This is a genomic window from Plantactinospora soyae, assembly GCF_014874095.1.
Classification (GTDB): domain Bacteria; phylum Actinomycetota; class Actinomycetes; order Mycobacteriales; family Micromonosporaceae; genus Plantactinospora; species Plantactinospora soyae.
Map to the genome: position 1 here is coordinate 6,029,712 of NZ_JADBEB010000001.1, position 57,671 is coordinate 6,087,382.

The following is a 57,671-nucleotide window of genomic DNA, read 5'->3' on the forward strand; positions in this document are numbered from 1 at the left end:
CCACGCGCACCTGGATCATGTCGGTGGGGCACCTGAGTTCGATGACCGGGCCGCCCATCCAGCCGAGGCGGGGCTCTTGGCGGCGGGTGTGCCGGCGAGCCTGTACGGCGCGGAGCTCTACGACAGACTCGAGATCGACACAGCGGGAGAACCTGTCCCGGAGCTCATGATCGACGTCCTGCCCGCTCCCGGCTACGACCCGGCTACCTACCGCGTCGAACCCATGACCCTGAACCGCATGCTCGACGACGGCGACCGGATCGACCTGGGCGGACGCGTACTGACCGTGCTGCACCTTCCCGGCCACACACCGGGAAGCATCGCCCTGCTGGAGGAGCGCGCCGGGACCCTGTATTCCGGCGATATCGTCTACGACGGTGCCTTGATCGACAACCTGCCGAACTCCGACACGGCTGCCTATCGGCGAAGCATGGAGTTCCTCGCCGACCTCGACGTGTCCGTCGTCCATCCCGGCCACGGGCACAGCTTCGACAGGAAACGCCTTCGCCAGTTGGCCGAGACCTACCTGCGCAGAAAAGCTGAGGGCGCGTCTCATTTGGTGAGGCGGCGGTAGCAGATCAGGGTGCTGCCGATGGTGGCGAAGGCTTCGTAGTGGTCGCCTTTACGGTCGTAGCGGCGGACCAGACGCCGGTAGCGCATCAGCCAAGGACAGGCACGATTCGACAATCCAGCGGTGACGGCCCAGGCGTTTGGAGGACTCGATGCCCTTGCGGGCGATCCTGACCGCGATCCCTCGCCGTCGGACCTCGGCGCGCAGGTCACGGGTGTCGTAAGCCTTGTCCGCGTGCAACTTGTCCGGTCGCCACCGACGGCGTCCGCTCGGTGTGCGGATCGCCGGTACGCAGTCAAGCATGGGAAGCAGTAGTTGGCTGTCGTGAACGTTCGCGGCGGTGACCATGACGGCCAGGGCAGACCGGCGCGGTCGACCCGCCTGCGTCACGTACGCGATCGCCGCCAGCACCGCCCGGTCATCCACCCGGCGACGGCCACCACCCTGCCGACGAACCGGCGCGGGCGGAATCAACGGCCGCGATCTCCCACAGACCGTCCGGCGCCCAGGTACGGACCATCACCTCGTACACGAAGACAAATCCTGCCCCAGCCCAACGATCATCCAAACGAGACAGACCCTTAGTGACCCGGCCGTCTTCAATGTCACAAAGCGTATTCATCACCGACTACGTGGCGTCGACCGCGGGGCGCTGCCGGACGAGGGCGAGCACGCGGGCCTGCTGGCATTCGCCCAGGAGAACGCTGATCGGCTGCTCGCGGTCGTCGCACCCGCTGACATCGAGGTGCTGCACGACCCGCAGACGGTCGCGATGATCCCGCGTCTGGTCGCCGCCGGCGTACCGGTGGCCTGGCGGTGCCACATCGGCACGTCGGCCGCCGATCAGACCAGCATCTTTACCGGAGACTGCCTGGCGCAGTTCTAGCGTCCCGAGGTAGTCCTCGTGTTCAGTGTGCCGGAGACCGTCCCGCCACACGCGACCGGCTACCGGACCGTCACGATCGCGCCCTCGATCGACCCCGCCGCGCCGAAATACCAGCCGCTGAGCGCCGCCGACGTCGACGAGGTGCTCGCCGGCATCGGCCTGACCGGCGCCGCCACGGCGGCCGAGGGCGGTGCGTCGACCGCGTCCGTGGTCTCCGGGTCGGCGATCGGCACCGATCCCGTCCTGCTCCTGGCCCCCCGGTGGGACCCGCTCAAGGACGTGACCGGCGTCCTGCGGGCGTACGCGGAGTCCAGCCTCATCGGTGCGGACCCGACTGCGCATCGTCTCCGGATTGGCCCCGGGATCATCGGCGATCTGCACCACGCGCGGGCGCTCGGGAGCAGCCGTACCGGACCCGGAGGTCAGGCCCTCATTTCGAGGCCACCAAGAGGGTTGTGGGGGCGAAATATCGGAGAACTTCCGGAGACAAGGAGCGTTGAAAAGACACAGCTGTACAGGTCGTCGACATTGTCACTAGGGTGTTCGAACGGCTAGTCTGGGCCGATCCGGCGATCAAACTTCGCCGAAACTTCCGACGAGGCTACCGTTACGGAGAACCGAAATGACGACCGCAACAAAGAGTCCGGCAGTGGCCGGGCCCCACGGCGGCGAAGTGCCCGGCCGGCTGATCCGAAACCCGGTCCTTCCCGGCTTCAACCCCGACCCGTCGATCTTGCGCGTCGGCACCGATTACTACATCGCCACGTCGACCTTCGAGTGGTACCCCGGCGTCCGGCTGCACCACTCGACCGACCTGGTGCGCTGGCGCCCGCTCGGTGGCGTCCTCACCGAGCGGCGGCTTCTCGACCTCACCGGAGCAGGTGACTCAAATGGCGTGTGGGCGCCCGATCTGTCCTATGTGGACGGCGAGTTTTATCTCGTGTACGCCGACGTGGCAAGCTTCGCCAGCGGGTACTGGGATCCGCAGAACTATCTGGTGACCGCCCCCGACCTTGCCGGGCCCTGGTCGGATCCGGTGGTACTGCATGGGCGCGGGTTCGACCCGGCGCTGTTCCACGACGAGGACGGCACAACCTGGATGCTGTCGATGACCGCCGACTGGCGGCCGGGGCGTGATCGGTTCGCGGGTATTGAAGTCCAGCAGTACGACCGCGAGGCCCGTCGCCTCGTCGGCACCGAGCGGACAATTTTCTACGGAACCACGGTCGGCGTCACCGAGGCTCCGCATGTGTACCAGAAGGACGGCTGGTACTACCTGGTGACCGCGGAAGGCGGCACCTCCTGGACGCACCAGGTGACAGTGGCCCGCTCCCGTAGCCTGTTCGGGCCGTACGAGGTCCATCCGGGCGGCCCGATGCTCACCTCGGTCGGCCGTCCCGAGCTGGAGCTGCAGAAGGCCGGTCACGGCAGCCTCGTGTCGACGCCGGACGGGCGTTGGTACCTGGCGCACCTGACGGCCCGGCCGTACACCCCCCTCGGCCGGTGCGTGCTCGGCCGGGAGACCGCAATCCAGGCGGTGGAATGGCCGGAGGGGGAGTGGCCGCGCATCGAGGACGGGATACCGGCGGTGGTCGTACCCGTGCCGGGCGACGCTGAGCCGACAGAGGATCTGGTGGAGGAGCGGGACGACTTCACCGAGCCGGTGCTCGGCCCCGAGTGGTCGACGCTGCGCCGTCCCGCCACTGCGGACTGGGTGGATGTCACTTCGCGGCCCTCGTTCCTGCGGATTCACGGCGGCCAGTCGCCGGTCGGCCGGCGGAGTCCGAGCCTGGTCGCGCGTCGCGTGACCTCGAAGCAGTGCGAGCTGACCGCCCACATGCACTTCGAGCCGGCCAACTACCGCCAGCTCGCCGGCGTCACCGCCTACTACAACTCCCGCAACTGGCACTACGCCTACGTCACCGCCGACGACGACGGCCAGCGGGTACTTGAGGTGATGTCGTCCGAGAACGGTCGGCGTGTTATGCACGACGCGTGCCGCGTCGATCTACCGGGCGCGGACGACATCACGCTGCGGGTCACCTTCGACGGTCCACGTGTCACGTTCGCCTGTCAGCTGGCCGGCGCGGCGCGCTGGGTCGACCTGCCGGCGGAGCTCGACGCCACCATCTTGTCCGACGAGTACGCCGCGACCCTCGTGGATGGTGAGCCTGAGGGCTGGGGCTTCACCGGCGCGTTCGTCGGCCTGTGGGTCCAGGACCTGGGCGCCGAGGGTGGATACGCGGACTTCGACTGGGCCTCGTACCGCCCCTGGTGAGCAGCCGCCGGCACGCGCGCAGCAGCCGCGCCTGCCCGCGCAACCGGGCGTGCCCGCCGTCCAGCGGTGCCACGCCCGGCTGCCGTTCCCCGGCCGATCGGCGGGGGTGCCGGTGACGTCGGAGCAGCGGCCCGGCCAGCGAGTCCGGTCGGGGTCGGCGCCGGCCGAAGCGAGCCGGCCGGATCGCGATCCTGCCGGTCCTGGACGCGGTGCGGTCGTGCAGCGCACGCCGGCCAGTGAGGCCGAGCTGGTGCTGAACTCTTGACTGCCGGCGAAAGCGATGATGATGATGATCGTTGCGCACTGCGGGGAGCCAGGAACTGAGAAGGGGTACGGCGCGTGGAAATATAGTCGACGTCCGTCGATCGACTGAACGGGGAATCACCGTGACGACACAGTTGTCCAAGGCCGCCGCCGTACCGGGTCCGGCCGGGCATCCGCTTCTCGGCATGCTGCCGGCGCTCCGCCACGACCTGCTGGGATCGATCCTGGACGGCTTCCACACGTACGGCGACGTGGTGGCTTACCACGTCGGACTGCCTCGGGGGCCACGCGCCGTCAGCGTCGACGTGGTGAACGTGCACCACCCCGACGGCATCCATCAGGTCCTTACCACGCCCCAGGTCTTCAGCCGCCGCGCGAGCGCGTACGAAATCCTTCGGGAGTTCATCGGTGAGGGCCTGCTGACCAGCGACGGAGACCGTTGGCTGCAACAGCGGCGGACGCTGCAACCGCTGTTCACGCCGCGCCGGGTGGCCCGCTATACGGAGCTGATGGCCGACGAAGCTGCCCGTGTCGTCGACGACATGGCGGTCACCACGGGATCCGTCGTGGACCTGTACCAAGTCATGCAGCGCTACACGATGCGGGTGGTCGGCCGGGCACTGTTCGGCGACGACATCGACGAGGTCGTCCCCCGTCTGCAGGAGCTCATGCCCATTCTGGGCGACCTCGCGCTGGCGCGCGCCCTACAGGTTGTCAAGCTGCCGCTGAGCTGGCCGACTCCGCGGTCCCGCCGGATCACGCAGATACGCGCGACCCTGTACGAGATCATCGACCGCATCATTGCCGCTCGCCAGCGAATGGGCGGCGAGGAAAACGAGGATATGCTCGGCCGGTTGTTCGCGGCCGAGGATCCGGAGACCGGGCAGGCGCTGTCCATGGAGGAGATCCGGGATCAGATGCTGGTGTTCCTGCTCGCCGGGCATGAGACAACCTCGGCCGGGCTGGCCTTCACCATGCACCTGCTGGGTCGGCATCCCGAGGTGCAGGAACGGGTCGCGGCCGGGATCGGCACGGGCGACGAAGAATTGGTGCGAGCTGCGGCCATGGAAGGCATGCGGCTGTACCCGCCCGTGTACAGCATGGAGCGGATGACCGAGTCTGACGTCGTCGTCTCCGGTTACCGAATTCCGGCCAATACCAAGGTGGTAGTTGCTCCCTGGGTCACGCACCGGCATCCGGAATTCTGGCCCGACCCGGAGCGCTTCGAGCCCGACCGGTTCCTCGGGAAGCAGGAGCGGCCGCGCTACGCCTACTTTCCATTCGGTGGCGGGCCGCGCAGTTGCATCGGGGAACACTTCGCGCTGCTGGAGATGACCGTACTGCTGAGCGCGTTGCTCGCCCGTTACCGTGTCGACACACGCGACGAGCGGCTGGAGGTCGTACCGATGGTCACTCTGCGTCCGGCTGGCGCGGTCCGGGCCACGCTGACCGTCCGGTGAACTGATGCCCTGGCTGATCCGGACAGGATCAGCCAGGGCACCGGTTCGGCCCGGCGTCCGGCTGTCGCTACTTGACTCGCGTCCCGTCATCCGTCGCGACGGGCATCGGCTCAGTGGCAGGCGAAGCGGCAGCCACTGCGGCGGGCTGAGGGCCGGCGGCAGGTTTCCGGGATCTGGCGAACCGGCGCATCATCGGCCGTTCCACGCCGATGTGAAGCAACGATGCAAAGCCGAGCGTCGCCAGGTAGGCGCCGACCATCACGGCCAGCGCAGCGGCGACACCGAAGCCGCTCGGAGACATGTTCCCGGCACCGTACAAAACCAGGATGTGAATGAGGTAGAAGGCGAAGGACGTGTCGCCCAGCCAGCCGGCGACCCGCCCGCGCAGCGGTGAGCGGTGCCCCTCGACGTCCGCCCGGGCCGCGGCAGCCACCAGCAACGCGAGCGGGATGACCATCGCCGCGACCACCGAGTAGAGCAGCGGCACGACCTCGGAAACGCCGTAGAAGGCCAGCGTGACAAGTGCGGCGGCGGGCAGGCTCAGCCTGATCCACAGCCCCCGCATGACGAGCTGGGCGATGACGATCCCGAGGACGAAGTCCAGCATCCGGATCAACGGGAACTGTTGTACGAACCAGAACTGCGGAAATGCCGCGTCCGCGTAGGTGTACGTCGGCTCGTCCGGAAGGAACGCCGTGGAGACGAGGGGTGCGACAAGCATCGCGGCGACAATGCCACCCACGATCGACCAGAGCCAGGCAGCGGAGAGCCTTCGGACGCCGGCGAGCAGCCACGGGAACGATGCGTAGAAGAAGATCTCACAGCTCAGCGACCAGCTCGGCGGATTGACTCCGTTGAAGATGAACTCATCCGGAATCCAGCTCTGCACCAGCGTGACGTTCGCCAGCGTCGGCCACAGCGGCGCGCCCCCTCGTACCAGGACCAGAAGAACGATGAACACGGCACAGACGACCAGGTGGTTCGGCAGGATCCGGGCGGCCCGACGGCGCCAGAACCGGCGATTCGGCTCGTGGTCGGGAGCCGACCAGGTCAGGACGAAACCGCTGAGGATGAAGAAGAAGCCGAGCGCGGCAGATCCGGTACGGCTGAGAACGGCGTACCACCAGTCGTCAACGCGCTCGTCGGCGAAAAAGCCGAACAACGTCGTGTGGGAGAAGAAGACCGTGACCGCGGCGATCCCCCGCAAACCGTTAAGCGTCGGCAGCTGCCGGGCCATACGTCCCGCCTGCTGTGTCATCGGCAGCCACCCTCCGTCGTTTCAGACATTTCCTGTCTGCGTACCGGCCGGCGCGTCCGGAACGCCTCCTCCGCGATGTCGGCCGCGCGCCGCACGCCGTCCAACTCCGCGATCCGGCGTTTGTAGTGCTGCGCCTTCACTCGGTAGGAAGGGTCGCCGCTCACCTTGTCGATGGCCGCCCGCAGCCGCGCCGGAGTCACCTTGTGCACCGGGATGAACTCGCCCGCGCCGAGGTACTTGAGCCGGGCGGCCACGCCCGGCTGGTCGTTCCCCACGGGCAGCGCGACCATCGGCACGCCATGCGCAAGCGCTTCCAGTGCGGTGTTGATTCCGGCGTGCGTGATCACGAGAGACGCCCGCGCCAGCAGATCGAGCTGTGGCGCGTACCGGACCACGATCGGGTTTCCGGCAAGGCCCGTCGGCGGCTCGACGTCCGTGCTGCCGAGGGAGATGACCAGTTGTGCGTCGAGTCCCGCACAAGCCCTGGCGATCGCCTGGAATATGCGCGGGAGGCGGTTCTGGAGGGTACCCATCGACGCGTAGATCAACGGACGGTCGTCGAGCTGCTCCCACGGGAATGACACCGGCTCGGTGCTGTCCTCGTCATGGAACGGCCCGGTGTAGTGGAACGAGTCCGGCAGGCGGGTGCGTGGGAAGTCGAAGAACGGCGGCTGCTGGGTGATCTGGGCAAGATCCGAGCCGTCGTTCACGCCGTTGACGGGCGGCAGGCCCCACGCGGCGCGACGTTCGTTGATCCGTTGCAGCACCGGCCGGATGACCCAGGCGATCACCTGGTCGCCCAGCATGTTGCGCACCCGCGCGAGCAGCGAAGGATGGTACGGCCACGCCGTCATGAACGGCGGCACACCGGGCTCGGTGTTCAGCGCGAGCGCGTTGCACACGTTCACGACCGGAATGTCGAGGTGTTCCGCGACGGAGTTGCCAGCGCCGTAGACCTGGTCCACCAGCAGCGCGTCCATGCCGTGCCTCTGCGCCAGGACCGGCAGATCCCGCAGGAGAACCTCGACCTCGCGCACGTACCCGCGGACTATGAAACGTATCGCGGCCAGGCCGGTCAGCCGGCCCTGCTCCTCGGAGAAGCGCGCAAGTGAGCCAACCGGAAACTCACGCTCGCCGATCGGTGCGAAGGCGAACCCGGCCGTGAACGACTTCGTTCCGGCGTCCGGCAGGGAAACCAGGGTGACCCGGTGGCCCCGCCGAAGTAGTTCTCTGCCGAGCGTGGCCATCGGGCTGAGTTGGCCGGTGTAGTCGGGAACCACGAGTCCGATGTGGAGCATGTTCGGGGCAGGCACGTGTCGCTCCCTTGCTGGGTTCATACCACCGTCATCAGGCACGACGGATGTATCGAAAACTCGGCCGGGGTGTATCCGACGATCTCGCCGTCGACCTCTACCGGCAGCGGGCTGTCCGCGTCGACGCCCACGGTGCGGACCTCCTGTCGGTGGATCGCCGGATGTCCCGCAGCGGCACCGCGGAACACCTGCCACATCAGCCCGGCCACGCCGACGCGGCCGACACCCGCCACCCGCACCGCGTCCAGGTATCCTGCCCGTGGGGGCTGTGTGCGGCCGAAGGTCAGCCCACCGGCGAAGTACGGCACTTTGAGTACGGCGAGATTGGTGATGCTCTGGTTGGACGGTTCGCCGTCGAGTTCCAACCGCACCGCGACGGGCCGCCAGCGAGCCAGCGTCCGGATGCTCGACGCCATCTCGGCGAGTTGGAGGTTGAGCCGCTTGAGCACCCGGTTGGCCGGTGTCTTCTCGGTGAACCGCTGTCCGATCACGCTGATCAGCCCGACCGTACAGCTGACGAGGAAGTACCGGTGGTCCCGCGTGCCGTCGGGTCGGGTGAAGGTCACCGTACCGACGTCGGTCTCCCGGTCGCGGGTGCGGTCGAGCAGGCCACCGAGGTCGGTGACCGGCCGCAGGCCACGAGCGAAGTCGTTGCAGGTACCAGCCGGCACGTACGCCAGCCGTACCTTTTCCCCGCCCCCCTCCAACACCCCGTTGGCAACCTCGGACAGCGTGCCGTCGCCACCGATCGCCACCACGGTGCCGTACCCGTCCTCGACTGCCTGGCGCCCGAGGGCGATGCCGTGCCCGGCATAGCGGGTGGACCAGCACTCCGCCTCGGGTAGTTCCGCGGCGATCCGCTGCACGATCGTGCCCCTGCGCTGGACTCCGGACGTGGGGTTGATGATGCAGACGACCGGGTCGTTCTCATCGGCTGCCATGCGCCTGCTCCATTTCCAGTTCCACCATGGCGTGGCTCAGGGCCTCCGCGAAGCCGTACCGGGGTGAATAGCCGATCGACCGGATCCGGCCGACGTCGTACCGCATTCCCCCGGCGACGGACCGAACCGCGTAGCGGGTGAGCAGCGGTCGGCCGGATCTGATGCCGATGCCGGCCATCCCGGCGAGTTCGGACAGGGCTCCCGCGGCCAGGGCCGCGCTGAAGGGGATCGAGGAGGTCGGCGGCCTTGCCCCGATCCGTTCGGCCACCGAGGCGAACAGTTGCCCCAGGGTCAGGCCGTACGAGTCACCGACGATGAACCGGCCACCGGCGCAGCTGGGAGTGGTGCCGGCCAGCACGATCGCGTCGGCCAGGTTCGCGCTGTACGTCAACTCGATCGGGGGTACGCCGCGGTCGAACTGGACGAGCTTGTTGGCGCGCAGCCCGCGCACGAGCTCGGGCAGGAAGTTGCGGTCGCCGGGGCCGAAGACCCAGGCGGGGTACACCACAGTGACATCAAGACCGTTCCCGTGGTACGACCACGCCAGGTCTTCGCCGGCGGCTTTCGACAGCGGGTATGGGTATCGCGGCACGCGCCGCGTCGACGCCTCGTCGATGACCCTTCTGGCGTTGAAACCGAAGACGTCGACGGTGCTCAGATAGACGAATCGGGAGACGCCGCAGCGCCGCGCCTCGTCCAGCACCGCCCGGGTGCCGTCCCGGTTCACCTGCCAGATGCGAGGGCCAGGTCGCCAGTCGCTCAGATCGGCGGCCGCGTGCACCACGAGTTCGACGTCCGCGCAGGAGCCGCGCAGCGACTCCGGGTCGGTCAGGTCACCGAGGTGCGCCGCGTACGTCGCGTGGTCCGGCGCGGGTGCCCGCACCAGCCCGCGTACCGACCAGCCCTCTTCCCGCAGGGCGGCGGCGACCGCGCGGCCGACGCAGCCGGTGACACCGGTCACCAGCGCGAGACCAGAACCCATCACGAATTCCCCGCCAGCAGGGCACGCAGGTCCGCGAGCAACGACCCGGCCGGGTCGAGTGCCCGCATGTGCGTCAGCAGGTTCCGCAGTTCCTGGCGCTTGCCTGACTCGTCGATCAGCAGCAGCTCCGGACCGGCGGCGAGGTGTCCAACGCGGAGGGGATGCAGTCCGCGTTGGGACAGCGCCCGAGAGCACGGCTCCGCGTCCGCTGGATCGATCGCGTACAGCAGCTCGAATTCGCCCCACTCGGCGGCAGCCGAACACCACCGAGGCAGGCGCGCCGATTCGGCGACGGCGGAGACGATCGGCGCGTACACCTCGTCGCGCAGCACCACCTCGGCCCCCAGGCCGTTGAGCTCGGCGAGGCTGACCGCCGCGCTCAACAGACCGTCGCTGGTATCGATGCACGCCCGGGCGTAGCGGCGCAGTGGCTCGCACGCGGCCACCCGCGCCTCAGGCAGCCACGGCTGGCCTGCCCCCGTACCGTCCAGTGCCAAGGCACGGAATCCGACCGCGTTGCCGGCTCCGATCGGGCCGGTCACATACAGCGCGTCGCCGGGCCGAGCACCCATCCGGCTCAGGACGGATCCGCGTGGGACGGTTCCCAGGGCGCACGAGGTGAAGCTCTCCTCGTTGGCCCAGTTGGTGTCGCCGCCCACGATGTGGCAGCCGTACCGCTCGGCGGCCTCGGATGCGCCGCGCCCGAATTCGCGGGCATCCTCGAGGGTCCAACTGTCTGGGCGCAGCGAGCAGGAGACCAGCACGGCGACCGGGTCGGCGGCCACCGCGGCGAGGTCGCTCACGCTGACGGTGGTGGTCAACCATCCCTTCGCGTACGGCGTGGTGGCGGTAGCCAGTTCGGCTCCCTCGTTCAGCGTGTCGACCGTAACCGCCAGGAGCCCGGCGGTACCCAGATCGAGTAGTTCGGCATCGGCCTCGAAGGCGTTGTTGAGTTGCTGTGGCGACCGGGCCATGCACTCGCGCATCGCGATGATCAGGCTGGCCTCGGCCGCGTTCAGGGACTGCCGGTTCCCGGCGGTAGAGGTCATGTCATGCCTGCCGGGAGGACTGGGTCGTACGCAGCGTCAGCTCCAGGTAGGCCATTATCGGAACGGTGGCGAGGAGGAAGAGCGTCGGTCGGTGCAGCGCGCCGAGCGACAGGAAGAACAGTGTGGTCGCCCGGATGAACCAGACCAGCGCCTCGTACGCCCGGGTCTCTGGCGCCCGGTTGAGTGTCACGAGGCTCTGCGTGAACCCGAGCGCGGATGCGACGAGCAGCACCCAGCAGGCAATCTCGGCGTAGGCACCCGCACGACCGGCGTCCGCCACGGCGGCTATGCCCGCCGCTATCACCGCCACAACCGGAAATATCACCGCAATCCGGCTGGAGGCCCTGGTGCCGATGGCCACCGGCAGCGTGCGATAGCCCGCGACCCGGTCGCCCTCGATGTCCTTGAAGTACCCGACGAGGCAGAAGCCGCTGAACGCGACCGCGACGAGCGCGGTCTGGAACCAGGTCACCGCCGGGATGTCGAGCCATCCTGCGTCGGGTCGGACGGCCACGGCGCCGAGTACCGTGAACAGCGCCATGTCGACGCCATTGACGAGATTGCCCAGCATGGGGATGCGCTTGGTCCAGGAGTAGACCAGGTGCCCACCGATCGCGATGACACTCCATAGCGCCAGCGTCGGTGCGACCACGATGGCTACCACCATCAGGGCTGCGGACAGCGTGAGCGTCAGCGCCAAGCCGATGTGGGGGTTTATCAGCCCAGTAACGAACGGGCGGTCCGGGGCATTGACCGCGTCGGCCTCGCGGTCGAACCAGTCGTTGATGACCACGCCGACGCCGTATCCCAGCGTGCAGAACAGCAGCCCGATCACGATACTCGCGGCGCTGGCCCCGACCGGCGGCGCTGTCATGCCGACCAGACCTGCCGACAGCGAGAAGGGCACGAAGTGGAACCGCCACATCCGCGCCCATGCGACCACCAGATCCCGGGTCCTGACTGCGGGTTCGAGCTGGTTGACGGTCATTGGTCCTCCAGGGGCATCAGGTCGCCGACCTCGGCGAACGCGGCGACGACGCGCTTAAGCTGCTCCGGTGTGTGCGTGGTGGAGAAGCTCGCTCGCAGCCGAGGCGAAGCCGCCGGGGGGATGACCGCATTGACATACACGCCGCGGTCCAGCAGGTTGCGCCACGTAAGCAGGGTCTGCTGCATGCCGTCGAGCCGTACAGACACGATCGGCGTTTCACTCGGGATCGGGTCGTAGCCCAGGGCCGTGAGCTCGCGACGCACGTACGACGCGTTCTCTACCGCCTGCCGGCACAGCCACGGCTCCGCCTGCAGGATGCGCAATGCAGCGTACGCGGCGGCTAGGCTGGCCGGTGGGGCGGATGCGCTGAAGATGAGGCTGCGCGCGTGGTGGCGCAGGTATTCGATAACATTCTCTGGGCCGAGCACGGCACCGCCGATCGACGCCAGCGACTTGCTGAAGGTGACCGTGACGAGGTCGACCTGATCGGTGACGCCGAAGTGCGCGCTGGTGCCCCGGCCATCGGCTAGCACGCCGATGCCGTGTGCGTCATCGACGAGCAGGCGGGCACCGTACTGCCGGCACAGCCGTACCACCTCGGTCAGCGGGCACAGATCGCCGGCCATCGAGTACACCCCGTCCACGACGACCAACCGGCCGGCGTCCGAGGGGCTGGCTGCCAACTGTCGCTCCAGGTCGTCCATGTCGTTGTGGGCGAACCGTCGGGTCTTGGCCAGGCTCATGCCGCAGCCGTCGTAGACCGATGCGTGCGCTTCGCGGTCGAGGATGACCACGTCGTGACGCGACAGCAGCGATGCGATCACGCCGACGTTTGCCTGGTAGCCGGTCGGAAACACCAGTGCCGCCGGCATGCCGAGGAAGTCGGCCAGCTCGTGCTCCAGCTCTTCGTGTAGTGGCGTATTGCCGTTGAGCAGCCGCGAGCCCGTCCGCGACGTGCCGTACTCTTCGATCGCCGCCTGCGCCGCCGCTTTCACGCGCGGGTCAGAGGTCAGCCCGAGGTAGTTGTTCGAGCCACACATGAGGATGTCGCCGTCGATTGTCTGCGCGACGGTCGCGTCGTGCCCCTCGAAGGGAATGAAGTACGGGTAAAGCTTGGCTGCGCGAGCCTCCTGGCTCTGGGTGTATGACTGGCAGCGACCGAAGATATCCACTGTCACCACGGTTCGCGAAACCCCTCTCATCTGGTGCCTCGTGTGCATCGGGCCGTTCGGCGGACCTGCTGCTCCAGTAGTCGGCAAAACCGCTCTAGACAGTGGCGCACCGGCGATAGAAATCGGCCAACACGTAGCCGCCGTGCGGAGGGAGGTAGGCGGTCGTCTCTCCCACCCGCTGGCGCCACCAGCTTGCAGGCTGAGCCAGCACAGGACGCCGCGGCTCGACTCGGTGAACCGCAGCGCGAGGGCGATCCTCGTCCCCGGCAGAGTGGTGGCGGCTTGGTCGCAGAAGACGGCCGGAGGTGCTATTGATGCGCCTGGCCCGGCCGTCCCGCCCGACGAGCGACGGCACCGACGCGGCTCCCGGCCTTGGACACGCCGCCGGGTGCGATGCCGGCGGTCTTGCTGGCATCGCCGTCTGACCACTCTGGAGTTGAGGAGGCAAGCCGGGCCACCGCGGCCTGCAGTTCGGTTCAAGGCTGACGCACACCAGCCGACATCAGGCCAATAGGCTCGTGAAGATCGACGCTAGTCTTGTCGGCTTGTTCCGTAGCGCTCCTCGGGAACCAAGGTAAGAACCCAGGGATGCGGCGCTATAGCAGCGCAGGAAAAGTGGCGTTGCGGTGGCAGCGCATAGATCATTGATCCCCCGTTCCGCTGTTTACATCCATCAGCGGCGATCGCTTGACGATCTCTCTGGAGCAGGATGCTACGCCGGATCCGCAGCGCGAGTCCAGTCCACTTCTGTTATCGGATCCTCCCAGCCACTGCGCCCGTGCTGCCTTCCAGGTAGCTTGAGCCAGGTGGCAAGCGAGAGGGTGAGATCAAGCGCCGTCTCAGTCCGTTGGACAAGATCAACGAATAGTCGTCAGTGAAAGCGGTCTCGCACTGGGGCGCCGCCTCGTGCGACAGTGCCGCCGCGGATCGGCTGTACCAACGGGTAGTCAGTGGTGGCAGCCGGTTGCTGGGCTCGCTGAATCCTCAATGGACGGTGTCGTGGTGGCTCGCTCGCAGAGTGACCTGGCCGGAATGGACGTGAACGCCCTTCTTTGTCCCAGTTGACGTCATGGTGTGGTCGGCGAAATCTCCGGGTGGATGTGGATAATGGTTGATCGTGGCACATCGCAGCAGACTCTCGACGATCTTGATTGACGTACCACGCGGTGAGGTGCCTGCAGCTGCCGCCTTCTGGTCGAAAGCCCTCGGTGTGCCTGCACGTACAGTTCCCGATGAGCAGCAGTTCACCTCTCTACACGGCGCACTGCCCGGGCTGGTTCTGGCAGTACAAGCCGTGGATGACCAGGCTCGGTACCACGTCGACATCGAGACCGACGACGTTGAGGCAGAAGCCCGCCGGCTGATCGCCCTCGGCGCCGTCGAGGTCGGCCGCTGGCTAGAGTGCATAACCTTACAGGCCCCGGGCGGTCACCTCGTATGCGTCATCCCGTGCCACATCGATCCGGAGACCTTTGAGCCTCTTGCCCAGGCGTGGGAGTAGATGCGCTGATCACGGGTTGCTCGCGGTGCCGTCGATGCGAAGCACCGAGGCGACCTCGCCGGCGATCAGGCATACGTGGAGTCGCTGCTGGACCGGTGGTACGAGATGGGCTGACCCACGCGACGTCGATGACACGAGTCCGTGGTCGGACGCGCGCCCGTGATAACGAAGTGGTGACTTAAAAACAGGCCCGCGTAGGCCGCGACGAGGTCGTCCGAGGCTGTCGATCGGGCGACGTCGGCTGCCCACATTCCGAGGTGGACCGCCGCGCCGACCCTGACCGCACACACCGCACCGGCCACCGATGGACGCTACGCACCGTGGCGGCGATCATCGGAAACCCCCGCTATACCGGTCGGCAGGTGTGGAACCGGCTACGCGCCGACCACAACCCATTGGATACGGCAGGTGACCTGCTCGCCGGGCGGACGCCCGCCGCTGGAACGCGACCCAACAGTGGGTGATCTCCACAGCGGTTCGCGCCGCCCATCCGATTCGTCCGGCGGGCGCAAACGGCGCTGAAGCGCCGCGTGACCCCGGTCTTTCAGCAACGTCAGGTAGAAAGCTCATAGCTTTCGTCGCAGAGTTGGCGCCGCATCTGACCTAGGTTCGCCGTAGAGGAAGGACAACAGCACGAAGCGCCGGCCCGCGGTCACATCGAGCACCTCGTGCAGATGGGCACAAGAGAAGACGAGCGCCGTGCCCGCGTCGGGCCGGTAGAGGTGGTTGCCGTACTCCGGGAAGCGCAGCTGTCCTCCGTCGTAGTCGTCGTTGAGGTTCAGCGTGAGCGCGAACACCCGGTGCCGCGTAGACGGCGTCAGGTTGTCACGGTGTGGCCGGAAGAAGCCGCCGGTGGCGGCGTCGTAGCAGGCGATCTTGAACCCCTCGAAACGGGTCGCCTGGAACGCGAACGCCTTGCCGACCTCAGGCAGTACCCGGCGGCCCACCACCGAGGTCAACTCCCGCAGCAGGTCACGGTCGTCGACGGTGTGATCGCGACGCCGCTTAACGCTCGAGTCGAGGACATCGCCGCCGGCCCGTGCCACGCCCGTGTCGGTTCCGCCGTCGCGCTCCCACACCTGCATCAGCCGATCCCGGTGCGCCGTATCGAGGGCGCGGGGTAGCAACAGCACCGGAGCCTGCGCCACCACCTGCACCGTGCGATCGCGGTGCACTGCGGCGTCGAGCAGCTCGACGACCCGGCCCGCCAGGCCGTCTCCGACAACGACACCGACCACGCGCAGATTCGGGTCAAGCACGATCGCGGTCAGTTCTCCGGCCGCCACCCCGTAGACCTCGGCAACCGCGCCGTCGCGGTCGGACCACATCGGCATGCCGGAATCGCCCGCGGGCCCTTTCGACGTGACACAGCACAGTGCCACGTCGTCACGGGCCGCCAGCCGGCCGATGAGATCGACCAAACGCGGATCATCGCCGTCGCTGTCGAAGACCACCGCAGTGGGGCGGCCGCCAGCGTGCGCATAGAACCGCGCACGCACGCCAGACTGGCCGATCAGAACAAAGTCGGCGGCACGCTCTCCGACACCGAGCCTTCCGCGACTGCCCACCCGCACCTCACCACCTTGGATCCGGGAATTCTACGCCGAGCGCGAACGAGACCGGTCCACTCGGTTCACGAACCGATCGTCAAGCCGACGGCGTCGTCCGCAACCGCAGGGTGCGAGCCGCCTCGCCTGGCTCGGGGAGCCCGACCTCATCTGGCGCCGCGCGGGCGCACTGGAAGGCATGAACTTCCGTTACCCTACGTATACGTCCGGCACGCCCCTGGCGAGAAGAGTTCGTCCACGAGGTCACGCATGCCTCACTGTATGACGCTGTTGTGGTCGGCCGGTACCCCGCCGGCGTCAGCTGCGGAGACTGAGTAGCAGTCGTCTTCTTCTCTGCCATGACGTGGTACTTCCCGGACAGGATCAACGTCCTGTCCGACGGACCACACCCGAGCCAAACACGGAAATCTACGTCGTCCCGAGCCAGGTACGGCTCGAAGTACAGCCCCTGTGCCTCCGTCGAGTGAGGTGGCCGCGAGGGTACAACCGGACGCCTATCCTCCTAGGATGCTTAGGGGATGTGCTCAGCGCTACATGGCACCGAGCATCGCGTGCGACGCGAGCAAGGATGCGTCGGCGCGATGGGGCACTGCCTCTGGTGCCGCATACAGTGCGCGGCGAGGTAGTCTAGACAGCTAGGCATGATCGGCGGATACTGGCGGCCGATGACTTCCACCGACCCGATCGGCACCGTCGAGACCGTGCTGGGGCCGGTCGACCCCACCGCACTCGGCGCGGTCGACGCCCACGAGCATTTGTTCCTGCGTACCCCCGCGCTGCCCGGGGACGACTTTCACGACCTCGACCAGATGGCGGCCGAGGCAGCGGACGTACGGCGGTCCGGCATAGCGACCATCGTCGAACTAACCCCGGTCGGGCTGGGCCGCGACCCGCGGAAGCTGGCGGAGTTGAGCCGGCGCACCGGCGTCCACGTGGTGGCGTCGACCGGCTTCCATCGCGACGCCCACTACCCGGCCGGCCACTGGGTCTACCGGGAGCCGGTCGAGACGCTGGTGGAGGTCCTGACGACCGACCTGGTCGACGGCATGGACGCGCGCGACTGGCAGGGACCCGTACCCGATCCGACGCCGTACCGCGCGGGGGTGGTGAAGGTCGGCGGGTCGTACCAGCAGATCAGCGCGGCCGAGGCGCGGCGGTTCACGGCCGGCGGGCAGGCGGCGGCACGCACGGGAGTCGCGGTCGCCGTGCACTGTGAGGTCGGCACGACGGGGCACGAGGCCCTGGACCGGTTGGCCGACGCGGGCCTGCCGTCCGACCGGGTGATGCTGGCGCACCTCGACCGCAATCCCGACCCGGCGCTGCACGCAGCGCTGGCCACCCGTGGCGCCTATCTGCTCTACGACACGGTGGGCCGGGTGAAGTACCGGCCCGAGTCCGCGTTGATCGCGTTGATCGCCGACCTGGTGGCGGCCGGGCACGGCGACCGGATCCTGCTCGGCACCGATGTCGGCCGCCGGGGGATGCTGCGGGCGTACGGCGGCGGGCCCGGCATGGACGTGCTGGGCACCACCTTCCTGCCCCGGCTCGTCGGCGCGCTGGGCCAGCCGGTGGTGGACCGGATCATGCACGACAATCCCGCGCGCGTGCTCACCCGGCGCGGCAACTGAGCCGGCGGCGGGTGAGCCGGCCCGGTCAACCGGCCGGCGGCTGCCGCAGGAGTTCGACGTCGAAGAGGTAGCGACCGCCGACGTACCGTGACTCGGTGAACTCGAGCGGGGCCTCCGACTGGTCGTGGATCGTGCGCTGCTCGACCAGGAGCGGCGCGCCGACCGCCACGCCGAGCAGGTCCGCCTCGTCGGCGTCCGCTGCCGCCGCGGTGAGCGTCCCGTAGGCCAGCGTCGGCACCCGCCCGATCCGTTCCAGCGCGGTGAACAGCGACGTGCTGGCCAGGTCGGCGGTGAGGACGCCGGCGCAGACCGCCGGCAGCCGGACCTGCTCCACCGCCATCGGCACGTTGTCGGCCAGGCGCAGCCGGCGGATCGCCACCACTGCGCTGCGCGGCGGCAGTCGCAGCGCGAGGACCTCGTTGCCGACCCCGGTGCGGACCCGGGCGTCGAGCACGACCGAGCTCGCGGTGAGCCCCCGGCGGCGCATCTCGTCGGTGAACGAGAGCAGCGTATTCATCCGCCGGTGCACCGGCACCTGGGCGACGAACGTGCCGCTGCCGGAGACCCGGTAGAGCAGCCCGTCGGCGGCCAGTCGCTGCACCGCCTGGCGGGCCGTCATCCGGCTCACCCCGAACCGTTCGCACAGTTCCGCGTCGGAGGGCAGATGATCGCCGGGCTTCGCCTCGGCGATCATCTGCCGGAGTTCCCGCTCGATTACCTGGTAGGCGGGGGTGGTGGCTGCCATGGGTTGCTCCCGGACGCGACGGTTGGACCTTGACTATCTCGCGGTCAAGGGTATGTTCGCAGCTGTCTAGACAGATAGTCAGCCCTGGGGAGCGACGACATGAGCGAGCGAATCACCATGCTCAGCGGGTCGGTGCTTTATCACGGCGCGAAGCGAAGCGGAGCGCCGGCATGAGCGTGGTTCTCGGCATCGATCTCGGCGGCACCGCCCTCAAATGGGCCGTCCGCCCGCCCGATGCCACGGCCCGCGACCTGATCGCCCACGGCAGCATGCCCACCGGCGCCGACCGCACCGCCATCGTCGCCGCCATGACCGACCTCGTCCACCGGGTCGACGTCGAGCACGGACGGGTCCACGCGGTCGGGGTCGGCGTCCCGGGCCACGTCGACCGCGCCACCGGTGTCGTCCGGTTCCTGCCCAACGTATCCGGCGACTGGGGCGGGTTCCCGCTCGGCGCCGCGCTGCGCCGGGACACCGGCCGGCCGATCACCGTCCTCAACGACGCGCGGGCCTTCTGCCTCGCCGAGCTGACCATGGGCGCGGCGCGGGGACGCCGCGACGCGCTCTTCCTCACCCTGGGCACCGGCGTCGGCGGCGGCGTGGCCGTCGGCGGCCGGTTGCTGGTTGGCTCGGACGACCGGCTCGGCGAGATCGGGCACCTGACCTACGACCGGAGTGGGCCGCGCTGCGGCTGCGGCAACCGCGGCTGCCTCGAACTGTACGCGAGCGGGCCGGCGCTGGTGCGTGGCCTGCGGGAGCGCACGGGACGCCGGCCGGACAGCCCCCGGGCCGTGGTCGCCGCCGCCGACGCGGGCGATGGGCCGGCCGCCGAGGTGCTGGCCCGGGCGGGCCGCGCCATCGGCGAGACGCTCGCCAGCCTCTGCGCCGTGCTGCCGGCGGAGGTGGCCGTCATCGGTGGTGGCGTGGCGGCCGGGCTGCCCGCGCTGCGCCCGCACATCGAGCGGGCGCTGGCCGAGCGGGCCGAATTCATCGGACCCGTCGCGGTCGTCGCGGCCGCGCTCGGGCCGATGGCCGGCGCGCTGGGGGCCGCCCTCGCCGCCTCGAGCCACCCAGACGAGCCCTCGGGACGGGCCGCGACTGGGCGGTCACACCGTGCCGATGAACCGGAACGCCGATCAACCTGAATGGAGACGACGTGAACTGGATACGGCGAGCGAGCGAGGTGCTCGACGCGATAACGCGGACGCAGGGCGACGCCATCGAGGCGGCGAGCCGGCTCTGCGCCGCGGCGATCGGCGGCGGCGGTGTGGTGCACACCTTCGGCAGCGGACACTCGCGGATTCCGGTGGAGGAACTCTTCCCCCGGTACGGCTCGTACCCGGGCTACCACCCCATCGTCGAACTCTCGATGACGTTCCACACCCAGATCGTCGGCGCCAACGGCCAGCGGCAGGCCATGTTCATCGAACGGATGGAGGGCCTCGCCGAGCAGATCCTGGCCAACTTCACGCTGCGGTCCAGCGACGCGCTGATGGTGTTCAGCGCGACCGGCCTGAACGCGGTGCCGATCGAGATGGCCATCCAGGCCCGCAAGGCGGCAGTGCCGGTCATCGCCGTCACCTCCCTGGCGTCGACGCACGCGGCACCGGCGAGGCACAGCTCGGGGACCCGGCTCGCCGACCACGCCGACGTCGTCATCGACCTCTGCACGCCGGCCGGCGACGCCCTGTGCGACGTCGACGGCAGCGACGTCCCGGTCGGCCCCGGCAGCACCCTGGCCGCAGTGGCGATCGTCAACGAGATCAAGGTCCGGGTCGCCGAACTGCTCGCGCCGGCCGGCACCCTACCGCCGGTGCTCACCAGCGCGGCGCTGATCGGGGCCGAGGAGAGCCAGCGACGGTTCGAGGCCGCCTATCTCGACCACGGCACCCGAGCCGCTGCGGTGCTGCGGGGTGCACGGTGAGGGTGCTGGTGTGCGGCGCGACCGGCGGCATCGGGTCGGCCTGCGTCGACCTGCTGGCGGGGCGGGGTGACCAGGTGGTCGGCGTCGACCGCGACTCCATCGACATCACGGTCCCGGGTGGCGCCGAGCGGGCCGTCGCGTACGCGCTCGAGACGCTGGGCGGGCTCGACGGCGTGGTGCACGCGATCGGCATGTCGGGACGGCGCCTCGGTGACGGGCCGGTCAGCGTGTGCACCGACGACGGGTGGCGGGAGGTTTCGCGGGTCAACCTCGACTCGGTCTTCTGGCTACTGCGCGCATGCCTGCCCGTGCTGTCGGCGAACGGCGGCGGCTCGGTGGCCGTGGTGGGCTCGGCGCTCGCCCGCGCCCTCGACGCCGACTTCCTCACCGCGGCGTACGCGGCGAGCAAGAGCGCGGTCGAGGCACTGGTCCGGGTGGCCGCATTCGAAGGCGCGTCCGCGGGCGTACGGGTGAACGTCGTGGCGCCTGGCCTGGTCGACACGCCGATGGCGAGCCGGGCGGTGGCCGACCCGCGGATCAGCGCCCGGCTCGGCTCGCTGATGCCGCTGGGCGGCACCGTGGTGGCCCCGCGTGACGTCGCCGAGGCGGTCGGCTGGCTGCTCGCCCCGGAGTCCGCGCGGGTGACCGGTGCCGTCGTCCCGGTCGACGGCGGGTGGACGCTGCGATGACGCCGATCGAGTCGACGGACGGGCTGCCGGAGATCTGGAGCGGCGACGTCGCCGTCGTCGGGGGCGGCTCGGCCGGTTGCGCGGCGGCGGTCGCCGCGGCGCGGGCAGGCGCCCGCACCCTGCTGATCGAGGCCGCCGGGTTCCTGGGCGGCACCGGCGCCGCGGTGCTGGATACGTTCTACGGCTTCTACGCCCCAGGCGCGGCCGGCGAGCGGGTCGTTGGGGGCGTCGGCTGGGAAGTCGCGCGGCGCCTCCTCGACTCCGGCGACGCCTTTGAACGCCCGAACACCTACGGCGCCGGGACCGGGGTCACCTACGAGCCCGAGGCGCTCAAACTCGTCTGGGACGACCTGACCGAGGCGGCCGGGGTCGCCGTGCTGCTGCACGCCACGCTCACCGGCGTCGTCGGCGAGGGCCGGCGGGTCACCGGGCTGGTGGTCGCGACCAAGGCGGGCAACCGGCTGGTCCGCGCGAGCGCCGTGGTCGACGCGAGCGGCGACGCGGAGGTCGCCTGGCGGACCGGCGCCGCAGTCGAGCGACCGTCGGCCGAGCAGCGCGTCCAGCCGCTCACCGCCACCTTCCGGCTCGGTGGCGTCGACACCTCGGCGCTCTCCACCAAAGAGTTGCACCGGCGGATGGCCGAGGCGGCGGACTCCGGCCGGTATCGGCTGCCCCGCCGGGAGGGCTCGGTGCACCGCACCGTCCTGCCCGGCGTGGTGCACACCAACCTCACCCGGGTCAGCGGCGTCGACCCGACCGACCCGTGGCAGCTCGCCCGGGCCGAGTCGCAGGGGCGCGCCCAGGTCGCCGAATATGTTCGCTTCCTGGTCAACGAGGTCCCCGGCTACGAGGCTGCCTACCTGCTCTCCACCTCGGTGCGCATCGGCGTGCGCGAGACCCGTCGGCTGGTCGGGCGGTACGTGCTCACCCGCGACGACGTCCTGGCGGCCCGCGACTTCCCCGACGCGGTCGCCCGCTGCGGGGCGCCGGTCGAGGACCACGACGGTGGCGAGTCGACGATCTGGGCGTACGTCGGCGGGCGCCCGTCGGGGCAGACCTACGGGGTTCCGTTCCGCTGCCTGCTGCCGGTGGAGTTAGACAATCTCGCGGTCGCCGGGCGCTGCCTGTCGGCCACCCACGACGCGCACGCCTCGGTCCGGTCGATGGCGCAGTGCATGGCGCTCGGCCAGGCCGCCGGCACTGCGGCGGCGATCGCTGCGGACGGCACCGTCGCAGGGCTCGCGGTCGAGCGGTTGCGGGACCGGCTCCAGGCGGTCGGAGCCATCGTCTAGGCATCCCGGGGCGAGGCGTGGGCCAGGTGTTGCGTGAGTTTTCGACGCCGGCTACTACCTGGTCGAGGTGCCTACGCGGCGCACGAGAACCGGGCGTCCGACGTGCCGTTCCGGGTCACCCACGCGTTCGGCACGACAACCGTACGGGTCGACCAGCGGGCGGCGGGAACACCGGATCCACGCGGCGGCAACTGGGCCCGCCTCGGCGTCTTCGCGTTCGATTCCGGAGCCGGCGCGAAGGTGGAGCTGAACGGCAACGCCAACGGTTACGTCGTCGCGGACGCCGTACGGCTGCGGCGATTCTGACGCGGTGATCCCGGGCGCCGTCCGGTCGCAATGGCAGGGCGGCGCCCGGGTGTGGGGTCAGCGCCGGAGGAACCGCACCGCGTCGGCGATGACGAACCCGTCGGCGTCGTCACTGAGTTCCACCGAGCCGTCGATCCCGGCGGCGAAGGTGAAGACGCCGAGCGAGACCCACTCGCCGCCGCGCGGCTCCGGGACCCCTCGCACCTTCTGGTCGACGGGTACGACGTCCGTGCCCTCGGCGTGGTGCACCGTGTAGGGGGCGTTCGTGGCCCGGTTCGACGCCGCAGGATAGGAGACCAGCACCTCGTACCGGCCGTCGCCTGGCAGGGCGGGCCGCCAGCCTACGACGTTGCCGCCGATACCGGCCGGCCGGGAGAGATAGTTCGACCCGTGGTAGCCGGCGACTCCGGTGCCCGCCGTCCAGGTGCCGCCGGAGACGGTGCTGAACCCCTGCTCGCCGTTGTCGACGGTCACCTCCTCGCGGACGTCCGCCCCCGGGCCCTCGATCAGGCTCAGCTCGTCGAGGCTGACCCGGGTACCGCCGCCCCGACCGGCGCCGACGAGCGTGAAACGGACCCGGGACCGGCCCGGGCGCAGTCGGACCGTCCCGAGGTTGACCACGTCGTAGCCCTCGGAACTCTCCGCCGTCGTGTCGACCGTCGACCGGCGTGGCCGTACCCCGTCGATGGTCACCGCGACCACGCCACCGTCGACCGGTCGGTAGTACCGCAGCACGGCCTCCCGCTCGCCGCCCCGACCGACCGTGATCGGGTACTCGATGAAGTCGCCGATCGCCGTCGGGGTCCAGACGGATCGGGCGGCCCGGCTGCCACCCCGGGCGGTGGGCTCCCGGACCACCGCGACGGTACCGCCGGACCGGCGGGCGCCCTTGACGGTGCCGCCGAGGTCGTAGGTCCGCTCGTCGAGTCCCGGGCCGGTCGCCAGGCTGTCCCGCCCCTGGGTCAGCCACTCCAGGTTGAACCGGGCCACCGCCACCCGGCGGGGCGCGCTGGGAATGTCGCCGTCACACCCGTACAGCAGCACGATGGTGCCGTCGGAGAGCCGGGCGAGGTCGGAGTAGTAGGACCGCTTCGGGTTCACCACCCGGCTGTACCGGAACGAGTAGCCCTCGTCGTAGCTCACCGACACGGTCAGGTTCCAACGCATCGGCGAGTCCGGCCGACTGAACAGGATCCGGTCGACCTCCCGGCTACCCGGGCCGCCGGTGTACCGGGACAGCCCGGCGTCGACCGCGTTGAACACCCCGGTGGAGCCGTCGAGTTTCGCCGGTGACCAGGTCAGACCCCGGTCCTCGCTGACCGAGACGATCCGTTGCCGGTTACCGCCAGCGGCGGCCCGCCCGTTGATCAGGACCGTACCGTCGCTGCGCTGCACCACCCGCGCCTCGTTGATCGGGTAGTCCACCGACACCGGCACCTCACCGGTCGCCTGCCAGGTACGACCGTGGTCGTCGCTGTAGACCGGGGCGACGCCGTAGAACCGCTGCGCCACGGTGTTGCCGACGATGACCCGCCGGTGCAGCACGTTGAGCAGCAGTCTGCCGTTGTCCAGTTGGATGCCGTGTCCCGGGCCGGGCCCGTGCAGCGCCCACTCGTACGGGAAGTGGTCGAACAGGCCGGAGAGGCTGCGCGGCGTACTCCAGGTGACCCCGTCGTCGCGGCTCGACACGACGAAGAGGTCGCCGCTGTCGCCTGAGCACGAGGTGTTCTCCGGCAGCCGCAGCGAGAGCATGTAGAACAGGAACACCTCACCGGTGGTCCGGTCGACGACCAGTGCCGGGTTGCCCCACGACTGACCGTCGACCGATGGCACCACGGTCTGGGTCGGGCTCCACGTCTCGCCCCCGTCGGTGCTGCGTCGCAGCAGCAGGTCGCGCGGGCCGGCGTCGCAGACCTCGTGCCGGCCCTCGGTGGCGGCCAGGATCGTGTCGTTCGGCAGCACGGCCAGGCCGTGCACGTGGTAGTTCTCCAGCGGGTCGAGTTCGGAGTCCCACAATGTGGTCTCGGTGAAGAACGGGGCCGCAGGATGCGGGCGCTTCTCTTTGCCAGTGCCGGCGGCCGTGGCCGGCGGAGCGGCGCTGGCCGGGGTGGCGGCCAACGCGGGCAGGCCACCGACCGCGGCGGCCCCGGCCGCCAGCCCGAGGGTGAACTCTCTACGTCCGATCCGTTCGCGCGACATACTGCTCCTTGCCTGATGAGGGGAATTAGGCGTGGTGCGTCAACGGGACACGACGGTGATCCGGGAGCGGGCGGCGTACCGCGCCGGATCAGTCGGGGAATTTCACATGTCGGGGGCCGCTCACCGTGGGCTCACGCTGCGGCGGGCCGGCCCGACCGTGCTGCCGGGGACGATCGGGCAGCTGACGCTCTCGCGCACCACGGTCCGTTCCGCGTCGTCGAGCGAGCGGACCAGCAGGCGGGTGGCCACCCGGCCCATCTCCTGCCGTGGTACCTCCAGACCGGTCCACGCCACCTCGTCGCCGTGGGCACCGGTCGGGTCGCCGAGGACCACGATGCTCAGGTCCGCCGGAATCGAGAGCCCACGGCGGCCGGTGGCGCGCCGAACCTCCTCGGCGAGCAGTTGCTGTTCCGCGACGACGGCGGTGATGCCGGCGCCGACGACCTCCTCGACCAGGCCATCCACCTCCTCGGGCGACGCCAGCGTCCACACCGGACCGATGGGTCGCCGGGGTGCGCCGGCCCGCAGCGCCTGCCGGAAGCCCTTCTCCCGGTCGGTGCTGGGCTGCGCTTCGCCTTCGCCGAGGCGGGCGTACGCCACCCGCTCGTGGCCCCGCTCGAACAGCCGCTCGGTGAGCTCCCGGGTGGCCCTGGTGTAGTCGGCGGCCACATAGGAGACCGAGGCACCGGACACCTCGCGGTGTCCCACGTACACGAACGGGTAGCCGGAGTCGCGGAGCCGTTCGATCTCGTCGACATTGGGATTGCGGCCGAGTAGCAGCGCGCCGTCGGCCACCGTCAGCCGGGTCGCGCCGTCGCGGTACATTCGCCGCTCGCCGCCCACGCTGGTGAACAGCAGCAGGTCGTGCCCCAACTCGGCCGCCTCCTGCTCCATCCCCAGCAGGAACGGGAAGTAGAAGTCGACGCTGGTCGTCGGGAAGACCGGCTCGAAGGTGTAGACGCCGATGATCCGGTTCCGGCCGCCGGCGAGTGAGCGGGCCGAGGCGTTGGCGACGTAACCCCATTCGCGCATCACGGCCAGCACCCGGTCCCGGGTCTCCGGGCTGATCCGTGCCCCGGTGTCGCGCTCGTTGAGCACGAGCGACACGGTCGCCTGGCTGACCCCGGCAAGGCGCGCTATGTCGGCCTGGGTCGGCCGTCTCGGAACGCCATGCACCATCCGCGCCTCCTGCTAATGCGCTTAATACGCGCTTCGACATGTGGAGGCAAAGTTTCGGTTGTGTGCCAGAGCCGTGTCAATAGTGCTCACAGCTCATCTGCGGAACCGCAGGTCGGCGCCATGGGCCCAGTGCACTAATAGCTATTAGCAGCCACCTGCGGGGCGCGCGGACGCCGCGCCTGGTGGGGTCGACCGGGCCAGTTGCCGGCTCGGCGGGACAGTGGGCGCTCGCGTCGAACTCGTCCGACGGGGGACCGGCGCGGTGCCGCCCGTCAGGGCAGGGCAGCGCCCCGGGCGGCGACCCAGAGCGCGTACCACTCGTCGTGGCTGAGCTCGGGCTTACGCCGTACGGCGTCCCGGCAGGCCAGGATGCGGTCCGGCCGGGTGCTGCCGATGACCGGGGCGATGCGGGCCGGGTGGCGCTGCAACCACCACAGCACGATCGTCTCCGGCGTGGTGTCCTTCTGCCGGGCCAGCGTGCTGACCAGTTGCGCGGTGGCATGCTCCGCCGGGGTCTCCTGCCGGCCGGTGTAGCGCCCCTGAGCGAGCGAACCCCACGACTGGAGGTGGATGCCGTTGGCCACGCAGTGCTCGAGGGTGCCCAGCGGGAAGCCGTTCGTCGCCGCGGCGGGGGTGTTGACCAGCACGCCCGCCTCGACCCAGCCGCGCCGGCCCAGGCTCATCTCCAACTGGTTGGCGACGAGCGGCACGTCGAGGTGCCGTTGGAGGTGGGCGATCTGCGCGGCTCCCATGTTGGAGACCCCGAACTGGCGGACGAGGCCCTGGCGGTGCAGGGCGCTGAGCGCCTCGGCGATCTCGGCCGGGTCGGCCAGCGGATCGGGCCGGTGCAGGAGCAGTACGTCGATGACGTCGGTACGCAGCCGGGTGAGGCTCTCCTCGACGCGCTGCCGGATGACCGGTCCGCGCAGGTCGTACCGGCCGGGCCGGTCCTGGTCGGCGAGGCGGATGCCGCACTTGGTCTGGATGACGATGCGCTCGCGCAGCCCCGGCGTACGGTCGAGCACCGCACCGAACACCGCCTCGGACCTGCCCTGCCGATAGATGTCGGCGAGGTCGAACATCGTGATGCCGCAGTCCAACGCGGCGTTGACGGCCGCCTCGGCCTCGTCGACGTCCGCCGCACGAGCGGATTCGGCGGTCTTCGTCCCGCCGAGTCGCATCGCGCCGTAAAGCAGCGGTTCCGTCCGTACGCGTGAGTCCGTCACCTGGTCAGCCTAGGTCGGGCGGGTTGGCGAATCGGATCCGCATGGTATTGACGGGCCGATTTCACCGTTGTAACGTCCTCGCAACTCATGCGCATTAGTAACCGAAGGGAGGTGCCAGATGGGTCGACGGATCCGGCAGGCCGACATCGCTCTGAAGCTCGGCATCTCCCAGGCGACGGTGTCGGTCGTGCTCTCCGGCCGAGCCGGCCGGGACATCGCGATCAGCCCCGAACTGCGCGACCTGGTGCTGCGGACCGCACAGGACATGGGCTACCACGCCGACCCGGTGGCCCGCAGCCTCGCCGGAGGCCGCAATCACCTGCTCGGCGTCTTCACCTTCGAACCGGTGTTCCCCGTCGGGCAGCGCGACTTCTACCACCCGTTCCTCCTCGGCATCGAGCAGGAGGCGGAAGCCCAGCGCTACGACCTAGTCCTGTTCACCAGCGCGACCGACGGCGCCGGCCGGCGATCGATCTACGGCTCCGGCACCAACCGGCTCCGGCTCGCCGACGGGGGACTGCTGCTCGGACTGGCACCCGATCGCGAGGAGTTGGCCCGCCTCGTCCGGGAGCAGTTCCCGTTCGTCTTCATCGGCCGCCGGGACGTGCACGGCGCCGGACTGTCCTATGTGGCCGCCGACTACGTCGGGGCGACCGCGAACCTGGTCGGCGAGCTGATCGCGCTCGGCCACGAGAACATCTGCCTGGTCACCGGCACCGTCGACCTCGAGCCGACGGTCGACCGCAAGACCGGATTCGTCCGCGCCCACGAACTCGCCGGCCGGACCGTACGGCCCCGGTCGGTGTGGGAGGTCGAACCGGCCGGGATCGGGCCGGCGGAACTACTCTCCCGCCGTGACCAGGGCGTCACCGCGTACGCGGTGGAGGGCGCCGCCGACGGCGAGCTTGTGGGCGCCTTCCTGGCAGCCGCCGCGCAGGCGAATCTCGCCGTACCGGACGACGTGTCGCTGGTGGTGCTCGGCGACGTCGACAAGGACGGCGTGGCGCAGCGGTGCACCCGGTTCGCGGTCCAGCGCGAGGAAATGGGTCGACGTGCCGTCCGGCTGCTGATCGACAAGCTTGAAGCGAAGGATCCGTCCGAGGTGAGCCGGGTGACGGTGCCGTGCGTCGCGATCCCGGGCGACACCGTGGGCGTCCGGCGCGACCCCCGACCGACGGCGACCCCGCGCGGGCGTCCGGCGGTTCGCCCACCCCGGCGCAGGCCCGCGCCGACCGACCAGCCAGCGGACCGACCCAGCAGCTAGTCGACCCGGCGCAGACTGACCCGACAGCCAGACCGAGACAGTCAGCTTCGAAGCGCGACGGTGCCGCCCAGCGGTACCCGCACGCGCGGTATAGGCGGTTACTAATGCGCATAAACGAAAATGTGTTCAGGGAGGTGACACGGAAATGACTCAGGTGGTGCTGCGGCGGCTCGTCAGCGCAGTGATCGTGATGTGGGGTGCCGCCAGCCTGATCTTCCTGATCATCCGGCTAGCGCCCGGCGGACCCGCACTGGTGCTGCTGGGTCCGGACGCGCAGCCCGAAGACGTGGCCGAGCTGAGCGCACGACTGGGCCTCGACCGGTCGCTGCCGGAGCAGTACCTGGCCTACCTGCGGGACGTGTCAAGGCTGGACTTCGGCGACTCCTACCGGCTGGGCCAGCCGGCGATGGAGGCGGTCCTCGGCCGGCTGCCGGCGAGCCTGGAACTCGCCGCCGCCGCGGCGGTGATCGCCGTCTGCGTCGGGCTGGTGCTCGGCCTCATCGCCGGATACCGCCGGGGCGGCGTCGTTGACAGGGTGACCTCGGCGTTGACGATCGGCCTCCAGGCGTTCCCAACGTTCTGGGTCGGGATCATGCTGATTCTGCTCTTCGCGCTGGTGTTGCGGGTACTGCCGAGTTCCGGTGTCGGCACCCCGGCCCACCTCGTGCTCCCCGCGGTGACGCTGTCCCTGCCGTTCACCGCGATCGTGGCGCGGCTGACCCGCAGCAGCCTGGTCGAGGAGATGGACGAGCCGTACGCCACGACGGCCCGCGCCAAAGGGCTCACCGACCGGCAGGTGCTGATCGGGCACGCCCTCCGTAACTCGCTCACCCCGGTCCTGACGGTGGTCGCCCTCCAACTCGGCGCGCTGATCGGCGGCGCCGTGGTGGTGGAGAACGTCTTCGCCTGGCCCGGACTCGGATCCCTGATCGTGTCGGCGGTCAACAACCGCGACTACGCGGTGGTGCAGGCGGCGACCCTGACGATCGCGGGAATCATCGTCCTGCTCAACCTGCTGGCCGACCTTGTCACCGCACGCCTCGACCCGCGCATCCGGCTCGGTGCCGCATGACCGGCCGCAGCGGGCGAATCAGTCGAGTCGGCGCGGACGATCCTCATGACGGCACGTGGCGAAGCGGAGTGATGGCATGAACGCGCCGCCGGTATCCGCCGCGGCGGAGACGGCGACGGTCGCCCCGGCGCGGCGGCGGCGCGGCCGGGTCCGGCGCGGCGGAGTGTGGATTCCGCTGAGCATCGTGCTGGTCTACGTGCTGGTCGCGCTGGTGGCGCCCGTCCTGATCGGGTACGACCACGTGGCGACGTCCGTCGTGGACCGCCTGCTGCCGCCCGGCGCGAGCACGTCGAGTGGGACTACCGCCTGGCTGGGCACCGACGGCCTGGGCCGCGACATCGCCGCGCAGATCGTGTATGGCGCACGGACGTCCCTTCTCGTCGCGACCGTGGCGGTGACGCTCTCGGCGGTCGTCGGGATGATCGTCGGCGCCGTGGCCGGCCTGATCGGGGGCTGGCTCGACGTGGTGCTGTCCCGGCTGATCGACGTCCTGCTCACGTTCCCCGGTGTGCTGCTGGCGATTGTCATCGCTGGTCTCTTCTCCCGCGGCCTGCTGACGGTCGTCATCGCGCTGTCGGTCACGGCCTGGACACCATTCGCACGGGTCGCCCGCAACGTCACGCTCAGCGTCAAGGAGCGTGAGTGGGTCAGCGCGGCCCGGCTGATGGGCATCCGCCGGCCGGCCATGCTGGTCCGGCACATCCTGCCGTTCGTCGTCCCGCCGATGGTGGCGATGGCGACGGTGGAGTTCGCGCTCGTCGTCCTCGCCGAGGCGGGCCTGAGCTTCCTCGGCATCGGGCTGCCGGCCTCCGTGCCCTCCTGGGGACAGACGGTGGCCAACGGCAAGGAGTACCTCGACACCGCCTGGTGGATTTCCGCGTCCCCCGGAATCGCATTGTTCGTGCTCGTCGTCAGCGTCGGGCTCCTCGGTGACCAACTGTCCGCGCGGCTCGGCCGGACCGGGCGGTCGACCACTTCATGAACCCCACCCCACCAGCACGGATTGGAGTTGCCATGAAAGCCTTCGTACGAAGCGCGCTGGCGGCCGTCGCCGTCGCCGCCACCCTGTCCGCCTGCACCACCACGAGCGGCGACACGGACCCGGAGGCGGCCGGGTCGATCGTCGTCAGCGGCACGTATCCGATCGAGTCGATCGACCCGCACAGCGCGGAGGGCGGCGCGTCCGGCAAGGACCTGATCGGCCAGGAGATATTCGGCCGGCTCACCCGGCCCGACCCGCAGGGCAAGATCATCGCTGACCTGGCGACCGAGTGGTCCGCCGACGCCACCGCCACCTCCTGGACGTTCACGCTGCGCAGCGGGGTGACCTTCTCCGACGGCTCCGCGCTCACCACCGACGACGTGGTGGCCTCGTTCCGCCGGATGCTGGGCGGCGACAGCCCGGCCGCCTCGAACTTCACCGGTGCCAGCATCGAATCATCCGGGCCGGACAAGGTCGTCATCAAGACGGCCAAGCCCGACGCCGCGCTGCCGAGCAAGCTGGTCACGTTCTTCGTCCTGCCGAAGACGGTCGCCCAGAAGGACGTTGCCTTCTTCAAGGCCCCGGTGGGCTCGGGTCCGTTCACCGTCAAGTCGTTCACCCCGGGCGAGACGATCGTGCTGGCCGCCAATGACAAGTACTGGGGCGGCAAGCCGAAGCTCGAAACGATCACCATCCGCTCGATCCCGGAGATCGCGGCCCGGTTGACCGCCCTGCGCACCGGCGAGGTCGACCTCGTCTGGGGAGTACCGAACGATCAGTTGGCGGACCTGAAGGCGGACAGCGACCTCAAGACCGAGGCGGTCGCCACCAACCAGGTCTACACGATGTGGTTCAACTCCTCGATCCCGGCGCTGAAAACCGCGGCCGTGCGCAACGCGCTGTGGAAGGCGGTCGACTTCAACACGATCATCAAGAGCCTCTACCCGGAGACCGGCGCGCTCGCCGACGCCCCGGTCGCGCCGACCGTGTTCGGCTACAGCCCGCAGCAGCCCAAGACGTACGACCCGGCGGCGGCCAAGGCCGAGCTCACGTCGGCCAATTTCGACTTCAGCAAACCGCTGCGCCTACAGTTCGCCAACCCCGAGTTCCGCCCGTTCAACCAGGCGGTCGTCTCCGACCTGTCGAAGATCGGCGTCAAAATCGAGCTGCTGGAGAAGGAACAGGCCGTCTTCATCAAGGATCTGATCGCCCTCGACTGGGACGTCAACTTCCAGATGCTCGGCACGGCCGGCTTCGACGCCGCGTCGAACCTGGGCCGGCTCTACACCTGCGCGGCCAAGCGCAACGGCTACTGCAACCCGCAGCTCGACGAACTGCTCGCCAAGGCGGGGAGCACCGGCGACGAGGGCGAGCGGAAGACGGCGTACGCGGCGGCCAGCAAGATCATTTGGGATGACGCGGTCGGCATGTACCCGATGACCGTGCGGACCGCGTACGTCTGGAACAAGCGCCTCCAGGACTTCACCCTGGACGCCGGCGGTTACCCCGACTTCGCCAAGGCCACGGTGAGCCAGTCGTGACACAGGGCGCGGATTCCTACCGGGCGGCGCAGCGGCGCCTGGCCCGGGGCTGGAACACCTGGGACACCCGCAGCCTGCTCACCCAGGCGCTGCTACCCGAAGGGCTCGCGGTCACGCTCGGCCTCAAGGAGTACTACCGGGGCAACGACCTGCAGCGCGTCCAGATCGGGCGGCGGGAACCCGACGCGGAAGAGGTGACCCTCGGCCCGCACGCGGTCGACGGCGGCTACACCGCGGTGACCGTGCGCTGGCGCGACATCGAGGTGCTGGTGGAGAGCGCACACGCCGGCGCCGACCTCGTCGTCCTCGCCACGCCGCAGGCCAACCAGGCCCAGCCGGCGACGCTGACCGTCTCCGTGGCACTGCTGTGGAACCGTCCGGGCACGGTCTGGCGGGTTGGCGCCAACGTCGTCGCCGACCTGCCAGACCGCCCCGGACCGATCGGCGTCCACGGCACCGCCCCGCAGGTCGACGACCCGCACGTCGACCTGACCGGGCCGTACCTCGCGATGCGGCTGGACGGCCCGGTCGGCGTGTCGACCGGCACGCCGCGGGAACTCGACGAGATCCGGCGGCTGGTCGACCTCGCCCGGGTACCGCCGGCCGCGCGCGACGACGCCGACGCCATGCATCGAGAACTCGTGCGCGACGCGATCGCCTGGAACACCATCTACGAGCCGGCACACGACCGGGTGGTGACCACGGTCAGCCGGCTGTGGAACGTCGGCAAGCGCGGCGGGTACGCCCTGTTCTGCTGGGACAACTACTTCAACGCGCTGCTCGCCGGCACGTTCAGCAAGGACCTGGCATACGCCAACGCGGTGGAGATGACCCGGGAACTCACGCCGGACGGCTTCGTGCCCAACGTGGCCCAGGGCACCGGCCGGCGTACGCTCGACGGCTCCCAACCCCCGGTCGGGTCGATGGCGTCGTGGCAGCTCTATCTGCGCTTCGGCGACCGGTGGTTCCTCGAGGAGGTCTTCGACGGCCTGCTGAGCTGGAACCGGTGGTGGTGGCGGGTCCGCCGGCACGGCGACCTGCTCTGCCTCGGCTCTACCGCGTTCCAGCCGGAATGGCCGTCGCCGCAGGACATTCCCCGCATCGACCAGCACTTCGGGGCCACCTGCGAGAGCGGCTGCGACGACCACCCGATCTTCGCCGACATCCCGTACGACCGCTCGGTCGGCCTGATGCTGGCCCACGACGTCAGCCTCAACAGCGAGTACGCCATGGACTGCGAAGCCCTGGCGAACATCGCCGACGCGCTGGGGCACGACGCCGAACGGGACGAGGTCCGCAAGCGGGGACGGGCGGTCGCCGCCGCCATCGAGGACCGCCTCTGGTCCGACGAGACGGCGTCCTACCGCAGTCGCCGTACCGACACCGACGGGTTCACCGCCGACATCTCGCCGATGAGCTTCTATCCACTCCTGGCCGGGATCGGCGCGGACGGCCGGGGCAAGCGGATGGTCGACCACTACCTGCGCGACGAGACGTACTTCGGCGGCCGGTGGGCGGTGCCGTCGACGCCGCGCAGCGACGTCGACTCCGCCTCCCGCAGCTACTACTGGCACGGTCGGGTCTGGCCGCCGATGAACTTCCTGGTCTACCTGGGGCTGCGCCGGCTCGGCCTGGCGGACGACCAGCGGTGGCTGGCCGAACGCAGCGGCGAGCTGGCGTTGCAGGAATGGCACGCGCACCGCCACGTGCACGAGAACTACTCGGCGCACACCGGCGAGGGGTGCGACAAGGCCAACAGCGAGCCGTTCCACTCGTGGGGCGCACTGCTCAGTCTGGTCGCGCTCATCGAGAGCGGCGCCGAGCCCTATTTCCGTGTTCCTGAGGAGGAGTATCAGTGAAACTTGCGCACAACCGGGCGGACGTGCTCGTCGTCGGCGGCGGTCTGGGCGGTGTGGCGGCAGCCCTCGCGGTGCTGCGGCGCGGCCGGACGGTGCTGCTGACCGAGGAGACCGACTGGTTGGGCGGTCAGCTCACCACCCAGGCGGTGCCGCCCGACGAGCATCCGTGGATCGAGCGGTTCGGCTGCACGGCGAGCTACCGTGAGCTGCGCGACGGCATCCGCGAGTACCACCGGCGGTGGTATCCGTTGAGCGAGCGGGCGCGGACGGCACGGTTTCTCAACCCGGGCGAGGGCACGGTCAGCCCGCTGTGCCACGAACCGCGGGTGGCGGTCGCCGTGATCGACGCGATGCTCGCGCCCTGGATCGCCACCGGCCGGCTGCGGGTGCTGCTCGGGCACCGGCCGGTCGCGGCGGAGGTCGACGGCGACCAGGTCCGCGCGGTCGTCGTGGAAGACCCGGCGGGCAACCGGGTCGAACTCGGCGCGCCGTACGTGCTCGACGCCACCGAACTCGGCGACCTGCTGCCGTTGACCGGCACCGAGCACGTCACCGGCTTCGAGTCGCAGGCGGAGACCGGCGAGCCGCACGCCCCCGCGCAGGCGCAGCCCGCCAACATGCAGGCGTTCTCCTGGTGCTTCGCGCTGGAGCACCGTGCCGGCGAGAACCACACCATCGACCAGCCCGACGAGTACCACTTCTGGAGTACGTTCCGGCCCGACTTCTGGGGCTCGGAACTGGTGTCCCTGACCGCCCCTGATCCGCGCACGCTGGCGCCGTACACCCGGACGTTCGTCCCCAATCCCGCCGCCGACGGCGAGATCGTGGCCGATCAGAGCGTGAGTGCCGGCGACAGCGACCTCTGGATCTTCCGGCGGATCGTCTCGCGCGGCACCTTCGCCCCCGGCCTGGTCGACAGCGACGTCACCCTGGTCAACTGGCCGATGATCGACTACTTCCTCGGGCCGCTGATCGGGGTCGGCGAGGAGGAGAAGGCCAAGCACCTGGCGTCGTCGCGACAGCTCAGCCTGAGCATGCTCTACTGGCTGCAGACCGAGGCGCCCCGGCCGGACGGCGGCACCGGCTGGCCCGGCCTGCGCCTGCGCGGCGACGTGCTCGGCACCGCCGACGGGTTCGCCAAGGCCCCCTACATCCGGGAGTCGCGGCGGATCCGCGCCGAGTACACAGTCGTCGAGCAGGACCTGTCCCTCGACATCCGGGGCGAGCGGGGATCCGTGGTCTACCCGGACAGCATCGGCGTCGGCGCCTACCGGATCGACCTGCACCCGTCCACCGGCATGGACAACTACATCGACGTGGGCTCGACCCCGTTCCACGTGCCGCTGGGCGCGCTGCTGCCGGTCCGCACGGAGAACCTGCTGGCGGCGTCGAAGAACATCGGCACCACGCACATCACCAACGGCTGCTACCGGATGCACCCCACCGAGTGGAACATCGGCGAGGTCGCCGGAGCGCTCGCGGCACACTGCCAGGCCAACGGCCTGAGCCCCCGGCAGGTCCGCGCCGACGCACGCCGGCTCGAGGACTTCCGCGCGGAACTGGCCGCCGACGGTGTCGAGCTGGGCTGGCCCCGGATAGGCGGATATTGATGACCACGATGGACGGGACCAGCACCGCGACCTCGGCCACACCCGTACTGACCGTGCGGGACCTCGTCGTCGAGGCCCGCCGGCCGGACGGTGCGCCACTGCGCATCCTCGACGGCGTCGGGTTCGACGTGGCGGCCGGGCAGACGCTGGGCGTGGTCGGCGAGTCGGGAAGCGGCAAGACGATGACCGCGACGGCGGTGCTGGGCCTGCTGCCGCCGGGGGTGTCGGTCACCTCCGGCGGGATCCGGTTCGCCGACCGGGAACTGGTCGGCCTGCGCGAGTCGCAGCGCCGGGAGTTGCGCGGCAAGGGCATCGCGATGGTCTTCCAGGACCCGCTGGCGGCGCTGAACCCAGTGCAGCCGGTCGGCCAGCAGATCGGCGAGATTGCCCGCCGGCGCGACGGGCTGTCCCGGGCCGCCGCCGGACGGCTCGCCGTCGACCTCCTCGAACGGGTCGGCGTGCCCGATCCGGCCGGACGGGCGCGGGCCTACCCGCACCAGCTCTCCGGCGGACTGCGCCAGCGCGCGGTGATCGCGATGGCGTTGGCCGGCCAGCCGAGGCTGATCCTCGCCGACGAGCCGACAACCGCGCTGGACGTCTCGGTGCAGGGCCGCATCCTCGCCCTACTGACGAAGATCCAGGCCGAGGACGGCGTATCGGTGCTGCTGATCAGTCACGACCTGCGGGTGATGTCGCACGCCGCGCAGCAGGTTGCGGTGATGTATGCGGGGAAGGTCGTGGAGCGCGGGGCCACCCGCGAAGTGCTCCACAGGCCGCGGCACCCGTACACGGCGGCGCTGGTCCGCTCGGTGCCCGCGGTGCACAGCCGGTCGGCGCCGGTCGCGCCGATCCCCGGGAACCCGCCACGACTGGCGGCGCTACCGACCGGATGCCGGTTCCACCCCCGCTGCCCGCTCGCCGTCGAACGGTGCCGGGTGGAGGAGCCGGTGGCCAGAGAGGTCGGACCCGGCCGGGTCGCGGCCTGCCACCGCGCCGAGGAGGTGCTGCCATGACCGAGCGGAGCGAGGGCATCAGCAAGCTCGGTCCGACACGTCATGGCCGCGACGAGCGAAGCGAGGAACGGGCATGACCGAGCCGCTGCTGTCGGTGCGGGAGGTGTGGACGACGTTCAAGGCCCCGCGCGGCAAGGGTGGCCGGCGCCAGGAGATCCAGGCGGTTGCCGGCGTCGACCTGACCGTCGGCGAGGGCGAGACAGTCGGGCTCGTCGGCGAATCGGGCTCCGGTAAGTCCACGCTGGCCCGAACGATCGTCGGCCTGGAGCGGGCCCGCAGCGGCACGGTGACCTTCGCCGGCACCGACGTCACCACCGGGTGGTCTCGGCGGCTGCGCCGCGATGTCCAGATGGTGTTCCAGGACCCGCGCTCCTCGCTCAACCCCCGGATGACCGTGCGGGACATCGTCGCCGAGGGCTGGCGGGCGCACCCCGGACTGGTCCGGCCCGGCGGCCACGACGCGGAGGTCGCCCACCTGCTCGAGCAGGTGGGCGTCGACCCGACCCTGGCCGGCCGGCGCCCCGCCGAACTCTCCGGCGGGCAGTGCCAGCGGGTCGCCATCGCCCGGGCCCTCGCACTCCGCCCCCGCCTGCTGGTCTGCGACGAAGCCGTCTCGGCGCTTGACGTGTCGGTCCAGGCACAGATCCTCGCCCTGCTCGCCCGCCTGCGCGAGGAGCTGGGCCTGGCGATGCTGTTCATCTCCCACGACCTCGGGGTGGTGCGTCAGCTCTCCGACCGGGTCGCCGTGATGTATCTCGGAAAGATCGTCGAAACCGGGCCGGCCGAGCAGTTGTACACCTCACCCGAGCACCCGTACACCCAGGCGCTACTCGCGTCGGCACTCGAACTCGACCCGGACGCCACCCCACCGACGGCCCTCGCCGCCGAGCCGCTCGAAACCACCCCGTCCCGTTCGGAGGACCGCACCGATGCCGCCCCATCTGCTTGATGGCGTAACCGTTCCCCTGGTCACCCCGCTGGACCCGGACCGGCGACCGGACCCGCCCGCCGCCCGCCCGCTGCTGGACGCGCTGGCCGGTGCCGGCGTCACCACGGTGATGCTGCTGGGCAGCAACGGCGAGGGCCCGTCGGTCCCGGCGACAGCGGTCGGCCGCTACGTCGTCCCGGTCGCCCGGGACTGGCGGGAGCGGGTGGGCCCGGCGGCGCGGGTGCTGGTCGTCGCGTCCGGCGCCGGCACCGCCGAGACCCTCGACCGGGCCCGCGCGGCGCTGCCCGCCGAGCCGGACGCGTTCGTCGTCACCGCCCCCTACTACTTCCGGCACACCGCGACCGAACTGCGCGCCCACTTCGCCGCCGTGGCCGCGCTCGGTGTGCCGACCGTCGCCTACAACATCCCGCGCTACACCGGCAACCCGCTGGACCCGGACCTCGTGGCCGTCCTCGCCGACGAAATCGGCGTGATCGGCATCAAGGACAGCTCCGGCGACGCCGGACACCTCGCGCGGCTCTGCGCGCTGGCCCGGGAACGGCCCGGGTTCGCGGTGAGCCAGGGCGCCGAGACGGCGCTCGTCGACGGACTCCGCCAGGGCGCCGCCGGCATCACGCCGGGCCTCGGCAACCTCGCCCCGGCGCTCTGCGTCAGCCTCGTCGACCGCTGGCGGGCCGGTGACGAGGCCGGTGCCCGCGACCGGCAGGCCCGGCTGGACGCGATCGGTCGCATCCACACCATACGACCGGGGGTGGTCGCGATGAAGACGGCGTTGAGCCTGATCGGCCTCTGCCCACCCACCGCGGGCGCCCCGTTCCTGCCGTACGAACCGGCCGAGGTGGCGGCGCTGCGCGCGGTCCTCGAACCACTGGCCGGCGACCTCGCCGCGCCGCTGATCGGTACCCCCGCGACGGCACCGAGGTAGGGCCTGCGTCACGGTCGCGGTCGGGCAGAGGCGGAGTCCGGGCGGCGATCCGGCAATCCCGGTCGCCGCGCGGGCCGCGCAGGCCGGCAAGTGGCTCGACGCAGGCCCCTGGGGGACCTCGGAACGCGGTCGCTCAGAGGTCCTCGACCAGGAGCCGCTGCGCCAGGGCGAGCAGGCCGGCCCGCCGTACCGGGTCGAGCGGGTCGAGGGGGCGGATGGTTCGGTAGCCGCGCGGCGAGGTCCCGTAGGCCGCCCGGAAGCGGCGGGAGAAGTGGAACGGGTTGATGAACCCGCACGCCTCGGAAATCGCGCCGACGCTGAGGTTGCTGCGCTCCAACAGGATGGCGGCCCGGGCCAGCCGGATCAGTTCGACGGCGCCGACCGGACCGAGGCCGAACCTCTGCCGGAAGATCCGGGCGAGGTGGCCGGGGGACACCCGGGCCGCCGACGCCATCTCGTCGAGCCGCAGCGCCAGGGCCGGCCCGCCGCGCCAGGTCGCGCGGAGGTGGTCGGCCAGCCGGACGAGGTGCTCGGGCAGCGCCGCCTCGGCCGCGTCGGCGACCGGGCCGTTGACGAACAGATCGAGGAGCCAGCCCAGGACCTCCGGCGTACGTGCCGGTGCGCCCTCGACCTCCGTGCCGCCGAGCCAGAGCAGGTAGCGACACAGCGCGGGGAGCGGATCGGCCGCCGAGAGCGGTCGGATCAGCGGCCACCGCGCGGGCGCACCCAGCGACCCGGACTCGTCGAGATAGAACGTGACATACGCGTGGACGCAGGCCTGGTCGAGATCCCAGGCGTAGCGCTCCCGCAGGCCGGGGCGGGAGAGCAGCAACATTCCGGGCGTCAGGATGTGCTCGTGGGCGGCCGAAGGGTCACCGCCGGCCTCGGAGTACTGCCACGAGGCGCGTCCGGCCAGCATCCAGACGAACTCGAAGCAGGGCAGCACCCGGGGACCGAGTGTCGCTCCGGGTGGATAGTGCGCGACCGCAGGTCCGTTGCGGATCCGTACCCGGACCGGCGGCGATGTCATGAACAGACAGGTTACTGGGGAGCCTCGGACATGGCCCGGCAGCCCGCCCCCGCCGATACTGGACAAGGCAAATCAGCCCTTCAAAGCCGGGGAGAACCGATGCCCACCAGCCAGTTGGCCGCGCCCTCGACGCGGTCGGTCGTCCTACACGACACCGTTTCCGAGGCGCTGATTGAACAGGTTCGCGAGGACGGCTACGGCGTCCTGCGCAACGCGCTGTCGGCGGCCGAGGTGGCCGAGATCAACGCGGAGGCCGTCCGGCTCTGCCGCGGCGAGCTGGGCGAGATCGGCCAGGGGCCGCAGACCTCGGTCGACGAGTCCGACGCCGACGTACTGCGCCGCTACCTTTGCATCCACCACCCGCACAAGCTGTCGGACGTCGTCGTCCGGTCGCTGTCGTCCCCGCGGATTGTCGACGCGCTGACCAGCGTGATCGGACCGAACGTCAAGTCCATGCAGTCGATGCTGTTCATCAAGGCCGAAGGCCGGCCCGGCCAGCCCTGGCACCAGGACGAGTACTTCATTCCGACCCGGGACCGATCGCTGACCGCAGTCTGGATCGCCCTGGACGACGCGACGGTGGAGAACGGCTGCCTCTGGGTGCTGCCCGGCTCGCACCGCCGGGGTGTGCTCTATCCGGACCGGGAGCAGGACGACCCGCGCTTCGACTGCTCGATCGAGGCGTACGACTTCCCGTACACCGACGCCGACGCGGTACCGGTCGAGATCCCCGCAGGCGCCGCTGTGATCTTCAGTGGTTACCTGCTGCACCGGTCGCTGCCGAACTCGGGCCGGCACGGCTACCGCCGGGCGCTGGCCCACCACTACATGAGCGCGGAGTCGCCACTGGGCTGGAAGGTGCCCCCGGACACCTCTCCGGCGCACTGGGACTTCCGCGACGTCGTGCTGGTGGCGGGCGAGGATCCGTACGCGTACAAGGGCATCACCGACGTCACCCGGGCCTACGTGCGGCCCGACAAGGAGGGCGGCTGCGACCGCTGACCACGCCGCCACGCCGAAGGGCCCGGGTGCTCGATGACATCCGGGTCCTTCGGCGCGCGTCACCCGCAGTGGACTGGAACTACCGCTGAGCCGCCGCGAAAGGCCCGCGTAGTGCTCCAGAATGGCTTCACTGGCTCTGAGCTTGGGCTTTGGGTCCGGTCAGCTTGCTATGCGGTACTCGTTGATGGGGCCGCCGACGGCCTGACGGCGTTCGATCCGAGTCGCTGGCAGGGGGATGACGGTGGGTCGTCGTTCGGGGCGAGTTGGCTTCGGCCCTGGTGGGGCCGATGCTCATTGAAGTGGCGCGCGTAGTCGCGAAGGATTTCTCGGCGTGGTCGCGGTTGAGCAGCAGGACCCGGTCGGTGCACTCCTCTCGTACGGAGGGCACGAAGCGCTCCGCGTGCGGGTTGCAGTTCGGGCTGCGCGCGGGATCTCGACTACAGTGACGCCCTCGCTAGTGAAGACGGCGTCGAACGCCGCGGTGAACTTGGCGTCACGATCCCTGATCAGGTAGAGGAATCGGCTGGCGCGGTCGCCGATCTCCCACAGGAGCTGGCGCGCTGCTGGGTGGCCCAGCCTGCGGTCGGGTGGGCGGTGACGCCGAGGATGTGGACCCGGTGGGTACGCACCTCTATGACGACCAGCGCGTACAGGCGGTGCAAGCCGATGGTGTCGAGATGGAAGAAGTCCGTGGCCAGCAAGCCATTGGCCTGCGCTTTGAGAAAGGCTGCCCACTCGTGCCGCGCATGGCGGGAGCGGGGTGCGGGGCCGAGTCCTGCGGCGCGGAGCACTGCGTACGGTTGCCGCGCTGACCTTGTGGCCGAGGCGTCGCAGCTCGCCGTGCACGCGGCGGATTCCCCAGCGGGAGTTCTCCGCGGCGAGTCGCAGGATCAGGTCGCGGACTTCCTCCGGTAGCGGTGGGCGTCCCGGTGACGGCGGATGCGTCCACCTCATGGTGACCAGGCGCCGGTGCCAGGCCAGGAGGGTGCGCGGGGAGACGATTCGGTACCCGCGCAGGGCTCGGGGGAGCAGGCGGGCGAGGGTGGCCAGCAGCGCTCGGTCCGGCCAGCTGGGCCGGGGCAGTTGCCCGAGCAGGAGGTATCACAACTGGATGGCGGACGGTTACTGCCGCTACGGCTAAGACATCTGCGTCTTGTTGTTGACACCAGCCACGGCCAGATGTACTGCCCAGGGAGGTTGCTGACGCTGCTGGGAGTGCACTCACGCCGCGAGGTGCAACGGGCGCGGTTCCGCACCAAAGCTGCGATGCAGGCCCAGGTGACGCAGCGAGGCCGTCACCTCGGTGGTCGCCCACCCTACGGCTACCGGCTCGCCGACGCCGGCCCACATCCGAATCGGGCACACGCCCGCTGGGGCCGCAGGGCGCACCGACTCGAGCCAGACCCGCATACCGCCCCGCACGTGGAGTTGATGTTCGCCCAGCGCCTGACCGGCCGCAGCGTCGCCGTGATCACCCGCGACCTCAACCAGCGGCAGGCGCCCTGCCCGTCCCGCGCCGACCCTGACCGCAACCCACGCCGCACCGGCCACCGTGGGACGCTACGCACCGTCGCGGCGATCCTCGGAAACCCCCGCTATACCGGTCGGCAGGTGTGGAACCGGCTACGCGACCACAACCCATTGATACGGCAGGTGACCTGTTCGCCCGGGCGGACGCCCGCCGCTGGAACGCGACCCAACAGTGGGTGATCTCCACGGCGCCCGCTCACCCGGCGTTGGTCAGTGAGGCAGACTTCGTCGTCGCGCAGCAGGTCAACGCCGTCCCCGGCCCCGACGACTGTCGGACTCGCCGCTACCTGCTCGTGGGGGCTGATTCGCTGCCGGCTGTGTGGACGGATGATGGACTCGCACTGGGTCAACAACCACGCCAGCTACCGATGCCGGCACGGCAACCGCAGCAGCACACCCACCGGGCCTGGCCGCCCCCGCAACGTCTACATCCACGAGGCCAGAGCCATCGCTCGCATCGCTGTCTAGCTGCGGATGCCTCCCAGCAGCCCGCCGGTGGTCGCCGACTACCTACGCGGGCACGATCTCATCGTCACCTGCGCCGCTGGCGGACACATCACCTCGGAGCACGGCCCCGCCGCAGCAGCGCGCCAGACCACATCGATCCCACGACCAGGATCAACCACAGAAACCCTCGCCGCCCGCCCTCACCAAATGTGAAGAGCTTGTGTGGGGGTTAACGTGTCCGAATACCGTAACCCCACACGAAACCAGAATCGGAATTTTCATAATTCCCGGATCGGGGGTGCGGGCGTAGCAGTCAGGGGCCACGGTGGCCGCTACGGCCGCATGGTCAAGTCTCCGGGCACCCACGGCCCGCCTCGACGGTGGTCTGGTCGAGGATCGCCACGGCTGGATCAGCGAGGGTGAGTCCGGACACCATCGGGCAGTGTTCTGGCCCGCGGCGCAGCCTTGCCCAGGTCGAACTGGCCACCGGCCGAGTGGGTCGACTGGTACAACAACCAGCGCGGCCCAGCGAGGCGGTTGGAGTTAGCAGCTGAGGTCTCTGCAGAACCCGGGCGGTTCACTGTCCATCGATCGTTCGGATGACGTTGGATGATGGGACGGCTCGGTAGCGGTGGCCCGGCTGTCGATTCCTGTGCCCGGAGACTGCGTTTCGTGCCCTGAAGACCGTAATCTGGCAGTGCCTGTCACTGATTGCTACTCGGATAGTAGCGAGGAAGTGTTGGTGGGTGCCGCGATGCGCGGTAGGTAGCGGTCGTCGGGAGGTATTGCGTGCCGAACCCGCCACGTCTGTGGTGGCAGGACATCGATCCGGTTGTGTGGCGATGCTTCGGCCAACCCGAGGACCTGGCGCGAGAGCGGAACACGGCGGTGTTGGCGGCGTTGGAGGAGTTGGCGACGCGGGCTCCGATGTCGACGCTGGCCGACATTGGGGCGCAGATGCGTGACGTCGGTTTCCGCGACCAGGTGACCGAATTCGAGCTGCGTACGGTGCTCGACTACCTGACCAGCGCGCATCTCGTCGAACCGTTCCGGGACTACGCGGCGCTCAACGCGGGCCTGGATGCGGTGGTCCGCCGGCAGGAGGCCTGGGCGCTGACCAAGATCGGCCGGGCCGTGGTGGCTGCGGTGCGTACGGCCGTCGTCGACTCGCGGCGGGCGCTGCAGCTGCCGAGCCGTCTTCTCGACAGCGTCGAACGCACGGTCCGTGATCTGATCGAGCACCTTTCTTCCGACGCCGGGCTGCTGCCGACCGACTTGGATGACGTCCGGACGAGGCTGGATGAGATGCAGCGGGTCACCGCCGATTTCTACGCTGCGCTGGCGCAGATGGTGCAGTCCGACGTCACCGACGATCTGCTGTTCGGAGAGAACCGTGATCGCGTCATCGAGGCACTGCGGCAGTTCCCGCGCGAGTACGGGCGAGCGCTACGCCGGGTCGAGGCGGCCCTGACCGACTTGGAGTCGGCCGGGCACCGGCCGCTGGTCGAGACCGCCGCCATGCACGCCGGCCTCCTCGACGCCCGCGATCAGCAAGACTGGATCGACGAGCGGCTGCGTCGGCTGTCCGACCTGGCCGCCTGGTTCGCCCCTCTGGGTTCGGTGCAGCGGCTGATCTCCTCGGCGGCTGGCGCCGTCCACACCCTCCTGGTGGCCATCGATCGGCGCTACACAGCCCTGCGGCGCGGTTCGGACCTGGCCGCCGACTTCCGGGAACTCGCCTACAGCTTGTACGCCCAGCCGGACGACGATGCTGCCCGCCAGGTGTACGCGGCCGCGTTCGGCCAATGGCCAGCCGTGCATGCGGTCGTGGGCACGACCGAAGAGGACGTCGCCCACGCCACCCTGGCAGCCGGTGGGATCAGCCGACACCAGGTGGATGTGATCCTGCGCGAGCACGAACGCGTCGGTCGCTCCAGCGGCCGTCCTCGCAAGGTCCCGGACGCCGGCGCTGCGCGGGCTTCCGCTCTGGAGAAGGCCGCCGCCACTGCGGAGAACCGGCGGCGCTTCACCGCGTTGCTGGCCACCGACGGCGAAGTGCCGCTGAGTCATTTCGCCGGTCTGGAGACACCGGCGTTGGTGATCCTGCTCGGCGCGATCGAAGTAGCGCGCAACGCGATCGATGCCGCTACCGGATACGGCGAAGTCCATGCCGAGGGCGCCAGCGTGGTCGTCCGGGTCCGGTCGGGCCGCCCCGACACCCACCTGCCGGTCCGGTTCGCCGAGGGGACTCTGGTGGCGCCGGAAATCTTGATCACCGTGACCCCGACCGAAGCCGGCCAGGTTCCGCAGGTCGTCATTACGGAGGGCGCCGCATGACCCAGCGGCTTCTCGACCCGGATCTCGCCGACGCGGCACGCCACCTGACCCTCAACTGCCGGATCTCTTCGGCCGAGGATCCGGTTCGCTACCGTGCGGTGCTGCGCGGCCGGCGGGAGATTACCGACTTCTTTCGCACGGAACTGGGGTGGACCCTGCACATTCACGACGTCGGTGGGGTGGTTCGCCTGCACAAGCGCCGTGACGATGTTCCCGGGGATCGCGGACCGCGGCTGCAGCGCCGCAGCGGACGAGGCGAGTTGGCTCCCGCCCAGGTGCTGGTGCTGACCGCGCTGGTCTGTGAACAGCTGTGGCGACGTCCACGGATCAGCCTGCGCGAGCTGCTGCAGTCGGTGGCTCAGGTGTGCGCCGCCGAGGCGGGCACGGGCCGGCTACCGGCTTTCCGGATCGTGGCCACGGACGGGGTCAGCAAGCGTGAAGCACAGGCCGCGCGGGAGAACATCGTTGATGCGATCAAGCTGCTGCAGGCGGACGGGGAGATCAGTGTCGACGCGGATCTGGACCGGGCGGTGACAGACGAGAACGCGGAGGTGTTCATCACCGCTGACCGCGACAGCCTCGCCAACAAGTTCGCCTCACTGTCGCCGACGCTGTTGTCGTTGAGCAGCCGGTCCCCCGATCAGCAAGTCGCCACGCTGACAGCGATTTCGCTTCCGGACGCCGAGCCGGACGCTGTCGCGCAGCGGCAGGCCAGCGTGGAGGGGCGCCGGCTGACCGCGCTGCGGCGGGTGGTGGACGACCCGGCCGCTGACCCGGAGGACGACCCGAACCCGGTCGGCTACCTCGCCACCTCGACCGGCCGGGAACGCGCGTTGAACATCGCAGCCGCGTTAGGGCTGGTCGCCAGCGTGCGCCGCGACTGGTGGGAGATCACCGACCCGACGGGAACCGCCTCCGACTTCGACTTCCCGCAGGGCCGCAAGACAGAGCGGCAGGCTGCGCTGGCCCTGCTGTCGCACCTGCCGCACCACGGCGCGTCTGAGGTAACCGCCGATGAGATCACGACGTCGTTCGAAGAAATCCGCCGGGACATGCCACGGTGGGCAGCCGGCTATGCCGAACGGCTGCCCGTCCTGGCCCGGGCCGCTGCCGCGGAACTGGTCACCGCCGGCCTGCTTCAGGTCACCAGCGACGACGACCGGTGGCAGATCACACCGGGCGTGCACCTGTGGCGCGTGCGGGCACGCCATGGCCAGCCCGCTCGTCCGGGCCGGCACCGCACGGAAGCTGACTCGCACACGAGGGAGGGGCCGGCGTGAGCCTCATCGCGCACCCGGGCCGACGGCCAACGGGAAGCCACGACACCGCCGGCCCGGTGTCGGATTGGAACGACGGACCGGTCGCTGCCGACAGGTGGCAGCCAACCCGGGCTGGTGCGGTGAACTCATGGGCGTGGACCGACGAGACGCTCATCTTCGCCGACGGCTGGCTGGCACTGGCCGGGCCGAACGGATCCGGTAAGTCCTTGACCGCCTCGATGCTGGTCACCGTCCTGCTCGACGGCGAGGTGTCGCAGAAGGCGCTGTCGGTGTCTGGTGAGGCCGTCGGCACGCTGATCGACCGGCACACCGACCGCAACGCGAAGGAGGACCGCACCGGAGCGTGGTGGCTGGAGTACGGCTACCGCGATTGCGGCACCGGCGAGGTTCGCTACCTGACGACCGGATTGTGGCTGCGCTCGCAGAGCAGCGGCTTGCAGAAGGCGTTCTTCATCATGCCGGGCCGCGTCGGCACCGACCTGGTCCTCGCCCAGCAGCGGGAGCCGGTATCGATCGAAGGGCTCGCCGAACAGGTCGCCGCCGTGGACGGCCGACTGTTCACCTCCCACGACCGCCTCACCTCCAAGGTCCGGGACTATGTGAACCCTGCCGAGGAGAACCAGTACCGCGACGCGATCCGTACGACGTTGTTCGCGCCGTTGGACTCGGTGCAGTTCGACGCTCTGGTCGGAGTGTTGCGTAGCCTGCGCAGCGTCCGCACCGCCGAGGCGATCTCTCCGAACCAGATGCGCGCGGTGCTGACCGAGGCGCTTCCGGCCCTGGATCCTCGCGCGTTGCAGTTCATCGCCGACACCATGGAACGCATCGCCGACCTCGAGGCACAACTGAAGCAAGCCCGTGCCGAGATTCGGCAGCTGGAACAATCGGAGCAGCAGTACCAGCGCTACATCGACGCGGTCATCGCGGAGGAGGCCGCCCGCCTGGCGAATGCCCAGACGGTCTTCGACGACCATGCCCGTGAAGCGCGCGCCGCCGAGCAGCAGTTGGCGGACGCGCAGGCACAGGCTGCGCGGGTGCAGGCCCGGCGCGAGGAACTGCGTGGCGAAATCGCTGGTGTCCGCGGCCGGCTACAGGCCGCCGAGGATGCGCTGCGTGACCATGCCGGCGCTGAGCTTCCGCATCTCGAAGAACGCCTCAGTGATCTACGCAAGCAGCAGTCCGAGCTGGAGGCAGCCGGCCTGGAGTTGCAGGACGAGTCGCAGCGCGCCGCGCAGCAGGCAGCGGAGTCGGCAGATCAGGCCCGCAACAGTCAGCGGCATATGACCGGGATCGGCTCGCGGCTACGCGCAACAGCCGCCAACGTCGGGGCGCACGCATTCGTCGATCGTCTCGCCGAGGTCACCGAACAGGTCACGGCCGCCAACAGCCTCAACCAGGACCCACCCAAGGCTGACCTCGCCCAGATCGCCGAAACACCACGCGGCTGGATCGAGACGCGCACAACAACCCTCAACGGCATCGAGACGGCGCTGCACGAGCACGACATGGCACAGATCGAACAACGAACCGAGGCAGGGCATCTCCGCACCGCGGAGGAGACCCAGGACCGTGCCGCCGACCGTGCCGGCGATGCCAGCGCCGAACGCCGTACCGTGGAGCAGGACCTACTCGACGAGTTGAGCCGATGGGACAGCCGCCGAGCCCAGCTTCCGTCCGTTCCGGCGGACCTGACGACTGATGCCGAGGACCGGATCGACCCCGACCGGTTGGTCGCCTGGCTGCATGGGGCCGGAACCGCCACCCGGGAACGGATCGCCCTGGGAGCCCGCGAACAGGACGTCGTGCACGGCACCCGCGTCGTGCAGGCTGCCGAAGGTGCAGCACACCGGGCCGCGCAAGCTCGAAAGAGCGCCGAACAATTCGCGGATCAGGCGCAACGTCACCTGGAGAACGCGCAGGCGCAAGCCGAAATCGACCGTACGGCCGTCGACGAACAAGCCCGGCAGGCCCGAGCCGACCATGACGCCGCCGTGGACGCTGCCCACGCCATCACCGCCACAGCTGAACAAGCTCTGGTGGACGGCCGCGTGGACGCCATCCAGGCAGCAACCGAGTGGGGCCGCCAGGTGGCTGGGTGGCGCGCCAGGCTCGTCCACCTCGACGGAAGTACGGTGAACCTGCCCGACGATCCGGTTGCCATCGATCTGCGGCAGCCGTTCCTCGATCTGGAACGGGCCCACTCGGCGGCCGTCAGCGGTCTGCAACGCGCGATCGCCGGGACGGGGCGTGCGGTCGAGGATGCGCGGCAACGAGTCGCCGGGATCGAGGACGAGCTCGAACAGGCCCGACGACAGCTGCCGGTGCCGCAGGCGCCGCCGTGGCGGTCGCCGCGTGATCCGGGCCGTGGCGTGCCGTTGTGGGCCGCCGTTGCGTTCGCCGACCACGTCAGCGCCGAGCAGGCCGACCGCATCGAAGGTGCCCTGCTGACCGCGGGCCTGCTCGATGCGCTGATCACCGGCGACCGCCTGGTCGGCGACGGTGATCTGGTGCTGGCCGGCGACCGTCCCGCGGCCGGGCGCAGTCTCGCCGACGTTCTCGTTGCGGAGAACGGCTCGGGCGTCGACCCGCGGCTCGTCGAGTGGCTGCTGCGGGCCGTCGCCATCGACCTGACCGGCAGCGACCTCAGCATCGGGTACCTGCGCACCGGCAACGTGATCGCATCGGCTCCGCGTGACTACCGAGCCACGTTCATCGGCCGGACCGCCCGCGAAAGCGCCCGGCTCGCACTCGTCGCCGACCTCGAACAGCGACTGGCCGCCGCGCACCAGGACCTCCAGGCCGAGGAGCAACGCGTTGAACAGCTCGAAGCCGATGTCCGCGCGTCCGGCCGGGAGCGGGATGACTTCCCGCCTGCCGACGCGGTTGCCGGAGCACGCGATCAGGTCACCCAACTGCAGCTCAGCGTCGCGAAAGCTCAGCAGCAAACCACGCAGGCACTGGCCACCGCCGCAGCGCAGCTCATCGAGCTGCTCGCCGAGGTCAAAGCTGTCCGCAACGCCATAGACCGGACGGTCGAGAATGCCCGCCGGCGGCTTGAGGAAGCGGCCGGCACACTTAAAAGATCCCTACAGACCGAGTCCGACGCCGGCGACGCCCTGATCAGCGCACAGGAGGAGCTGGCGGAAGCCACCGAGCGGCGGAACGAGGCCCGAGCGGCTCAGCAACTGTGCGCCGCCGAGGAACAGCGATTCCCTGACGTGGAGCAGCTGCGCCGCACGACCCGTGACGAGGACGCCGCCGAGCGGGACGCGGCCGCCGCCCGTGCCCTGGTCGACGAGCACCGCCGCCGGCACCAGCAGGCAAGCGACCGCGTCCGCACAGCGCTGCGCGCACTGCATACCGCCGCGACGCTGCCCGACGGCGCCATCCTGCCGACCGACCGAGAAGCGCTACGACGGCACCGGGAGATGGTCACCACCCTGCTGCAGCAGATCGAGGCCTGGCAGAGCGCCGGACAGCGAGCCCTCGACCTGCTCACAACAGCCCAGCGTGAACAGCGGACGGCGGACTGGGTCACCAACCGGTTCCAAAAAGCGATCGCCGCCGCAGACCAGGTCCGGCTCGCCGCCGAGGAACTGGACGCCCGGGTGGAGCAAACCCGAGCGCTGTACGGGGCGGAATACGCCGAGCTACGCCAGGCAAAAGACAGTCTCGCCGATGAACTGACCGACAAACTGGCCGAGGGCGAGCGACGCGAGAGCGAGTTCCGCACGCACGACAATGCCGCGGTCGCCGCCACCACCACGCTGGAGAAGATCGCGCCGCGTCGCCGAGAGGCCGACCAGCACCGCGCTGACTGCTTCGATCGGATGTGCCTGCTGGTCACCCACGGCTTCGCCGAAGTCCCGGAAACCCTGGCACGCGACAGTGACAACCGGCCGGCCAACCTGACCGCCGCCCTCACCTGGTCGCGTCAGCTGCTCGCCGGCAAACCCACCACCGGCGCCCGGCTCGACACCCTGAGGATCGCTCGGGAACGGGTGCAGAAGCAGCTCGAGAGCACGATGCGGTCCGTCAACCAGGCCCTCGCAGAGTTCGATCAGCAGCTCGACAGCACGACCCTCGACGGCACCGAATGGCGGCGCATCACGCTCGCCGCACCCAACGCCGCCGTCGGCGAGGATCTGCGGCAAGCCGCCGAGACACTTCGCGCCACAGCCGAAGGCCTCGAACGAGATCTGCGCCAGGACGTCAAGGCGACTCTCAAGACGTCGATGTTCACCCAGCTGCGGCGTGACATCCAGACCCGCCGCGAGGCGGCAAGGGAACTTGTCCGGCAGATCCGGGCCACCCTCGAGAACGTCCGGACCGGCGTGGCCCGCGTCGGGGTGCAGGTCGACTGGAGGGTCCGCGACGACGGCAACTCCCAGCAAATGGTAGCCCTGCTCAAAGCGTCACCCTCCGACGAGGTCTTCGATCAGATGTACGAGATCCTGCGGGAGCGGATGGAGGACGCTGGCGAGGAAACCTGGACCGACCGGGTCGCCCACACCTTCGACTACCGCTCCTGGCACCACTGGGAGATCAGCGTCACGCACAGCAGCTTCGGCACCGATCAGTTCAAGCCGGTCAACGCCCGGTCCAACCCGCTCAAGGGCCTGTCCACCGGCGAATCCCGGCTCGCCACCATGCTCCCGCTGCTGGCCGCCGCATGGTCGATGTACTCGGGCGACACCTACCGGGGACCTCGTCTGCTGTCCATCGACGAGATCGACGCCGCCTTCGACGACCGCAACCTGCGCCAGATCCTCGCCCTGCTGCGAACCTGGAATTTCGACATCCTCGCGACCACACCCACCATCGCCCCGCTGATCAAACGCGAAGCTCAACACGTCGTCGTCCACGAAGTCATCACCGACGGCCGGCACCGCGTCACCGTCCCGTGGCTGTGGAACGGCAGCGGCGAGCCGACACCCCTACCGCTCGCCGCGCCCACCGCAGCCACGACCCCGGACGGTCACTGATCGATGCCGGCTGACCTCACCTACCTGGCGGAAGACGCCGACCTGCATCCTCTGTGGCGCGCCGTCCACGGACGTCTTTGCACCGGCACCAGCCCCGAGGCGATCAACACGGTTCGGGTCCCGGCACTGAGCACAGCCGGCATCGCGCAACTGCGGACCTGGCTCGACACCTCCACACGCCGGCGCCGCGGCACATCCGCCGTCACCGTGTCCGGCAATACCGCCACGGTTCCGCTGCGGGAACTTCTCGCCGTTCTCGGCATCGATCGGGGAACGCTCATCGCACTGGTTGAGAAAGCGGTGGGGGAGCCGGTCGTCGACCGTAGCGCCGCCACGCTGGCCGCGGCAGACCGCCGTGCACAGCTGTGGCAGTACGCGACCGAGGAGCTTCCCGACCTGCCGCAGCTCGTCGCCCGGATGCGGGCCACCGGCGTCGGCGAGGACGACACCGAGATTCGGCACAGCATCGCCGCGCTCGCCGCAGCCCTGCGACACATTCCGGCCCGGCCACCGATACCTCTGGCGAAGCTCGCCCACGACATCACCGGCGACCCGCACTACTTCGACCTGACCACCCTCAACGGCATTCGCCTCGTGGCTGCGGTCGCCGAACGCGCCGGCCATACCGAGCCGGCCCGGCCGGATCTTGTGCGCGCACTGCTGGCCACCGTCGGTGTCATCGCCGACCGGCTCTCCGCGACCGTCCTGCTCTTCAACGTCGAGGTGGTCGGCGACGGACCGATCGACCGGCGATTGCGTGATTCACCGGCACCGGTGGCGCTCACCCTGCTCGACCTCGTACAACATCCGCCCGTTCTCGCGCCACAAACCCTGACGGTCGTGGAGAACCCGTCGGTCATGGAGATCGCTTTCACTGCCGGGGCGCGACAACCGATTGCCTGCACCAGCGGCCAGTTGCGCGCGATCGATCATGTGCTATTCCAACTCGCTGTCGCGCACGGCGTGCGTCTGCGGTATGCCGGTGACATCGACACCGCGGGCAAACAGATCGCGGCGGTCGTCGCATCGACCTACGGCGCCGAATTGATCGCGATGGACGACGACACCGCTTCCGAGGCTTCACATCACCCGCCGGTTACACGCTGCCTCAGGCTGCGCGAAGGTGAGTCGCTCCACACGCTCAGTGCCGAAACGGCCACGATCTACCAGGAACATGACGTTCTTCTCGCGCGAATCTTCAGTGGTCAGCCGCTCTGAACTCGCATGACCCCGGCCTCACAGGAGTTCACACGGGCGGAGAACCTCACCGCCTATGAGGATCCAACCACCCGATGGATTCTGTATCGCGGGGTTCCTGACGGCTACGAGGCCGAGCGTTTCGACTCCCGATACGTCACGAACCGTGTCCCGACGCAATTCCTGTGGGCGTCAGGCGCCGCCGCCGACGCGGTTGCCTGGCTGGCCACCCATCAGCCCGCCAGCGTGCTTCACCCACCATCGGGCTCCGGGGCTCCTGTCCGTCGGGACCGTTACGATCCCAGATTCAGAGTCCAAGATCAGAAGGCAATGCCCACCGACCCAGCTGACTCCGTCGGTCAAGCTGGTCGATCGACTACACGGAAGCTCAGACAATGGGGCCTACCCGAGATGCGAACCGCGCCGATCGGCTGATGGCGATCACAGAGGGCAGCCCGCAGTATGGCCGAGGTCGTGGGTGTCCACATGAACGCCGTGTTGTCCCGAGGAGAGTTTGTGAAGGCAAACGAGACTACTGTCCGCAACCTGTTGCAGGGTGAGAAGCAGTACGTCGTTCCGCTCTACCAGCGCCGTTACAGCTGGAAGCGGCGGGACCTTGCCCAGTTGTGGTCCGACGTGATGCGGGTTGCAGAGGTTGGCAACAACGCCGCTCACTTCCTCGGCTCGGTGGTATTGGCACCCAGCCCGGCCAACACACCGACTGGGGTGCAGAGCTGGTTGGTTGTGGACGGTCAGCAGCGGCTGACCACCTTGAGTATCCTGCTGTGTGCGATTCGCGACCATGTTCGCGAGGCCGATGCCCAGCTGGCCGCGAAGATCGACGACATGTACCTGTTCAACAAGTACGCCGCCGGGATAGACCGGTACACTTTGCTGCCCACCAAGGCTGACCGGGCGGCGTGGCTAGCATTGGTGGAGCGGGATCCAGGCGCTGGCGGTGAAGATCGTATTGGATAGGCGTACCGCTATTTCCGGTCGGCGCTTGTCCAGGCTGACGATCCAGATGACGATCACGACCTGATCCAGGTCGAGCAGACCGTGGCGGCGCGTCTGAGCCTGGTGGAAATCGCTGCGCATCCGGACGACAACGTTCACCGCATCTTCGAATCCCTCAACTATACGGGTCAGCCACTGACCCAGGCCGACCTGCTGCGCAACTACTTGTTCATGCGGCTGCCCGCCCGCGGAGATCATGTGTACGAATGGCAGTGGCTGCCGCTACAGGAGTTGCTCACCGACAAACAGCTTGAGGAACTGGTCTGGCTAGATCTGGTGCTGCGTGGCGACGACCGCGCCACCCAGGAGGCGATCTACCAGTCGCAGCAGCAACGGCTCAGCCAGCTGCCGGACGAGGCAGCGATCGAACAGTGGATTGTCGACCTGCATCACAAGGCGCGGCTGTTCCATAAGGTCCTCATGCCGAGGAATACTCCGGATCCGGACCTGCGTCAGGCGCTGGGCCGGCTTGACCGCTGGGGTGCGGCGGTCGTTCACCCCATTGCGCTGCATATCCTCCTCGCGCACGAGGGCGGCCGCCTCAACTCCAGCGAGGCGGCCGGCGCGCTCCGCGTCGTTGAGAGCTACCTGGTCCGTCGCATGATCGCCGGCATCGCCAGTGCCAACACAAATCGGGTCCTAATGTCCCTGGTGAAGGACCTGGGTGAGGAGGTCCCCTCGGCCAAGGCAATCACCCGGGCGCTGTCAGGCGTGCGGAAGAAATTTCCTACTGATCAGCACATTCGCGATGCCGTGCTAGTCAGCAGCTTCTACTGGTTGGGTCGCGGCCCCCAGCGCAGCTACGTGTTGCGTTGTATCGAGGAGGACTACGACCATAAGGAGCCAGTCGACTTCGATACCGCGAAGCTGACTATCGAGCACGTGCTTCCGCAGTCCATGACTGACGAGTGGCGAGAGATGCTGCGTCCCGACCTGGAGGACGGTGAAACCATCCAGGAGCTACACAGCTCTCTGGTGCACACACTCGGAAATCTGAGCTTGACCGCGTACAACCCCAAGCTCGCCAACGACGAATTCCAGGCCAAGCAGAAAATCCTCCGCGATAGCGGGCTGGCGATGAACCGTGAGATCGCCGACGCGCCGAGGTGGGGTCGCGAAGAGATCCTTGCTCGGGGTCGAACTCTCGCCGACCGCATTATCACTATCTGGCCCGGCCCCGACGAATCAGCCGCTGTCACACCGGCAACCCCTCGCTGGTCGTTGATGAACCAGGCGCTTGCGTGCATTCCTGCTGGCCGTTGGACCAGTTACTCTGACATCGCCGAGGTGGTAGGGGTGTTCCACCGCAGCGTCGCTGGTCGCCTTGCGAGTGTGCAACGGCCCAACGCCCACCGGGTCTTAAAAATAGACGGTTCGGTCTCTGCTGAGTTCCGTTGGCCCGACCCCGCGCGTCACGACGACCCGAGGATGGTGCTGGAAGCAGAAGGCGTGCGCTTCGACGACACGGGCCGCGCGGCGGCGGAGCAACGGATGACTGCTAGCGAGCTCGCGCGAGAGGTCGGCCTCGACGCCAATGGCGATAACGGCACGGAGGACGTCGGACCCTGAGGATTGGCCTGCCTGGCGCTGCTGCCTGACGGACCCGCCGCCGCCCGACTCAACCTGCCCGACGGCTGCGGTTTGCGTTCTACCGGCGGGATATCTAAAGAGGTTTCCAGGACCGTCTCGCCGGTCGGTGGCACCGGATGCCCGGTGGAATGCGGTCGCGGGCGTTCGCGCCGGCCCTGCCGGGCAGCAGCGGTTGCAGTTGTCGAATCGTCCCGTACCGCGGCGCTTTGTCTGTGACATGTTTGGTGTAGACGACCGCGCGGACTCGACCGCGTCGGCGACGGCCGGCGTTCCGCCGAGCACGGCTTCCCACTGGCGCTGGCAGCCGATCCAGGTGCTCTGGGCTCGGGCGCGTCAGGCGCCAGGAAGGCTGGCGCCGAGGATGTCGTGGTCCTGGAAGACGATGAGTTGTCCGGCGCTGTGGGCCGCCTGTCGTCCTGTGCCGTGCCAAAACTCGATGCCTGCAGTCTGAGCTCGTCCCCTCATGGACGTCGACCCCTGCAATACAAGAAACAGCACCAGCAGCCAGTACCGGGCTGGGAAACGTGCAGGGTCCGAGTTCAACTTCGCGAGGGGTGGCTGCGGCACTGGGACAGCCCGGCGACCGTCAGGCGTTGGAGCGCCAGGCGGTGAGTACGCAGTCGATGTCGGTCCGGATCCGCTCCCGTGCGTCGGCACGCGGGACGCCGGCCATCAGCAGCTGGTCGTACTCGGTGTCCTCGTGCCGGATCGAGGCGATCACCGCGCGGGTCATCGCGTCCTGGTCTACGGCGCGGCCGGCCGCGGAGCGCCCCACCCGGCCACTACCTCGCAGCCCGGTGTGTCCGGCGATCGCCTCGGCTCGGGACGCTGGACAACCCGGGAAGAGTTGAAGGATCTCCTTGGTCATCCGGGCCATTAACGCCACGTCCTGATCAGCCCGGTGCTCCCGGTCCCGTTCGCGGCGGCGTAGCCGCGCGGCCTCGTCACCCAGGCACTGCCGTTCGGCGCTGTCCAGCCCGGCCGGTTCCACCAACAATCCCAGCCGGTCGTACCGTTTCCGGGCGCGGTTGAAGCGCAGCACCACGGCGGACAGGGTGCTGGCCTTCTTCGCTCGTCGGGTCATGGCCGCGTCCCCGGCGGGCAGGAAGACCAGATGATCGAGGTCTGTGCAGGTCAGGCAGAGGGTATGCGCGTCCTCGGAGACGAGTAGTTCCCCTGTCTCCCCGCACTCGGCGCAGTTCCACGGGGTGGCCGCCGAGTGCACCACCAGGTCGGGCGGCGTGCTCTGCCGCTGTACCAGTTGCGCCCGGGCGGTTTCGGAGAGCGTGCTCGAGGCCCAGTGTGTCCGCTCGATATCGGGATCGCCGTCGGTGGTGAAGCGCAGCGGGCGGCGGTCGCGGGTCGCGGCGAGGTAGGCGACCTCGTCCGGCTGCAATCCTTGGTCCCGGGCCCAACGACCGAAGATCTCCAGCGCCTCCAGGAGCCCGCTCTGCGGCGAGAGGGGCGTTCCGATTCGTCCATCCCGACGAGGCCCAGGCCTCAACCCCACCGGGGGTCCACCAGCGCCATTACTGACGTATGCCGTCCCCACAGCGGACCTCGGTCTTTTGGCCCGATAGACGAAGGCGGAAACGGTGTAGCAGTCGCCGGCGGCAATCTTTGCCGGTCGTGGCGCTCGTCATCGCTGGAGCGGTGTACGCCAGCGGACAGCGTGAATGCGACGGTGACGATCCCGGATATCCCGAGAAGGGTGACGGAAGACCGGTAGAGCCTTCTGCGGGTGTTCACCTTGCCGTCGACACCGGTCATTTGGGATGCTCGCTGTCGTACGGATCGACACCCGGGTGACGGCAGGGACGTGATGACGCGGTGACACGTGCGGCGTCGGGGGAGCCGCCGATCCACTTCTACGCACATCAGGCGCGAGCGGGTGAGGCCGGTGCCCGTGAGGATTTCGAGCAGATGATCGCGCTCCTGGTCGAGGCAGTACGGGGCGACGCCCGGCTTGTCTTTGCCAACGGTGGCGACTGGGGCATCGACGCCTTGGTCGGCGACCTCAACGGTCGGGTCATGATCTGGCAGGCGAAGTACTTCCCGCACGGGGTGACTAACAGGCACCGGGGGCAGATCGAAGGTTCGTTCGCCTCGGCAGTGCGCAATGCGTCCGAGCACGGTTACCGGGTTCAGGAGTGGGTGCTCTGCGTCCCGTCCAGCCTCGACCCCCAAATGAGCCAATGGTGGGACAGTTGGCGGCAGACACAGGCGCGGCTCACCGGCATACGGCTGGTCCTGTGGGACGAGACGGGCCTGCGTAGTCAGTTGATGCGGCCAGCCGCGCGGTATGTTCGGCGCGCCTACTACCACCCCTACCAGGACGCTGGCGACGAGGACTCCGACCATCCAAAAAGCCCGGAGTCAGTCACGGTCACCTCCGCGTTGCCGCGCCAACCCTTCGACCACACCGCGACCCCCTGGGTCGGTGGTGACGAACGCCGGATCGGCGCGCACCGCTACCTGCTGCACGCGGACTCCGTTGAGCAGGTCAGCATCGACCACTCGTGGAACTGGCGGGAGGCGACCGCCGACCGCGTCCAGCACGATCCACTTCGAGTCCGGCTCCGCCAACTCCAAGTCGTCCGGGATACGTCGACGGCGCAGCGG

The 57,671-nt window shown here is 69.5% G+C and carries 47 protein-coding genes and 2 pseudogenes (2 of these 49 cut by a window edge); 32 read left to right on the forward strand and 17 right to left on the reverse strand.

What is annotated here, in order from left to right:
* Positions 1 to 574, forward strand: the 3' portion of a protein-coding gene (locus H4W31_RS26275) for an MBL fold metallo-hydrolase (RefSeq protein ID WP_192769097.1). The gene continues 203 nt to the left of window position 1, outside the view; the window shows 574 of its 777 coding nt (coding positions 204-777); the start codon falls outside the window, past its left edge; the stop codon is at positions 572 to 574.
* Here H4W31_RS26275 and H4W31_RS26280 read toward each other — a convergent pair.
* Positions 553 to 1,091 (reverse strand): annotated as a pseudogene (locus tag H4W31_RS26280) (transposase). The gene H4W31_RS26275 and the pseudogene H4W31_RS26280 overlap by 22 nt on opposite strands.
* A gap of 42 nt (positions 1,092 to 1,133) precedes the next feature.
* Here H4W31_RS26280 and H4W31_RS44845 point away from each other — a divergent pair.
* Positions 1,134 to 1,457, forward strand: coding sequence for a glycosyltransferase family protein (locus H4W31_RS44845; protein ID WP_404825732.1), 324 nt, complete (start codon positions 1,134 to 1,136; stop codon positions 1,455 to 1,457).
* Positions 1,458 to 1,516: 59 nt separating this feature from the next.
* Here the strand turns inward: H4W31_RS44845 and H4W31_RS26285 are convergent, their stop codons facing one another.
* Positions 1,517 to 1,690 (reverse strand): hypothetical protein, encoded by a 174-nt coding sequence (locus H4W31_RS26285; protein WP_192769098.1) that lies wholly within the window; start codon positions 1,688 to 1,690, stop codon positions 1,517 to 1,519.
* A 389-nt stretch (positions 1,691 to 2,079) separates the two neighbouring features.
* Between H4W31_RS26285 and H4W31_RS26290 the strand changes: the two genes are divergently transcribed.
* Positions 2,080 to 3,735, forward strand: a complete 1,656-nt coding sequence (locus H4W31_RS26290) for a glycoside hydrolase family 43 protein (RefSeq protein ID WP_192769099.1) — start codon at positions 2,080 to 2,082, stop codon at positions 3,733 to 3,735.
* 386 nt (positions 3,736 to 4,121) lie between these two features.
* Positions 4,122 to 5,459 carry a cytochrome P450 gene (locus H4W31_RS26295; protein ID WP_192769100.1) on the forward strand — a complete coding sequence of 446 codons (1,338 nt, stop codon included), beginning with the start codon at positions 4,122 to 4,124 and terminating at the stop codon, positions 5,457 to 5,459.
* A 67-nt stretch (positions 5,460 to 5,526) separates the two neighbouring features.
* On the opposite strand, the gene H4W31_RS26300 is transcribed toward H4W31_RS26295, so the two are convergent.
* The 7 genes from H4W31_RS26300 to H4W31_RS26330 are packed head-to-tail and all read right to left on the reverse strand — an operon-like array spanning position 5,527 to position 13,162.
* Complete coding sequence (locus H4W31_RS26300) at positions 5,527 to 6,717, reverse strand: acyltransferase family protein (protein ID WP_192769101.1); 1,191 nt, start codon at positions 6,715 to 6,717, stop codon at positions 5,527 to 5,529.
* On the reverse strand, positions 6,714 to 8,030 hold the full coding sequence (locus H4W31_RS26305) for a glycosyltransferase (RefSeq protein WP_318783414.1): 1,317 nt from the start codon (positions 8,028 to 8,030) through the stop codon (positions 6,714 to 6,716). Before H4W31_RS26305 ends, H4W31_RS26300 begins: the two co-directional genes overlap by 4 nt.
* A gap of 20 nt (positions 8,031 to 8,050) precedes the next feature.
* Entirely contained in the window at positions 8,051 to 8,971 is a 921-nt protein-coding gene (locus H4W31_RS26310) for a diacylglycerol/lipid kinase family protein (protein WP_192769102.1), read from the reverse strand.
* Positions 8,958 to 9,953, reverse strand: coding sequence for an NAD-dependent epimerase/dehydratase family protein (locus tag H4W31_RS26315; RefSeq protein WP_192769103.1), 996 nt, complete (start codon positions 9,951 to 9,953; stop codon positions 8,958 to 8,960). The genes H4W31_RS26310 and H4W31_RS26315 overlap by 14 nt, the downstream gene beginning before the upstream one ends.
* Positions 9,953 to 11,002, reverse strand: a complete 1,050-nt coding sequence (locus H4W31_RS26320; protein ID WP_192769104.1) for a thiamine-phosphate kinase — start codon at positions 11,000 to 11,002, stop codon at positions 9,953 to 9,955. The genes H4W31_RS26315 and H4W31_RS26320 overlap by 1 nt, the downstream gene beginning before the upstream one ends.
* Before the next feature lies 1 nt (position 11,003).
* Complete coding sequence (locus H4W31_RS26325) at positions 11,004 to 11,990, reverse strand: UbiA prenyltransferase family protein (RefSeq protein ID WP_192769105.1); 987 nt, start codon at positions 11,988 to 11,990, stop codon at positions 11,004 to 11,006.
* A complete protein-coding gene (locus H4W31_RS26330) occupies positions 11,987 to 13,162 on the reverse strand; it encodes an aminotransferase class I/II-fold pyridoxal phosphate-dependent enzyme (protein WP_318783415.1) in 1,176 nt (391 codons plus the stop codon). Before H4W31_RS26330 ends, H4W31_RS26325 begins: the two co-directional genes overlap by 4 nt.
* 1,117 nt (positions 13,163 to 14,279) lie before the next feature.
* On the opposite strand from H4W31_RS26330, the gene H4W31_RS26335 reads away from it, so the two are divergent.
* Positions 14,280 to 14,663 carry a VOC family protein gene (locus H4W31_RS26335; protein WP_192769107.1) on the forward strand — a complete coding sequence of 128 codons (384 nt, stop codon included), beginning with the start codon at positions 14,280 to 14,282 and terminating at the stop codon, positions 14,661 to 14,663.
* 320 nt (positions 14,664 to 14,983) lie between these two features.
* On the forward strand, positions 14,984 to 15,127 hold the full coding sequence (locus tag H4W31_RS43120; RefSeq protein WP_318783416.1) for a hypothetical protein: 144 nt from the start codon (positions 14,984 to 14,986) through the stop codon (positions 15,125 to 15,127).
* A gap of 102 nt (positions 15,128 to 15,229) precedes the next feature.
* Here H4W31_RS43120 and H4W31_RS44420 read toward each other — a convergent pair whose 3' ends face one another.
* The gene (locus H4W31_RS44420) at positions 15,230 to 16,237 is read right to left on the reverse strand and encodes a 2OG-Fe(II) oxygenase family protein (protein WP_318783417.1); all 1,008 of its coding nucleotides are present in this window, start codon (positions 16,235 to 16,237) and stop codon (positions 15,230 to 15,232) included.
* A 659-nt stretch (positions 16,238 to 16,896) separates the two neighbouring features.
* Between H4W31_RS44420 and H4W31_RS26350 the strand changes: the two genes are divergently transcribed.
* Entirely contained in the window at positions 16,897 to 17,859 is a 963-nt protein-coding gene (locus tag H4W31_RS26350) for a phosphotriesterase family protein (RefSeq protein ID WP_192769108.1), read from the forward strand.
* Positions 17,860 to 17,884: 25 nt separating this feature from the next.
* Here the strand turns inward: H4W31_RS26350 and H4W31_RS26355 are convergent, their stop codons facing one another.
* The gene (locus H4W31_RS26355; protein ID WP_192769109.1) at positions 17,885 to 18,604 is read right to left on the reverse strand and encodes a GntR family transcriptional regulator; all 720 of its coding nucleotides are present in this window, start codon (positions 18,602 to 18,604) and stop codon (positions 17,885 to 17,887) included.
* A 170-nt stretch (positions 18,605 to 18,774) separates the two neighbouring features.
* Between H4W31_RS26355 and H4W31_RS26360 the strand changes: the two genes are divergently transcribed.
* From H4W31_RS26360 to H4W31_RS26380, 5 genes are read left to right on the forward strand one after another with little or no spacing between them, the layout of a single operon-like run.
* Positions 18,775 to 19,749, forward strand: coding sequence for an ROK family protein (locus tag H4W31_RS26360; protein ID WP_192769110.1), 975 nt, complete (start codon positions 18,775 to 18,777; stop codon positions 19,747 to 19,749).
* 11 nt (positions 19,750 to 19,760) lie between these two features.
* A complete protein-coding gene (locus H4W31_RS26365) occupies positions 19,761 to 20,528 on the forward strand; it encodes an SIS domain-containing protein (RefSeq protein WP_318783418.1) in 768 nt (255 codons plus the stop codon).
* On the forward strand, positions 20,525 to 21,217 hold the full coding sequence (locus tag H4W31_RS26370) for an SDR family NAD(P)-dependent oxidoreductase (RefSeq protein ID WP_192769111.1): 693 nt from the start codon (positions 20,525 to 20,527) through the stop codon (positions 21,215 to 21,217). Before H4W31_RS26365 ends, H4W31_RS26370 begins: the two co-directional genes overlap by 4 nt.
* The gene (locus tag H4W31_RS26375) at positions 21,214 to 22,509 is read left to right on the forward strand and encodes an FAD-dependent oxidoreductase (protein ID WP_192769112.1); all 1,296 of its coding nucleotides are present in this window, start codon (positions 21,214 to 21,216) and stop codon (positions 22,507 to 22,509) included. The genes H4W31_RS26370 and H4W31_RS26375 overlap by 4 nt, the downstream gene beginning before the upstream one ends.
* 33 nt (positions 22,510 to 22,542) lie before the next feature.
* Entirely contained in the window at positions 22,543 to 22,815 is a 273-nt protein-coding gene (locus H4W31_RS26380) for a golvesin C-terminal-like domain-containing protein (RefSeq protein ID WP_192769113.1), read from the forward strand.
* A 57-nt stretch (positions 22,816 to 22,872) separates the two neighbouring features.
* Here the strand turns inward: H4W31_RS26380 and H4W31_RS26385 are convergent, their stop codons facing one another.
* The 3 genes from H4W31_RS26385 to H4W31_RS26395 form a co-directional block, all read right to left on the reverse strand.
* Complete coding sequence (locus tag H4W31_RS26385; RefSeq protein WP_192769114.1) at positions 22,873 to 25,014, reverse strand: golvesin C-terminal-like domain-containing protein; 2,142 nt, start codon at positions 25,012 to 25,014, stop codon at positions 22,873 to 22,875.
* Between the two features lie 120 nt (positions 25,015 to 25,134).
* The gene (locus H4W31_RS26390; protein ID WP_225945683.1) at positions 25,135 to 26,193 is read right to left on the reverse strand and encodes a LacI family DNA-binding transcriptional regulator; all 1,059 of its coding nucleotides are present in this window, start codon (positions 26,191 to 26,193) and stop codon (positions 25,135 to 25,137) included.
* 272 nt (positions 26,194 to 26,465) lie between these two features.
* Positions 26,466 to 27,419, reverse strand: coding sequence for an aldo/keto reductase (locus H4W31_RS26395; RefSeq protein WP_318783419.1), 954 nt, complete (start codon positions 27,417 to 27,419; stop codon positions 26,466 to 26,468).
* A 118-nt stretch (positions 27,420 to 27,537) separates the two neighbouring features.
* Between H4W31_RS26395 and H4W31_RS26400 the strand changes: the two genes are divergently transcribed.
* From H4W31_RS26400 to H4W31_RS26440, 9 genes are all read left to right on the forward strand, one after another.
* Positions 27,538 to 28,683 carry a LacI family DNA-binding transcriptional regulator gene (locus H4W31_RS26400; protein ID WP_192769115.1) on the forward strand — a complete coding sequence of 382 codons (1,146 nt, stop codon included), beginning with the start codon at positions 27,538 to 27,540 and terminating at the stop codon, positions 28,681 to 28,683.
* A 145-nt stretch (positions 28,684 to 28,828) separates the two neighbouring features.
* On the forward strand, positions 28,829 to 29,755 hold the full coding sequence (locus H4W31_RS26405; RefSeq protein ID WP_192769116.1) for an ABC transporter permease: 927 nt from the start codon (positions 28,829 to 28,831) through the stop codon (positions 29,753 to 29,755).
* 76 nt (positions 29,756 to 29,831) lie between these two features.
* The gene (locus H4W31_RS26410) at positions 29,832 to 30,737 is read left to right on the forward strand and encodes an ABC transporter permease (protein ID WP_192769117.1); all 906 of its coding nucleotides are present in this window, start codon (positions 29,832 to 29,834) and stop codon (positions 30,735 to 30,737) included.
* Positions 30,738 to 30,769: 32 nt separating this feature from the next.
* The gene (locus tag H4W31_RS26415; RefSeq protein WP_192769118.1) at positions 30,770 to 32,278 is read left to right on the forward strand and encodes an ABC transporter substrate-binding protein; all 1,509 of its coding nucleotides are present in this window, start codon (positions 30,770 to 30,772) and stop codon (positions 32,276 to 32,278) included.
* Positions 32,275 to 34,137, forward strand: a complete 1,863-nt coding sequence (locus H4W31_RS44425) for an MGH1-like glycoside hydrolase domain-containing protein (RefSeq protein ID WP_192769119.1) — start codon at positions 32,275 to 32,277, stop codon at positions 34,135 to 34,137. Before H4W31_RS26415 ends, H4W31_RS44425 begins: the two co-directional genes overlap by 4 nt.
* Positions 34,134 to 35,747, forward strand: a complete 1,614-nt coding sequence (locus H4W31_RS26425; RefSeq protein WP_192769120.1) for an FAD-dependent oxidoreductase — start codon at positions 34,134 to 34,136, stop codon at positions 35,745 to 35,747. Before H4W31_RS44425 ends, H4W31_RS26425 begins: the two co-directional genes overlap by 4 nt.
* Positions 35,747 to 36,760 carry an ABC transporter ATP-binding protein gene (locus tag H4W31_RS26430; RefSeq protein WP_225945684.1) on the forward strand — a complete coding sequence of 338 codons (1,014 nt, stop codon included), beginning with the start codon at positions 35,747 to 35,749 and terminating at the stop codon, positions 36,758 to 36,760. The genes H4W31_RS26425 and H4W31_RS26430 overlap by 1 nt, the downstream gene beginning before the upstream one ends.
* 73 nt (positions 36,761 to 36,833) lie before the next feature.
* A complete protein-coding gene (locus H4W31_RS26435; protein WP_192769121.1) occupies positions 36,834 to 37,709 on the forward strand; it encodes an ATP-binding cassette domain-containing protein in 876 nt (291 codons plus the stop codon).
* Positions 37,690 to 38,634 carry a dihydrodipicolinate synthase family protein gene (locus tag H4W31_RS26440; RefSeq protein WP_192769122.1) on the forward strand — a complete coding sequence of 315 codons (945 nt, stop codon included), beginning with the start codon at positions 37,690 to 37,692 and terminating at the stop codon, positions 38,632 to 38,634. The genes H4W31_RS26435 and H4W31_RS26440 overlap by 20 nt, the downstream gene beginning before the upstream one ends.
* Before the next feature lie 133 nt (positions 38,635 to 38,767).
* Here H4W31_RS26440 and H4W31_RS26445 read toward each other — a convergent pair whose 3' ends face one another.
* Positions 38,768 to 39,664, reverse strand: a complete 897-nt coding sequence (locus H4W31_RS26445) for a helix-turn-helix transcriptional regulator (RefSeq protein ID WP_192769123.1) — start codon at positions 39,662 to 39,664, stop codon at positions 38,768 to 38,770.
* A 99-nt stretch (positions 39,665 to 39,763) separates the two neighbouring features.
* Between H4W31_RS26445 and H4W31_RS26450 the strand changes: the two genes are divergently transcribed.
* Complete coding sequence (locus tag H4W31_RS26450; protein ID WP_192769124.1) at positions 39,764 to 40,666, forward strand: phytanoyl-CoA dioxygenase family protein; 903 nt, start codon at positions 39,764 to 39,766, stop codon at positions 40,664 to 40,666.
* A 587-nt stretch (positions 40,667 to 41,253) separates the two neighbouring features.
* Positions 41,254 to 41,478, forward strand: a complete 225-nt coding sequence (locus H4W31_RS26455; RefSeq protein WP_192769125.1) for a hypothetical protein — start codon at positions 41,254 to 41,256, stop codon at positions 41,476 to 41,478.
* Between the two features lie 40 nt (positions 41,479 to 41,518).
* Here the strand turns inward: H4W31_RS26455 and H4W31_RS44850 are convergent.
* A pseudogene (locus tag H4W31_RS44850) lies at positions 41,519 to 41,620 on the reverse strand (integrase catalytic region); the annotation flags it as partial.
* Positions 41,621 to 41,932: 312 nt separating this feature from the next.
* Here H4W31_RS44850 and H4W31_RS43130 point away from each other — a divergent pair.
* The 8 genes from H4W31_RS43130 to H4W31_RS44435 all read left to right on the forward strand — a co-directional run bounded on the left by H4W31_RS43130 (position 41,933) and on the right by H4W31_RS44435 (position 55,028).
* Positions 41,933 to 42,376, forward strand: a complete 444-nt coding sequence (locus H4W31_RS43130) for a recombinase family protein (RefSeq protein WP_225945685.1) — start codon at positions 41,933 to 41,935, stop codon at positions 42,374 to 42,376.
* Between the two features lie 33 nt (positions 42,377 to 42,409).
* Positions 42,410 to 42,664: a recombinase zinc beta ribbon domain-containing protein gene (locus tag H4W31_RS44855; RefSeq protein WP_404825623.1), complete on the forward strand. Its 255-nt coding sequence runs from the start codon at positions 42,410 to 42,412 to the stop codon at positions 42,662 to 42,664.
* 906 nt (positions 42,665 to 43,570) lie between these two features.
* Positions 43,571 to 44,980 carry a DUF2397 family protein gene (locus H4W31_RS26465; protein WP_225945686.1) on the forward strand — a complete coding sequence of 470 codons (1,410 nt, stop codon included), beginning with the start codon at positions 43,571 to 43,573 and terminating at the stop codon, positions 44,978 to 44,980.
* Positions 44,977 to 46,260, forward strand: coding sequence for a DUF2398 family protein (locus H4W31_RS26470; protein WP_192769127.1), 1,284 nt, complete (start codon positions 44,977 to 44,979; stop codon positions 46,258 to 46,260). The genes H4W31_RS26465 and H4W31_RS26470 overlap by 4 nt, the downstream gene beginning before the upstream one ends.
* A complete protein-coding gene (locus H4W31_RS44430; protein ID WP_192769128.1) occupies positions 46,257 to 51,245 on the forward strand; it encodes an SbcC/MukB-like Walker B domain-containing protein in 4,989 nt (1,662 codons plus the stop codon). Before H4W31_RS26470 ends, H4W31_RS44430 begins: the two co-directional genes overlap by 4 nt.
* Before the next feature lie 3 nt (positions 51,246 to 51,248).
* A complete protein-coding gene (locus tag H4W31_RS26480) occupies positions 51,249 to 52,463 on the forward strand; it encodes a TIGR02679 domain-containing protein (protein ID WP_192769129.1) in 1,215 nt (404 codons plus the stop codon).
* A gap of 465 nt (positions 52,464 to 52,928) precedes the next feature.
* Entirely contained in the window at positions 52,929 to 53,420 is a 492-nt protein-coding gene (locus tag H4W31_RS26485; protein ID WP_192769130.1) for a DUF262 domain-containing protein, read from the forward strand.
* Between the two features lie 81 nt (positions 53,421 to 53,501).
* Positions 53,502 to 55,028, forward strand: a complete 1,527-nt coding sequence (locus H4W31_RS44435; RefSeq protein ID WP_192769131.1) for a GmrSD restriction endonuclease domain-containing protein — start codon at positions 53,502 to 53,504, stop codon at positions 55,026 to 55,028.
* 607 nt (positions 55,029 to 55,635) lie between these two features.
* Here H4W31_RS44435 and H4W31_RS26495 read toward each other — a convergent pair.
* A complete protein-coding gene (locus H4W31_RS26495; protein WP_225945687.1) occupies positions 55,636 to 56,445 on the reverse strand; it encodes a DUF2293 domain-containing protein in 810 nt (269 codons plus the stop codon).
* Between the two features lie 527 nt (positions 56,446 to 56,972).
* Between H4W31_RS26495 and H4W31_RS26500 the strand changes: the two genes are divergently transcribed.
* A protein-coding gene (locus H4W31_RS26500) for a serine/threonine-protein kinase (RefSeq protein WP_225945688.1) crosses the window boundary here: on the forward strand, positions 56,973 to 57,671 show its 5' portion. Its footprint extends 648 nt past the window's final position; 699 of the gene's 1,347 nt are visible here — the first part of the coding sequence; its start codon is at positions 56,973 to 56,975; its stop codon lies off the right edge, out of view.

Excerpts from the sequence above, each read along its gene's own strand:
- H4W31_RS26435 (WP_192769121.1), top strand. The coding sequence starts at position 36,834 with ATGACCGAGCCGCTGCTGTCGGTGCGGGAGGTGTGGACGACGTTCAAG.
- H4W31_RS26445 (WP_192769123.1), bottom strand. The coding sequence starts at position 39,664 with ATGACATCGCCGCCGGTCCGGGTACGGATCCGCAACGGACCTGCGGTC.
- H4W31_RS26400 (WP_192769115.1), top strand. The coding sequence starts at position 27,538 with ATGGGTCGACGGATCCGGCAGGCCGACATCGCTCTGAAGCTCGGCATC.
- H4W31_RS26320 (WP_192769104.1), bottom strand. The coding sequence starts at position 11,002 with ATGACCTCTACCGCCGGGAACCGGCAGTCCCTGAACGCGGCCGAGGCC.
- H4W31_RS26465 (WP_225945686.1), top strand. The coding sequence starts at position 43,571 with ATGTCGACGCTGGCCGACATTGGGGCGCAGATGCGTGACGTCGGTTTC.
- H4W31_RS26350 (WP_192769108.1), top strand. The coding sequence starts at position 16,897 with ATGACTTCCACCGACCCGATCGGCACCGTCGAGACCGTGCTGGGGCCG.
- H4W31_RS26430 (WP_225945684.1), top strand. The coding sequence starts at position 35,747 with ATGACCACGATGGACGGGACCAGCACCGCGACCTCGGCCACACCCGTA.
- H4W31_RS26440 (WP_192769122.1), top strand. The coding sequence starts at position 37,690 with ATGCCGCCCCATCTGCTTGATGGCGTAACCGTTCCCCTGGTCACCCCG.
- H4W31_RS26290 (WP_192769099.1), top strand. The coding sequence starts at position 2,080 with ATGACGACCGCAACAAAGAGTCCGGCAGTGGCCGGGCCCCACGGCGGC.
- H4W31_RS26410 (WP_192769117.1), top strand. The coding sequence starts at position 29,832 with ATGAACGCGCCGCCGGTATCCGCCGCGGCGGAGACGGCGACGGTCGCC.
- H4W31_RS26470 (WP_192769127.1), top strand. The coding sequence starts at position 44,977 with ATGACCCAGCGGCTTCTCGACCCGGATCTCGCCGACGCGGCACGCCAC.
- H4W31_RS26390 (WP_225945683.1), bottom strand. The coding sequence starts at position 26,193 with ATGGTGCATGGCGTTCCGAGACGGCCGACCCAGGCCGACATAGCGCGC.
- H4W31_RS26450 (WP_192769124.1), top strand. The coding sequence starts at position 39,764 with ATGCCCACCAGCCAGTTGGCCGCGCCCTCGACGCGGTCGGTCGTCCTA.
- H4W31_RS26360 (WP_192769110.1), top strand. The coding sequence starts at position 18,775 with ATGAGCGTGGTTCTCGGCATCGATCTCGGCGGCACCGCCCTCAAATGG.
- H4W31_RS26480 (WP_192769129.1), top strand. The coding sequence starts at position 51,249 with ATGCCGGCTGACCTCACCTACCTGGCGGAAGACGCCGACCTGCATCCT.
- H4W31_RS26315 (WP_192769103.1), bottom strand. The coding sequence starts at position 9,953 with ATGGGTTCTGGTCTCGCGCTGGTGACCGGTGTCACCGGCTGCGTCGGC.
- H4W31_RS26355 (WP_192769109.1), bottom strand. The coding sequence starts at position 18,604 with ATGGCAGCCACCACCCCCGCCTACCAGGTAATCGAGCGGGAACTCCGG.
- H4W31_RS26325 (WP_192769105.1), bottom strand. The coding sequence starts at position 11,990 with ATGACCGTCAACCAGCTCGAACCCGCAGTCAGGACCCGGGATCTGGTG.
- H4W31_RS26415 (WP_192769118.1), top strand. The coding sequence starts at position 30,770 with ATGAAAGCCTTCGTACGAAGCGCGCTGGCGGCCGTCGCCGTCGCCGCC.
- H4W31_RS26405 (WP_192769116.1), top strand. The coding sequence starts at position 28,829 with ATGACTCAGGTGGTGCTGCGGCGGCTCGTCAGCGCAGTGATCGTGATG.
- H4W31_RS26300 (WP_192769101.1), bottom strand. The coding sequence starts at position 6,717 with ATGACACAGCAGGCGGGACGTATGGCCCGGCAGCTGCCGACGCTTAAC.
- H4W31_RS26485 (WP_192769130.1), top strand. The coding sequence starts at position 52,929 with ATGAACGCCGTGTTGTCCCGAGGAGAGTTTGTGAAGGCAAACGAGACT.
- H4W31_RS26310 (WP_192769102.1), bottom strand. The coding sequence starts at position 8,971 with ATGGCAGCCGATGAGAACGACCCGGTCGTCTGCATCATCAACCCCACG.
- H4W31_RS43130 (WP_225945685.1), top strand. The coding sequence starts at position 41,933 with ATGCAGGCCCAGGTGACGCAGCGAGGCCGTCACCTCGGTGGTCGCCCA.
- H4W31_RS26375 (WP_192769112.1), top strand. The coding sequence starts at position 21,214 with ATGACGCCGATCGAGTCGACGGACGGGCTGCCGGAGATCTGGAGCGGC.
- H4W31_RS26385 (WP_192769114.1), bottom strand. The coding sequence starts at position 25,014 with ATGTCGCGCGAACGGATCGGACGTAGAGAGTTCACCCTCGGGCTGGCG.